The following is a 55,399-nucleotide window of genomic DNA, read 5'->3' as shown; positions in this document are numbered from 1 at the left end:
GTGATGCCGCCCACGCGCGCCACGTCGGCCTGCACGATGGAGCAGGCGCCCTGCTGGATGTATTCCGCAAACTGCGACGGGTGGTACATCGACTCGCCCACCGCGATCGGCACGCTGGTGCTCGCCAGCAGCTGCGCATGTCCGCGCACGTGCTCGGCTGGCATCGGCTCCTCGAACCACGCGAGATCGAGCGGCGCGTACTGGCGCGCGCGGCGAATGGCTTCGGCCACGGTGAAGCTCTGGTTGGCATCGACCATCAGCTCGAAGTCCGCGCCCACGGCTTCGCGCACGGCCGAAAGGCGTGCGATGTCCTGCGCCACATGCGGCTTTCCGACCTTGATCTTCGCGCCGAGAAAGCCGTCGGCCTTCGCAGCCAGCGTCTGCTCGACCAGTTGCGCGGGCTCGATGTGCAGCCAGCCGCCCTCGGTCGTGTAGACCGGCACGCGCGCCTGCGCACCGCCGGCCAGCCGCCACAGCGGCAGGCTCGCCGCGCGTGCGTTGCGGTCCCACAGCGCGGTGTCGATGGCCGCCAGCGCCAGGCTGGTGATGGCGCCCACGGCGGTCGCGTGCGTGTGGAAGAACAGGTCGCGCCAGATGGCTTCGTATTGCTGCGGGTCGCGCCCGATCAGGCGCGGCACCAGGTGGTCGTTCAGCAGCGCCACGATGGACGAGCCGCCCGTGCCGATGGTGTACGTGTAGCCCGTGCCCGCCGAGCCGTCGTCGCAGCGCACGGTGACCATCACGGTCTCCTGCGTCACGAAGGACTGGATGGCGTCGGTGCGCTTGACCTTGGGCGCAATGTCGATCTGCGCGATTTCTACCTGGTCGATCTTCGCCATCGTGCTCAGCCTGCGTTGCGCATCACGTCCGCCGGCAGGTCGGCGCCGTGGAATTTCTTGTAGATGGTGTTGAGCTCGCCGCTCTTGAGCTGTGCCTTCACGAACTCGTCGAGCTTGGCCTTCAGGCGCGGCTCGTTCTTGCGCATGCCGATGGCCAGCATGTTGGTCTTCATCGTGAATTTCGGCTCCATCTGCTTGGCCGGGTTCTTCTCGTTGATGGTCTTCAGCAGCGGCGGGGCGGTCGCGAAGATGTCGGCCTGTCCGCTCACCACGGCAGTGATGGAGGTGGCGTCGTCGTCGAAGCGCACGATCTGCGCGCCGGCCGGAAGGATCTTTGTCACTTCCTGGTCGTTGGTGGTGCCGCGCGTGGCAATCACTTTCTTGCCGGCGAGGTCGGCCGGGCCGGTGATGGTCATGCTCTTGGGCGCGCCCACCACGGCCAGGATGGCGGCGTAGGGCACAGAAAAGTCGACAACCTTCTCGCGCTCCGGCGTGACCGACATGCTGGAGATCACGATGTCGGCCTTGTCAGTCTGCAGGAACGGAATGCGGTTGGCGCCGGTGGTCGGCACGATCTCCAGTTCGAGGCCCAGGCTCTTGGCCAGCAGGCGCGCGGTCTCGACGTCGGAGCCCGTGGCGTTGAGCTTCTCGTCCTTCAGGCCGTAGGGCGGCACTGCGAGGTCGATGGCCACGCGGATCTTCTTGGCGGCGGTGATGGTGTCGAGCTGGTCGGCATGCGCCGATGCGCTCGCGAAGGCCAGCGGCAGTGCCAGCATGAGCGCGGACAGCAGCGCGCCGCGGCGCTTGAGCGAGAGGGAAGAAGTCATCGAAGGTCTCCTGGAGTTGTCTGAAAGAAAAATCAAAGCCCGGTGCCGATGAACTGGCGCAGCTCGGGCGTCTGCGGGTCGCTGAGGATGCCGGCGTCGCCTTCCTCCCACACCAGCCCTTGGTGCATGTAGATGACCTTGTCGGCCACGCCGCGCGCGAATGCCATCTCGTGCGTGACGAGGATCATGGTCATGCCCTCGGCCGCGAGCTTTTCCATCACCTTGAGCACTTCGCCGGTGAGCTGCGGGTCGAGCGCGGAAGTCACTTCGTCGAACAGCATCAGCTGCGGCTTCATCGCGAGCGATCGCGCAATGGCCACGCGCTGCTGCTGGCCGCCCGAGAGCTGCTCGGGGTAGGCGTCGGCCTTTTCGGCCAGGCCCACGCGCTCCAGCACTTCCATGGCGATGGCGCCGGCTTCCGATGCGCTCATCTTCTTCACCGACTGCGGCGCGAGCGTGATGTTCTGCTTCACCGTGAGGTGCGGGAACAGGTTGTAGCTCTGGAACACGATGCCCACGTCCTTGCGCAGGTCGCGCAGGTTCAGCGCAGGGTCGTGCACCGCGTGGCCGCAGCACTGGATGGTGCCGCTGTCGATGGTCTCCAGCCGGTCGATGCAGCGCAGGGCGGTGCTCTTGCCCGAGCCGCTCTGGCCGATGATGGCGACCACCTGCCCGCGCGTCACCGAGAACGACACGCCCTTGAGCACATGCAGCTTGCCGAAGTGCTTGTGGACGTCGTTGAGTTCAACCACGGGCTGCATTGAGCTTCCTTTCAAGGGCGCGACTCCATCGCGACAGCGGATAACAAAGAATGAAATACAGGACCACCGCGCACCCGAAATACAGGAAGGGCTGGAACGTCGAGTTGTTCAGCACCTTGGCGTTGTAGGAAAGCTCGGCATAGCCGACCACCAGCGACGCGATCGACGTGTTCTTGATGATCTGCACCAGGAAGCCCACGGTGGGCGGCGTCGCGATGCGCAGCGCCTGCGGCAGGATCACGCGGCGCATGCGCTCCCAGCGCGTGAGCGCCAGGCACTCGGCCGCTTCCCACTGGCTGCGCGGCACAGACTGGATGCAGCCGCGCCAGATCTCGCCGAGGAAGGCGCTCGCATAGATGGTGATGGCCAGCGCCGCCGCGACGATCGCCGGCACCGAGCCGATGCCTGCGATGTTGGGACCGAAGAAGCACACGCCCATGAGCACCAGCAGCGGCGTGCCCTGGATGACCTGGATGTAGCCCGCCGCGATGCGCCGCACCGCCTTCACGGGCGACACGCGCGCCAGCGCCACCGCCAGCCCGATGAGCCCGCCGCCCACGAACGCAAGCGCCGAGAGCTGCACCGTGCCCCATGCGCCCATCAACAGAAAGCCGAAGTGATCGATTGGCATGAAGGTCATGTCGAAACCTCTTTCGCCCGCCTCACAGCGGCGTGCCCAGCTTGCGCCGGCGCGGGAAGATCAGCATGCCCAGCAGCCAGAAGCCCAGGCGCATGGCGTACGACAGCGCCAGGTACACCACCCACAGCACGATGAAGATCTCGAAATTGCGGAAGGTGTCCGACTGGATGCGGTTGGCCACGCCGAAGAGTTCTTCCGCGCCGATCGACGACATGATGCTGGAGGCCAGCATCAGCAGCACGAACTGGCTGGCGAGCGCCGGGTACACGCGCTCCACCGCGGGCCGCAGGATCACGTGCCAGAACACCTGCAGCTTCGACAGGCCCAGGCACTGCGCCGCCTCGAGCTGGCCCTTGTGGATCGACTCGATGCCCGCGCGGATGATCTCGCAGCTGTAGGCGCCGATGTTCACCACCAGCGCCAGCACCGCGCCCACCATGATCGGCATCGTCACGCCGGCGCTGGAGAGGCCGAAGATGAGGAAGTAGCTCTGAATCAGCAGCGGCGTATTGCGAATGGCCTCCACGTAGCCGCCTGTCAGGCGCTGCAGCCAGCCGTGGCGGCTGTTGCGGCCCAGCGCGCAGACGGTGCCCAGCGCAAAGCCCAGCACCGTCGCGATGAAGGACAGCTGCACGGTGGTCCACGCGCCTTCGAGCAGCAGCGGCCACTGCTCGAGCACGGGCATGAAGTCGAACTGGTAGTTCAATGCGTTGGGCTCCGGAAGTCCAATGGAAGAAAGCGGGGGAGGGCGCCGCTCACGCAGCGCGAGCAATGCTGGCGAGCGGCAGGCACGAAGGGCCGAGCGGTTCGAAGGCCTTGTAGGTCAGGATGAATTCGCGATGTCCCAGCGCTTCGGACTTGGTGGCCGCGCCGTCGGCAACGCTGCGCACCGCGTCGAAGATTTCCTGGCCCACCTCCTGCAGCGTGCCGCGCCCTTCGAGGATGCGGCCGGCATCGACGTCCATGTCTTCGCCGAGCTGGCGGTAGGTGTCGGGGTTGGCGCAGACCTTGATGACGGGTGAGACTGCAGAGCCCACCACCGAGCCGCGGCCCGTGGTGAACAGGATGAGGTGCGCGCCGCAGGCGATCAGCTCGACGATCTCTGCGTTGTCGCTGATGTTCGGAAAGCCGAAGCGCGGCTCGCCGTCGGGCACCACGTCGAGCAGGTAGAGGCCGCCCTGCGGCGGCACGTCGCCCGGCTTCACGATGCCGTTGATGGGCGAGGCGCCGCTTTTCGCATACGCGCCCAGCGATTTCTCCTCGATGGTCGAGAGCCCGCCGTCGGCATTGCCCGGCGCGAAGCTGCCGTGGCCCATGGTGCTGTAGTAGCGCGCGGCCTTGTTCACGCATTCGACGATGGCCTCGCCGAGTTCCGGCGTGGCGGCGCGGCGCTGCATGTGGAACTCGCAGCCGATCAGCTCGCCGGTTTCCTCGAAGATGCAGCGCGCGTCCTGTTCGATCAGCAGGTCGAAGGCGCGGCCCACGGCCGGGTTGGCGGTGATGCCGCTGGTGCCGTCGGAGCCGCCGCAGATGGTGCCGACCACGAGTTCGCTCAGGTCCATGGGCACGCGCTGCTGCTGCGCGAGTTCGGCCAGCGCCCACTGCACCCACTGCGTGCCTTCGCGGATGGTGGTGCGCGTGCCGCCCTTTTGCTGGATGGTGAGCGTGTGCACCGGCCGGCCCGAGGCGGCAACGGCCTCTTCGAGCTTGCGCTTGTTCATGCTCTCGCAGCCCAGCGAGATCAGCAACGCCGCGCCCACGTTGGGGTGCGTGGCAATCGCTTCCATCATGCGTTCGGCGTATTCGTTCGGATAGCAGCCGGGGAAGCCGACGAGGTGCACTTCCGATTCACCGTCCTGCTGGCGGAAGTTGAGCGTGATCTCGCGCGCCACGTGGTGCGCACACTCGACGAGGTAGGCCACGACCACGACGTTGCGAATGCCCTTGCGGCCGTCGGCGCGCGGGAATCCGTTGATCTGGAAATTGGGAGCGTTCATGCGGGGAGGGCGCCTCAGGCGTGGCCGACGAAGGTCTTGCCCTCGTCCAGCGTGTAGGTGGGCGTGTAGTCGCTGTCGAGGTTGTGCGTGTGGATGTGCTCGCCCGCCTCTACAGGCGCGCGCAGGCTGCCGATGACGGCGCCGTACTTCAGCACCTTCTCGCCGGCCGCGATGGCATGGCGCGCGAGCTTGTGGCCCAGGCCGATTTCCTTTGCGAGCGTGACGGCGCCGTCTTCGAACTGCACTGCCGTGCCGGCGGCAAGGCGAGTGCAGGCGATCAGGCAGTTGTCGCCGGGCGAAAGCAGCACCAGCCGGGCGTCGATGGATTGCGGGTTCGGCATCCGGCGCTCAGAACTTGCGGTACTTCAGATAGGCCTCTTGCGGGTCGGTGCCCGCGAGGATGGCTGTGCGCACGAGGTTCTCGCGGCCCATCATGTGTTCGGCCTCGGTGACGATGGCCTCGGCCTGCGCGAGCGGCAGGCAGATCACGCCGTCGGTATCGGCCAGCAACAGGTCGCCGGGGTTCACCGTGACGTCGCCGATGCGCACCGGCACGTCCATTGCGTCGGGCAGCCAGTAGCCGACGATGTCGCGCGGCGTGAAGTAGCGGTGCCATACCTGGAAGCCCTGCTGCAGGATGAATTCGGCGTCGCGCACGCCGCCGTCGGCGATCACGCCCAGCACGCCCTTGCGGCCCAGCGTCTCGGCCGAGAGCTCGCCCATGTGCGACACGGTCGAGTCGTTCGGCTGGATCACGGCGATGTGGCCGGGCTTGGCACGCGAGAGAAAGCCGGTCCACGCCATCAGCGTCTCGTGGGGATCGGCCGTGGGGTCGACGCGGCCGTTCACCGTGAAGGCCGGCCCGCACATCTTCTGGCCGGCGATCAGCGGGCGCAGCGTGGGCGGCAGCGTGAAGTCGCGCAGCCCCGCGGCGCGCATCACGTCGTGGAGGATGCCCGTGTAGCAGGCTTGCAGGCGGGTGAGCAGCGAGGAGGGTGCTTGGGCCATGGATGAATCTCGTTTTCTTATATAAAACTACTTTTCACAAATGAGATTAGCAGTGCGACCTTGAATGGAAGCTGGGGTTTGCGCCAATTCAAGGGTATTCACCAACGACAGAGCGATTGATCTCGGGTTTTTGAGAGGATGAAAGAGCCTGTGGGTCGCGTATATTTGATTTCATCAGTGAAATTTATATTTCACATATGCGTCAACACTCACTCAAAGGGCATCGCCAAATGACTTCTCGCGTTCAGGGAAAGAACATCCTCGTCACCGCCGCCGGCAAGGGCATCGGCCGGGCCAGTGCGCTGGCGCTGGCGCGCGAAGGCGCCGCCGTATGGGCCACCGACGTGGACGAAGCCGCGCTGGCCGAACTCGCAGCGCTGGCCCGTGAAGAAGGCCTGTCGGGCCTGAAGACCGCCACGCTCAACGTGCGCGACAGCGCCGCGCTGCAAGCCTTCGCGCAGACCGCGGGGCGGCTCGACGTGCTCTTCAACTGCGCCGGCTTCGTGCACAGCGGCAACATCCTGGCCTGCGAGGAAGCCGACTGGGACTTCAGCATGGACCTCAATGTGAAGTCGATGTACCGCACCATCCGCACCTTCCTGCCGGCGATGCTGGAGCGTGGCGGTTCGATCATCAACATGGCCTCGGCCGCGTCGAGCGTTAAGGGCGTGCCCAACCGCTTCGTCTATGGCGCCTCGAAGGCCGCGGTCATCGGGCTCACCAAGGCGGTGGCGGCCGACTTCATCCAGCAGGGCGTGCGCTGCAATGCCATCTGCCCAGGCACGGTCGAATCGCCCTCGCTGCGCGATCGCATCGCGGCCCAGGCCGAGCAGGCCGGCTCCGACGAAGCCGCAGTGCGCGCCGCCTTCGTGGCGCGCCAGCCGCTCGGGCGCGTCGGCAAGCCGGAGGAGATTGCCGCGCTGGTGGTGTACCTGGCTTCCGACGAGTCGGCCTTCACCACCGGCGCGATCCATATGATCGACGGTGGATGGTCGAACTGAGCAGGGAACAATGAAGCAAGCACCAGCGCCGGAAGAACTACAGAGTCAGGACGAGGCCGCGCCCGATGGGGAGGGCGCGCTGCGCTATGCCGCGCCAGCGCTCGAGAAGGGGCTGGACATCCTGGAGGCGCTGGCCGACAGCGCCACCGGCTACACGCTGAACGAACTGGCGCAGAAGGTCGGGCGCAAGGTCAGTGAGATCTTCCGCATGGCGGTGACGCTGCAGCGGCGCGGCTATGTGCAGGTCGACGAGAACGACCGCTACACGCTCACGCTGCGCATGTTCGAACTGGCGCACCGCCAGCAGCCGCTCAAGAGCCTGGTGAGCGCGGCGCTGCCGTTGCTGCGCGAGCTGGCCAACCGGGCGCGCCAGTCGTGCCACCTCACCATGTACCAGGGCGGGCGCGTGGTCGTCATCGCGCAGGTCGAGAGCCCCGAGCGCTGGTCGTTCGGGCTCAAGGTGGGGGTGGTGATGGGGCTGACGGACACGTCGTCAGGCCACGTGCTGCTGGCGTTCCGTGACGAGATCGACCGCGCCCGCATGCTGCGCGCCCACATCGGCGTGGAAGGCGAACTCGACATGGACCCGGGCGAGCTCTTCGCCATCCTGCAGGAGGTGCGCGAGCGCGGCTACTCGGCCATGCCGAGCAAGCAGACGCGCGGCATCACCAACATCGCGTTCCCCGTAATGGGGGCGGCCGACCACGTGATCGCGTCGATCAATGTGCCGTACATCGAGCGCATCGACCAGAAGTCGGCGCCGGACGTGGTGCAGGTGCGCGGCATCGTCGGCAACATCTCCGCGCGCCTGTCGGCGCTGATGGGGGCCAGCGGCTACAACGACAACGAGTAGCGCCCGGCCCCGGGTGCTGCCCCTCAGTTTGCTTCGGGCGAGTCGTCGAGCGACGACATCTCGCTCTTGTGCGCGGCGATGTCGCGCACGTTCTTCTGCACGGCCACCGCGCCGAAAAGGCTCAGCAGGAAGGCCATGGCGTAGAAGCCCTTTTCGCTCGCGGCCAGCGTGGCGTTGAAGAGGCCGACGGCGAGCAGCGCCACCGACAGCAGCAGCGAGATCCAGCACAGGCCGTAGTAGATGCCGGTGACGGCGGTGCCTTCGAGGCGGTCGCGCACGGTCTTCTGCAGCGAGACGGCGGCGAACAGGCCGTACATCAGGATGGTGAAGTAGTAGCCCTTCTCGTTGAGCTGCATGGAGGCGTTCCACAGCCCGATCAGGTAGACGATGGCGCCGATGAGCAGCGCGGCCCAGGATGCGGCGACGAATGCCGCGGTCGGTTTCTGGAATTTGACGGCCATGAAGTCCTCCTCGTGTGGTTGGTGCGCGATTATGGTGTGGGGCGCCGATGGCATGATCCGCGGCAGGCCGCCAGATTGCATCGCAAGCAGTCGAGCAGAACGGCCGTCAACTACGGAGGAGTTTTTCCATGTCATCCGACCCCGTCGGCCAGCCGTCTCTCGTTCGCACCGGTGCCAAGGCCGGCTTGTCTTTCGCCGGTTCCGTCATCAAGGGCGGCCTGCTTGGCGTCATCCTTGGCGGCGGCGTTTTCTTCTTCTATCTGAGCCAGTTGCAGGGGCCGGGCAACACGGCTGCGCGTGCCGGTGGAGCCGGCGCCATCGTCGCGCTCATTACCTCGCCGCCGCTGCTGGTGGCGGTTCTGCTGCTGCTGTTCGTGGTCGTCTACGCGATGCTGGGCGTGCAGCAAGGGCGCGCGCGTGCGATGCAGCATCTGGTCGCGGCGCGTGGCGAGGCCGTGTCGCAGAGGCTCGGTGGCGCGATTGCCGGGCGCATCGAAGCGATGCCGCGCGCCCACGGCACTCTGCAGCGCGCGGCCGACTGGCTGTCGGTCGATGCATTGAGCAAGCAACTCGCGCCGGTGCTGGGCGAAGGCAAGGCGGTGCGCTCAGTGGTGGGCTTCGTGCTCAACCGGCTGCCGTTGAGCGAGATGCTGGCCGAATGGCAACGCAGTCGTGCGGAGCATGGCGAGCCGGTGGCAGGCGAGGGCGCGGTGCAAGACCCGGCGCTGCGCGCGCTGCTCACGCGCCGAATCCACGAGACGCTGCAGGACATGGCGACGCCCTCGCGCAAGCCGCTGTACATCGCGCTGGGCGTGCACGCGGCCCTGTTGGGCGTCGGGCTCTGGCTGGTGAACTGACGAAGCTGGCGAGGCGTGGCGCTCAGAGCGCCAGCATCAGCTTCAGGTTCTGCACGGCGGCGCCGCTGGCGCCCTTGCCGAGGTTGTCGAGGCGGGCGATGACCACGGCGTGGCGATGGTCCTCGTTGGGGAACACGCGGATCTCAAGTTCGTTGGTGTCGTTGAGCGCCAGCGCTTCGAGCTTGCCGTCCTCGGTGGGCGGCAGCACCTTCACGAATTTCTCGGGCGTGTTGCTGCGCGCATAGTGCGCGGCCAGCGCATCTTGCAGGTCGCCGGCCTTCGGCTTGCCGGGCAGCAGGTCGAGATGCAGCGGCAACTGCACCAGCATGCCCTGCTTGAAATTGCCCACCGACGGAATGAAGACCGGCCGGCGGGTGAGGCCGGTGTAGGTCATGATTTCGGGGATGTGCTTGTGCTTCAGGCCCAGGGCGTAGATCTCGTACGGCGGCGCTTCGCCTTTTTCGTAGGCCTCGATCATGGTCCGGCCGCCGCCCGAATAGCCGCTCACGGAGGGCAGCGAAACGGGGAAGTCGACCGGCAGGATGCCCGCGTCGACCAGCGGGCGCACCATGGCGATGGCGCCGGTGGCGTAGCAGCCGGGGTTGCCGACGCGCTCGGCCTTGGCCACGGCCTGCCAGTGGCCTTCGGTGAGTTCGGGGAAGCCGAACACCCAGCCGGGGGCGATGCGGTGCGCCGTGGAGGCGTCGATGATCTTGGGCTTCTTGCCGGGCAACTGGTCGATCAGCGCGACCGATTCGCGCGCCGCGTCGTCATGCAGGCACAGCACCACCAGGTCGACGCCCGCCATCAGGTCGCGCTTGGCGTTCACGTCTTTTCGCAGCTCGGGCGCGATGCTCACGAGTTCGATCTGCGGCATCGCCTGGAGCCGTTCGCGAATCTGCAGGCCGGTGGTGCCGGCTTCGCCGTCGATGAAAACCTTGGCCATGATGGAGGGTGCCCCGGGTAACTAGAAGAAAGTACGTATTGCCCGCAACCCCACGTACAGTATTGGTGCGGCGCACCATGATACAGTCCGCGGTTGTTCGCCGCCCCCGGCCGTCAGGCCGCCGTCGCCCGCGAGCAACAGAGCAGAAACACTCTCACCCAGATCTCCCGTTCTCAACCTCCTCCTTCCGAGAGACATCCCTCATGAAGATTCACGAGTACCAAGGCAAGGAAATCCTTGCCAAGTTCGGCGTGCCGGTGCCGCGCGGCATCCCGGCCTATACGGTTCAGGAGGCGGTGGAAGCCGCCCAGAAACTTGGAGGCCCGGTCTGGGTCGTCAAGGCGCAGATTCACGCGGGTGGCCGCGGCAAGGGCGGTGGCGTCAAGGTCGCCAAGTCCATCGAAGATGTCAAGAAGCTCGCCGGCGAAATCCTCGGCATGCAACTCAAGACGCACCAGACCGGCCCCGAAGGCCAGAAGGTCCGCCGCCTCTACATCGAAGACGGCGCCGACATCAACAAGGAATACTACGTTTCGGCCGTGACCGACCGCGCCACCCAGAAGGTGGCCTTCATCGCATCGAGCGAAGGCGGCATGGACATCGAGGAAGTGGCTCACTCCTCGCCCGAGAAGATCATCACGGTGTTCGCAGACCCCGAAAAGGGCCTGACCGACGAACAGGCCAAGCAGATCGCCGACGGCATCGGCATGCCGGCCGACTCGACCGCCCAGACGGTCGACATCCTGAAGAAGCTCTACACCTGCTACATGGAGACGGACGCCTCGCTGGTCGAGATCAACCCGCTCAACCGTGACAGCAAGGGCAACGTCATGGCGCTGGACGCCAAGTTCAACTTCGACAGCAACGCGCTGTTCCGCCACCCCGAAATCGTGGCCCTGCGCGACCTCGACGAAGAAGACGCAGCCGAAGTCGAAGCCTCCAAGTTCGACCTCGCCTACATCTCGCTGGACGGCAACATCGGCTGTCTGGTGAACGGTGCCGGCCTGGCCATGGCCACCATGGACACCATCAAGCTGTTCGGCGGCGAGCCGGCCAACTTCCTGGACGTGGGCGGCGGTGCCACCCCCGAGAAGGTCACCGAAGCCTTCAAGATCATGCTGAAGAACAAGAACGTGGAAGCCATCCTCGTCAACATCTTCGGCGGCATCATGAAGTGCGACACCATCGCCACCGGCGTGATCGCAGCCTGCAAGGCCGTGAACCTGCAAGTGCCGCTGGTCGTTCGCATGAAGGGCACCAACGAAGTCGAAGGCAAGAAGCTGCTGGCCGATTCGGGCCTGCCGATCATCAGCGCCGACACCATGGCGGAAGCGGCCCAGAAGGTCGTGGCAGCAGTCAAGAAGGCCTAAGGAACAAGTCATGTCGATCTACATCAACAAAGACACCAAAGTCATCACGCAGGGCATCACCGGCAAGACCGGCCAGTTCCACACCGAGAAGTGCCAGGAATACGCGAACGGCAAGAACGCCTTCGTGGCGGGCGTGAACCCGAAGAAGGCCGGCGAGTCGATCTTCAACATCCCGATCTTCGGCTCGGTCAAGGAAGCCGCTTCGCAAACCGGCGCCACCGTGTCGGTGATCTACGTGCCGCCGGCAGGCGCCGCGGCCGCCATCTGGGAAGCCGTCGAGGCCGACCTGGACTTGGCGATCTGCATCACCGAAGGCATCCCGGTTCGCGACATGCTCGAAGTGCGCAACAAGATGAAGGCCAAGGAAGCGGCCGGCGGCAAGAAGACCTTGCTGCTGGGCCCGAACTGCCCCGGCCTGATCACGCCCGACGAAATCAAGATCGGCATCATGCCCGGCCACATCCATCGCAAGGGCCGCATCGGCGTGGTCTCGCGCTCGGGCACGCTGACGTATGAAGCCGTGGCTCAACTGACGGAAATCGGCCTGGGCCAATCGTCGGCAGTCGGCATCGGCGGCGACCCGATCAACGGTCTGAAGCACATCGACGTGATGAAGGCATTCAACGACGATCCGGACACCGACGCCGTCATCATGATCGGCGAAATCGGCGGCCCGGACGAGGCCGACGCAGCCCGCTGGTGCAAGGAACACATGAAGAAGCCGGTGGTCGGCTTCATCGCCGGTGTTACCGCTCCTCCCGGCAAGCGCATGGGCCACGCCGGCGCGCTGATCTCGGGCGGCGCCGACACGGCTGATGCCAAGCTCGCCATCATGGAAGAATGCGGCTTCACCGTGACGCGCAATTTCTCGGAACTGGCCAAGCTGCTCAAGGCGCAGCTCTAAAACGGAAAGCGGCAGCAACATGCCGTAGGACCACGCAGAAACAAAGAAGCGCCCGCACTGGATTGCGGGCGCTTTTTTCAATAAAACACAGTGGGATCAGAGACATGGAAATTCTTCAAAGCACAGACTTCTGGTTAGGTCTGCTCAAGATCGTCTGGATCAACATCATCCTGTCGGGAGACAACGCGGTGGTGATTGCCATGGCGGCGCGTTCGTTGCCGCCCGCGCAGCAGAAAAAGGCCGTGCTCTTCGGCTCGGGCGCGGCCGTGGTGCTGCGTATCGTGCTCACGGTGGTGGCGGCCAAGCTGCTCGCGCTGCCTTACCTGCAGATCATCGGCGGCCTGCTGCTGCTGTGGATCGGCCTGCAGCTGCTGAGCGAGGACGATGAGGGCGAGGGCGAATCCAAGGAATACGGCAGCATGATGGCCGCCGTGCGCACCATCCTGCTGGCTGACCTGGTGATGAGCCTGGACAACGTGATTGCCGTCGCGGCCGCCGCGCAAGGCAGCATGGTCCTGCTGGTTCTCGGCTTGGCGATCAGCATTCCCTTGGTGATTTTCGGCAGCACGCTCATGATCAAGCTCATGGAACGTTTCCCGATCATCGTCATGCTGGGCGCCGCGCTGATCGGCTGGGTCGGCGGCGAAACCATCGTGCAAGACACGGTGCTGCGCGACACGCTGGCGGCCAACCCCTGGTTGCACTACGCGGCGGCTGCCGCAGGTGCGTTGCTCGTCGTGGCCGGTGGCCGCTTGCTGCAACGGCGCGCACGCGCCGCTGCGCACTGAGTTTTCGAGAAGTCGGCACTGACAAACCATGGCGAGTGTCGGCGTTTCCCTGTTCTCCACCCGCCCTCCGCTGACCTGGGAATTTGCCGCCCTGACCGACGTCGGGCGGACGCGCGCCCATAACGAAGACGCCGTGCACGTCGATCCGGCGCTCGGGCTGGCGTTGCTGGCCGACGGCATGGGCGGCTACAAGGGCGGCGAGGTTGCGAGCGCCATGGCTGTCTCGCTGATGCACGCCAGCTTCGGTCGGTGGTTCGCCCAGGCAGGGATGCAGGCGCCGACCCGCGTGATCCGGCGGGCGCTGCAGGCGGCCACGGACGAGGCCAACAGCTCGATCCTGCATGCCGGCATGACCAATCACGAACTGCAGGGCATGGGGACGACCCTGGTGCTCGCGGCGTTCCGGCCGCAGCGCGTGCTGGTCGGCCACATCGGCGATTCGCGGTGCTACCGGGTGCGCAACAACAAGCTGGAGCTGCTCACTCGCGATCACTCGCTGCGGCAGCAGCAGCTCGATGCTGGCGCCATTACCGCCGAGGAAGCCCTGAATTCGCCCACCCGCAACCTCGTTACGCGCGCCGTGGGCGTGGAGGCCCAAGTCTTGCTGGAGATGCACGAACACAGCGCAAGACCGGGCGATCTCTATATGCTTTGCTCCGACGGGCTCAGCGAGATGGTTTCGGATGAGCAGCTTTTCACGCTTCTAGGACACGATGTCGGGCTTCAGAAAAAAGCATCACTTTTGGTTTCAATTGCCAATGACAATGGTGGACGGGACAACATCTCGGTTGTCCTTGCCAGCGCGAGCGTTGCAGAAGCGCCTCGCACGGCCAAGTAGCAGGCCCTGGCGGCAATCCGCCAATGTGCTTGCCGTCATTCAAGCTCTGGATTCGGGGAGTCGGCAATGCCGAAGATGATCATTTCGGTCGATGGCGTTGTCATCGGGCAAGTGGCGCTTGCCAAGGAACGCACGACGCTGGGACGCCGTGCCTACAACGACATCGTGATCGACAATCTGGCGGTCAGCGGCGAGCATGCCGTGCTGCACATGAGCGGTGGCGAAGTCGAAATTGAAGATCTCAACAGCACCAACGGCACCTACGTCAATGCGCTCGCCATCCAGAAGCAGGCGCTCAAGGACAACGATGTCATCGAGGTCGGGGGCTGTCGCATCCATTTCCGCGCGCGCAGCAATCTGCCCATTGGGACTGGCTCGGTCCGCTCCCCGTCGGCCGAGTACCCCTCGGGGTCCATGCCTTTGTCGTCGGCGCCTACGGAGTCCGGCGCTTTGGTGGAGCTCGGCATTCCGGTGCTGCGCGTGCTCTCCGGCGCCAACGAAGGGCAGGACGTGGCCCTGCAGAAGGTCGTCACCACCATCGGCAAGCCCGGTGTCGCGGTGGCGGTGGTCACGCGCCGCCGGCAGGGCTACGTGGCCGCGGGCGTCGAGGGCAACGTCACGCTCAACGGCCTGCAGCTCGGCGCCGAGGCGGTTGCGCTGCAGGAGCGCGACGTGCTCGAACTGGGCGGCGCCACGCGCATGCAGTTCGTGCGCATCTGAGCCGCTTTTTCTTTCGGCCCGCCGCGGCAACGCGCGTACGGACGCCGCGCCGTGAGGGAACTGCGGCGGCACTGGCCGCGCATCGCCATCACCCTGCTGCCCGTGTTGCTGGCGCTGGCGCATGCCACCGGCGCCTGGCCGCTGACCGCGCTCGAACGCCTTGACCGGCTGATCTACGACATTCGCCTGCGCGCCACCATGCCGGGTACACCCGACGCGCGGGTCGTGATCATCGACGTCGACGACGCCAGCCTGGCGCGCCAGGGCCAATGGCCTTGGGCACGCGACAAGATCGCCCGCCTCACCACGGAACTGATGACCCGCCAGCAGGCGGCCGTGCTCGGCTTCGACGTCATGTTTCTCGAGCCGGACCGCAGCTCGGGCCTCGACAGGCTGCGGGAGATGGCGAGCGGGCCGCTGGGCAACGTGCCGGGTCTGGCCGCCGAAGTCGAGAGACTTGCGCCCGCCCTCGACAACGACGCCACCTTCGCCACCGCGCTGAGCGGCCGGCGCGTGGCACTGGGCTACTACTTCACGCGGACCGAGGCGCCGAGTGCCAAGGGACAGCTGCCTGCTGCCCCCTTGCTGCCAGACGGGGCCTTCCCCTCGGGCGGGATCTACGCAACGACCTGGAACGGCTTCGGTGCCAGCCTGCCGGCGCTGGCGCAGGCCGCGCCGATGGCGGGTTTCCTGAATACGCTGGTCGGTGCCAACGGCGATGGCGTCATTCGCAGCGTGCCGCTCATCGCCCGCTACGAGGGCGACAAGGCGCAGCCGGGCTACTACGAGTCGCTGGGGCTCGCCGTCTACCGCCTCGCGAACGGATCGCCGCCCGTGCAGCCGGCCTTTGCGCCCGGAGGAGGCGCCACGCCGCAACTCGAATCGCTGAGAGTGGGCCGCCTGCGCATTCCGGTCGACGGCACGGGCAGCATGCAAGTGCCGTTTCGCGGCCCCGGTGGTGCGGACGGTGGATCGTTCCGCTATGTGCCCGCCGCCGACGTGCTCGAAGGCCGGCTCAGGCCGAGCGAGCTGAAAGACAAGATCGTGCTGCTGGGCGCCACGGCCCCAGGGCTGCAGGATCTGCGCGCCACGCCTGTCGAGGCTGCGTTTCCGGGCGTGGAAGTGCATGCCAACGTTGTCTCCGCCCTGCTCGACCACCGCCTGCTCAGCGTGCCCGACTACGCGGTGGGCTATGAAGTGCTGCTGGTCGCGGTGACGGGGCTCGTGCTGGCCTTCGGGCTGTCGTTGCTGTCGGCATCGCGCGCCCTGCTGCTGGCCGCGGGGACGATCGCCGCGCTGATCGGGCTCAACACCTGGCTGTACGTGAGCCACAGCCTCGTGCTGCCCCTGGCGTCGGCGCTGGCGATGACGGCGCTTGCCTTCGTGTTCAACATGAGCTGGGGCTACTTCGTCGAATCGCGCGCGCGGCGCGGCCTGGTGCGGCTCTTCGGTACCTACGTGCCGCCACAGCTCGTCAACGAAATGATGGAGCACCCCGGCCGCTACAGCATGCGCGCCGAGAGCAAGCCCATGACCGTGATGTTCTGCGACATGCGCGACTTCACCCGCCTGTCGGAGCAGATGGCACCGGCCGAACTGCAGGCCTTTCTCAACACCGTCTTCAGCCGGCTCACCAACGTCATCAGCGCGCACCGCGGCACCATCGACAAGTACATGGGCGACTGCGTCATGGCCTTCTGGGGCGCCCCCATCGATACGCCCGACCACGCCACGCTCGCCGTGCGGGCCGCGCTCGATATGGCCGATGCCGTGCACGACATCAACCGCATCCACCGCGCCAGCGGCCGGCCCGAGATCAGCGTGGGCATCGGCATCAACAGCGGCGTGATGAGCGTGGGCGACATGGGCTCCACCGCACGCCGCAGCTATACCGTGGTCGGCGACGCGGTCAATCTCGCATCCCGCCTCGAGGGCCTGAGCGGACACTATGGCGTGGAAGTCGTGGCCAGCGGCGCGACATGCGAACTGGCGCCCGACTACATCTGGCAAGAACTCGATAGCGTTCGCGTCAAGGGAAAGGCACAAGCCGTTGCCGTTTTTACGCCTCTGGCCGCACGCACACCCGAAGCCGCGGCGCAGACCCAGCAACTGCTCGACCGCTGGAGCGAAGTGCTCGCGGCCTATCGTCGGCAGGACTGGGCAATGGGCCGAAACTTGCTGGCCCCCCTGCTCGCCGCAGATGCCAAAAAAGTCCTTTACCAGCTCTACGCCCAGCGTTTAGCCTCGATGGCGTTGCGACCGCAAGACCCTGATTGGGATGGCGCAACCCGGTTCGAAACCAAATGACGACAGACACATACAAGGGGTCTCTCACAATGCAGGTTCGTGTGCTGGGTTGCTCAGGCGCCATCGCCAAAGACTGCCGCACCACCTCGTTCCTGGTCGACACGGACCTGCTCGTCGATGCGGGCACGGGCGTCGGAGACCTCACGCTCGATGAAATGGTCCGCATCGACGATGTCGTGCTCACCCACAGCCACCTCGACCACATCGCCGCGCTCCCCTTGATGCTCGACGCCGTGGGCAGCCGCCGCACCCAGCCGCTGCGCGTGCACGCGCTGAAAGCCACCATCGACGCGCTGCGGGCGCACGTGTTCAACAACGTCATCTGGCCGGATTTCGAGAGCATTCCGAGCATCGAGGCGCCGTTCGTGAGCTTTCACGACATTGCGGTCGGGCAACGGCTGCCGCTGGGCAGCCGCGAGCCCAAGCTGGTCGAGGTGCTGCCTGCGGTTCACACCGTGCCGGCCTGCGGCTTCGCCGTGCGGCGGGCCGAAGGCGGTGCTCACTGGGTGTTCAGCGGGGATACTGAGCGCAACGCGCCCTTTTGGGAGCGGGTGAACGCGATCGATGTGGCGATGCTGGTGATCGAAACGGCCTTCAGCAGCCGCGAGCAGGCGCTGGCTGAGCGTAGCCTGCACCTGTCGCCCGCGGTGCTGGCTGATGAGCTGGCGCATATCGGGCCGGGGAAGCAATACCCGATCTACATCACCCACACCAAGCCCACCGAAACCGACGAAATCATGAGCCAGATCGAGGCGCTGATGGACGAGCAGGTGGCGGGGCTGGCGCAGCGGGATATTCGCTGGCTGAAGGCGGATGGGATCCTGACTTGCTGATGGCGAGTGATGCGTTGGCATGACAAATTTGTCACCAAACGTGGCGTCTTGAAGCAACTTGTGTCACACGACGTAACGACAATGTGATCAAAGTTGACGTGTTCGGTCAGCAGGAGGCTCTGGGGGCGGGTGGCACAGATGCTGCGGAAGGTACCTCGCTCCGGGCAGGTTCCCGGGCGTAACAACCAACCAACCTGGAGTTAGTGAATGAACCGTCGTACTATCGCCCGCCGTGCACAGGCCGGCTTTACCCTTATCGAATTGATGATCGTTGTGGCGATCATTGGTATTTTGGCTGCCATCGCTATTCCGCAGTACCAAACTTACATTGCCAAGTCGCAGGTTGCACGCGTAGTTTCGGAAACCGGCGCGCAAAAAACGGCAGTCGAAGATTGCGTGAACAACGGTCAAGTGACCGCTGGCGGAGCCACCGACACAACTCACTGCGGCGGGACCGCAACCGGCTCCAATCTGCTGACCGCCGCTTCGGGCAACACGGTGAATGGTGGCGCGCCCGCAACCGCCACGCTCGGCGCCCCGGTGCTGAACTTCGTTACCGCTTCCACCCCCACGATCACCTCGACTTTCGGTGGCAGTGCAGCCGCGGCTCTGACGGGCAACACCGTCATTTGGGCCCGTGCGGCTGACGGCAGCTGGGCATGCGCTTCGAACGTTCTGAAGAAGTACGCACCTGTTGCATGCCCCACGACCTCCGCAACGTAATCTTTCAATTCAGAAAAGGGGCCGCCTTCGGGCGGCTTTTTTGATTGTCCATTTGGTGAAATCGCCTTTTTATAAAAGGCGGCGTGGCACGCGGCGTGCTGGTAGACAAACTCCTCGGACTCCATTTTCAACTGGTAGGGAAAAATTAGATCATGACAAATCGATCTGCCATTGAATGCACGCAGCGCGGCTTCACCCTCATTGAATTAATGATTGTCGTGGCGATCATTGGAATTTTGGCCGCTATAGCAATTCCGCAGTACCAGACTTATGTCGTGAAGTCCCAAGTTGCTCGCGTTGTGAGTGAAACAGGTACCCAAAAGACAGCAGTAGAGGACTGCATTAACAGCGGTCAAATTACTGCCGGTCAGGCCAGTGATGCAGCTCACTGCGGTGGTACTGCCACCGGTTCAAATATGTTGACACCAGCCACCGGCAACACTGTGAACGGCGGAGCTCCCGCTCTTGCGACACAGGGCGCCCCAGTTCTTAATTTTGTAACGGCCGGTGGCCCGACGATCGTTTCGACGTTCGGTGGCTCTGCCTCTACTGCCATTGCAACTGCCACGATTACTTGGACTCGTAACGCAGCTGATGGAAGCTGGGCTTGCGTTTCTACTGTTCTTAAGAAATACGCCCCCTCTGCGTGTCCGACCAGTTCGGCGACGTGATTTTTAAGCTGAGATATGAGCCAGCTTGGGGTGGCTTTTTTATGCGCCTTCCAATATCGCTATATTTTAATCGAAGTCAAAATATGACGGTTTTTTGCTGATTGAACTGATGATTGTCGTTTCGATTATTGAGGTGCTCGCTGCAATTGCTGTTTTTTAGTATCAAAATTACGTTTTCAGATCGCAAGTTCAGCATTTTGTAGGAGAGGCGGCTGCAATAAAGTCTGCAGTTGAGATTTGCCTTCCGAGCGGAAAAAATAATTTGGAAAATCCAGGGAAGGCTGGCAATTGCGATCCTCAAGCAATAGGCTCCGATTTACAGGCGACCGGCGGCAACCCCGCTCCCTCTGTTGCCGAGACTTGGTCGACCGTTGGCTCCAGTGTGTTCCACAGGTGTTCTTGTCTACTACCGTCCCGTCGACGATCGTGGCGATATTGGGAAATTTAGCGGAAGCGCCACTGCAAGGCGCAACCGCAGGCGCAATTACGTTAAGGCGAGATTTTGATGGCTCTTGGAGTTGCAAATCAGTGAACATCGATCCTAAATACGTCCACTCTGCTTGCCCTCCTTGATGGAGCGGTGCCCAGCAGCGCCATACTCAATTCGATTATTTAGTGAACGGGCCCATGCCTGAATTGGCGTTCAAGGCGCTCCCTGACTGCTGGGGCTAGGGCAGCGGAACGGTTTGTCAAGAGCTGCTGCCACTCCTCTCGCAACGGTTGCTTGACCTCAGGGGTCACATCCTTGGTTTCGTGAGGATCAGACAGCAAATCGAATGTAAATTGCTTGTTTGCATTGACATCACTCCAATGCTTATAGAGCTTCCCTGGCGTGCGCCCATCGACCAGTCCTATTAGTTGAGCTTGTTGAAAGTAGACGATCCGGGCCTGAGTCGAATTTTGCAGGGGGACGCCGTCCCAAGATCGAGGGGTGGGCATATCAAGAAGCCCCAGCAGCGTGGGTGCGATATCGACTTGTGAGATCACTGGATCAGGTCTTAACCCGTCTGCGTTGGCTGTACCGTACGAGAGAAGTACAAGCGGCACGCGAAGCGATTCCTCCCATACGCTGTGCGTGTGACTGTAAAGGCCCCGCTCGCCGAGCGACTCACCATGATCGCCGGTAATAAGGACAAGGGCATCGCGCAAGTACCCTCGCGCCTCCAGCATCTTGAGGATGTCGCCAATCACACGATCAGCTTGCAGGATGCCTCTGTCGTAGAAGTTCGTGGCGCGCTGTGGCATCTGTGCGTCTCCAGAGCCCCAGCGAACCGCGGTGTAATTTTCGCCAGGCCCGAACTTCGGCGTATCGTCAAAGCGCTTGCCGAGTGCATGTGACGACATTAGATGAAATTGAAACATCGTCGGCTTTCCATCCCAAGGACCGAAGTCTTGGAGGCGATCAGTGACCAATCGATCGTCGTTGAGATAAAACTTTGACTGAGAGGCACCATCAAAATAGCTATCCACCTTGCCGTAGATACCGCTCAAGCCGTCGAAATTGGTGTGGTCGCCGGAAAAAATCAAATGAACTCGATAGCCGTGCTCCTTCAGAACTTCATGAAGCGTGATCGGGTGGGCTGCTTGCCGGTCGACATAGTGCGAACTCGCGAGGGCGCGCAGGCCGCATGAGGATTCATTGCACACGGTGATCGCAGATGTTGCGAGTCGTATGCGCCCAGCTTGATTCAGTGCCTCTAGATTGGGACTCGTTTTTCGAGGGTAGCCAAACAAGGACAAGTGATCCGCACGTAGTGCATCCGAGACGATCACGATGACGTTGCTATGTCGAGCCTTTTCATTTGGGCGATACACCGAGCGCACGGCATCTTCGTCTCGATCAATTTGCGCAGAGTGGAAGACTTCGATCGCGTGACTCTGCATGGTTCGTTGGCCTTGCAAAGGGAACAGGCTCAAGCTCAAAGGCTCTCCGGCCCCTCCCCAGTCGCGATCGGGTAGTGCCATCGCAGAGACTGTGGATATGGCGAGAAGGCCGATTGCCACCACACCAACTACGCCGCGCGAGATGTTTCGATTGAAGGAGGCGACCCAGTCACCTCTTCTTAGAAAAGCGTAGGCGGCGTACCAGGCAAAAGCGAAGAGAGAAATGCAAACTGCAGTTGCAAGTAGCGGGGAATAGCCCAGAGCTCGCAGCAGGTCGGGCGTTTGCAGCGCATAGCTGCTTGCCATATCGAAGGTCGTCACACGCTTCCAGTGCTTCAATCCGACAAACACCAGGCCGTAGAACAAGACCATTGCCAGACCTGTGCTGGCTATGAGCAGCGAAGAAATTGCCGCACGCGCACCTTGTGCGATAGGCAACAAGCTTATGCTGAGCCGGAGTCCGGCCAAAGCGGCAAGTAGGCTTGCGACGACGCAAAGATGAGGACTTATGGATGATTCAGGTGCGCCGAAAATCCAGATGTAGCCGGCAAGAAAAGCACTTGGCAGCAGCGCGAAAACGCAGAACGTAACTCCTAGTCGGCGAAAGACGACTGACCAACTCTGGTGCTGCTTAAGCATTCCTGATGTGAATCAAGCGAGAGAGTGCAAGTAGATTTGTCGGTGTTACGGACAGTACGTTCCAATCATGACTGAGGACATGGCGCTCAAGACTGAACTCGGAGCGAAACCCCAGCCAACTCGAAAGTGGCCGCGCGAGCGATTCCAGAAGCCGCCATGGGGCCTGACCGCTGAAGTGATTGACGATCAGGATGTGCCCATCGGGTCGGCAAACTCGCCGCACCTCTCGTACAAGCTTATCGGGATTCGGCGTTACAGAAAGGACATAGGGAAGGGTCACGCAATCAAACGTGTCGTCAGCGAAGTCCATGGCTTCTGCATCCATCGCGCGCAGATCGATCCGGTCTGCATCATCTGAGCGCACTCTCTGGCGGGCCGTCGCGAGCATCTCCTGAGAAACATCGACGCCAGTAATTCGTGAACTAGCAGGATATTGAGAGAGAGTAAGCCCGGTGCCCACGCCCACTTCCAGGATGTGTTCGGGAGCGAGCGTTTGTACAAGCCGGGTCATCGCGACTCGCCCGGGGCCCAACGACGCACCGAAGAGGAGGTCATACACAGGCGCATAACGCCGGTAACTGCGTTCGACCTGCGCTCGCGACAACGTGCTGGATTCATTCAATTCGGAGGACGACAAACCTTGAGCGATCGTTCTCTTGTCGATTGGCGCGATGTCTTGTCGAGAGTTGAGCATGTGTGCCTTACGTGCAAATATTCTGAATTTTACGAAGGGTCTGCGACTACTTGCGCTGAGGTGCGTGTGAATGAACGGGAGCGGAGAAGCACGCCTCACTCATTGCGGTCTCAATCAATCGTCGGCACTTCCCGCCAATTCAACAACCGCAGCCCCGTCCCCTTGCCGAAGTCAATCGGCGGCTGGTTCACTTCACCCTTCACATTGCCCGCGATGCCCTGCATCCGGCCGTTGTTGTTGATGATTTGAATGTCCGTGATCGCACTGCTGTAGCCGACATACGCGGCCCCTGTGGTCAGCGCGGTCGTGCCGGACCCGTAGTTCACCGCATAGATGCGGCTCTGACCCGAGGGGCTGCAAGCATCGCCGGTGGTCAGCAGGCTGGAAAACACCACGACCCCGTTGAACGACGTCGGCCCCAGCGTCACGCGCCAGGTAATCCCCGAAGTCGCGTCCTTGCCCAGGTCGAGATACCAGCCCAACTGCGTTCCTAGGTTGAACGCGGTGGTACCTGTCAGGTTGGCCTCGGTGAGCGCACCCAGGTTGCTGCGTGTGATCGGGTAGGTGCCTCCGCTGCCGAAACCCGTCGCAGTGCCATCGATGATCGCGTAGAACGACTGACCCGCCGTCGAATTGATGTCCACTGTGTCGAGCAGTTGACCTGTGCCGAACAGCACATAGCGCTTCTTGCTCTTGGGATCGATTTCAATCAGAGGCTGCGTCGTGATCGGTTGGGCCGTACCGCTGGCATCCGCCAGGGTCGCCAGCTTCAATGGTGCAGGGTAGGAACCGCTGCTGCCCTTCGCCGCCGTCACGTCAAAGCGCCAGAGCTGCCCGTTCAGGTCGCCCGCGTAGAGTGCGTCGGCGGTACCGTCCGTGAAGTCGGTGATGTAGGCGGTCAGCTGCGTCAGGCCCGCCGACGCATTGCCCGTTTGCACCTTCTCGAGCAGCGCGCCAGTCTTCGGGTTCACAAAATACACATAGCCGTAGCCATCGGTGTTGTTGTAGCCCGAAGTGAGGACCACGACCCAGCCGTACTTCTTGGTCTTCAGAACCACTGGCGTACCGAAGCTGTAGCCCAAGGTATTGCCGACACCCGTGGTCGCGCTGGAGAACTCCCAGAGCACCTTGCCCTTGATGTTGTCCTCGCTGGTCATGCTTGTGGGGTCGGTGACATCGATGGCATAGAAGCCCTTGCCACCCTTGCCAAGACCGCCGATCAGCACGGTGTGCCAGTCCGAGTTGTTGCCGGTGGTCGTGGTGGTGAAGACGCCGCCCGCGGTATTGAAGTCGATGTCGAAGGTCTTCGGAGACGCGTCAACGTAGTAACGGTGTTCGTAGTCCGGGTTGCCGAGCTGTCCCAAGCCGTTGAGCGCCGGCGTGGCGGGGCTGCTGGGGCCCGAGAACAGCATGCTCGGCACGTACGCGAACAGCTCCTGGCCGGCGGTGGTTCCGGTCAATGCGCCGTTGAATGCGTGCATCATGCCGTCGTTGGCGCCTGCGTAGACGATGGTCGGTCGGGAGGCGTAGTCCGTCTTGAACTTCGCATAGCCGGGGTTGACCGTGTTCGAGAACTGGCCCGAGGGTGGTCCTACGGGTGTGACCTTCGCATTCACGATGTCCCCGAGCAGCAATGCGCGGCGGCGGTAAGGTTTGGTGTCGTCGGTGGTCGTCTTCTCCTTGCTTCGGTCGCCACGCAGATAGTTGAGAAAGTCGCCGCTGTCGTCGCCTGTCACCCACGGCGTATCGAGTGCGGTGGATTGGGCCGAGGTCAGGTTTGCCTTGCGGAAGGGCACGCCAGCAGTACCGTTCCAGGTGAGCACCCGACGTGCGGTATCCCAGCCGGCGCCGGCAAGTTGGTTTTCCAACGTGGTGGAGGTGTTCCACATCTCCGTGAGAGTCGGCACGCCGGCCGGGAAAGTGAGCTGGCTGCCGGAAAGCACGCCGGTCCATCCGTTCGAGTCATATTGCGATGCATAGGACGCCGCACCGGAAGACGACACCTGCGGGCTGGACAGCGAGAACGAAGTGGTAAACGACTTGATGGCGTTGGCAATGCTCGCGAATGCCTTCGTCAGACCATCCACCATCGAGTCGGGTCGGCCCGCGGTGAAGTAGTTGTCGGGCCGCGGCTGCGTGGTGCCGCCGTTTCGGGTATCCGTGAGCATGTCGCCGCTTGTTGCCCACCAGGCTTGCGGAATGGTGTCGTTGAAGGTGTATGGGTTGAAAGTGCTCTGCATGCTCGTGGGTATCTTGAGTCCCCCGAACTTCGCCGCCAGGTAGAACTGGTTGTTCGCCTGGAAAGCCTGCTCGAGCACGTCGACCCAGTAGGTTTGCACTGTCTGCTTGCCGACGGTGTTTGACTTGGTCGCGTCGTCAGGCCGGATGTCCTTGGTGTTCGCGTCGTAGGCAAGCCCGGCCATGCGCGCCGAGTTATTGCTGCAGCAGCCGTTCGAAATATTGGTACGCGTGCCGAGGTCGTCGCCCATGCCTTGCAGCTGGCCGACCTTGTTGGTGGCTACCACCGCATCGACGGTCGTGTCGGCCGTGACCTTTGCAGGCATCGCGGGTTCGTTCGCGTTGTTCGTATTGCCGGGCACGTTCTTGTCGGCGTGGGTGTAGATGTCGCCGATGCCCAGAACGAAGTTGCGCTGGCACGAATACTGGATCGGGTCGTCCCAATTGGTGATGACCGGAAAGCCGTCGAGGCGTTTCGCCGTCGTGTTGGTGTCGGTGGTGTTGAGGTTGCTCCACTCCGGCACGTTGCCCAGGTTGCGGTAGTAGCGCAGCGCCGCGTAGTAGAGCTCGCTGACCGGGTCGTTCGACTTGTAGTTACCGGGAATGATCTGGCCGAACTTGTTGAGGTAGTTGATCACGCCGCTGTCGGCAATGGTCACGCCGTTGGCCGAGGTGGCGGTGGCGTCGGCCGGGTTGGGGTTGCGAACGAACACGCCGGTGTTCTCATCCCATTCCTTCGATGCGTTGCTGGTGTCGGGCAGGCCGGGCACCGGTTGCAGCGGCCCCACGAACTTCTGGCGTGCGCGCATCACGCCGCCGTCACGGCCGTTGCCGTCCTCGTTCAGATAGCCGAAGGCGCTGAAGCGCATGCGGCGCGCGTACTGCTGGATCAGGCCCTCGGGCTTCCAGTTGTTCCCATACTGTTTGCAGTTGCTCTCCACGCCGCCAGGTGCGTTGGGGTTGCATACCCTGTTGCGCATTGTGTAGTCGTTGGTGACCGCGGCACCGATGTCGCTGGTGAAGGTGCTGAAGCCATTGTCCGTGGGCTTCTTCCACAGGAACTGCATCACCGCACCGCCGCCGTTCTCGTAGTACTCGATCTTCACGTCGAAGCTTTGCCCGGCAGTGAGCAGGACTGTGGCGTCATAGCTGGTCGCTCCTTGGTCGATCCACTTGTTGATCAACTGCACGCCGGAAATCCACAGGCGCACGCCGTCGTCCGCCCGCACCCGGAAGGTGTAGGTGCCGGTGGAAGGCGCCACGAAGGTGCCCGTGAAGCGCGCGGCGAAATTGTCCGCGCCAATGCCCGTCACGGGCGCGCCGTTGCCCCAGTCGTGGTCCACGGTGTCCTGATTCACCGTGACAGTGGGGGTGCCTGTAAGAGTCTTGTTGGCGGCGTTGTAGTACTCGCCTTTCAACGACGCACCGGATGCGGTGATGCGCATCGCATACTTGCGGCCATTGACCGAAATGCCGAGGCTGGTGGCGTTGCTGAACGGTGTGGCGCCCGCGATCTCGGTGGTGGGAAGGGTGCGGTCGTCGAACAGGCCTTGCCCCGCGTGATAGCCCTTCTCCAGGATGGTGTCGGTGGCTGTGTCCACCACGCGTCTGCCGCCGGTCATTGCCCAGCGGAACGGGTCGATGGTCGCCGTGGCCGCCCAGTTCAGGAAGTTGCCGCTCCACTTCGTGCCGTCACACTTGCGGTTGGTGCCCACGGCCGTCGGATCGAAGAAGCTCTTGTCGCCGGTGTTGGTTTCGTTGGCGGTGGTGTCTACCACATAGCTGTAGCACTTGGCCGGGTCGAAGTAACCCAGGAATGTGCTGGCGCTGGAGTAGGCGGCGGTGTGCGCGGTGCGGGAGGCCGTCGGCCATTCCACAGACAGCGTCAGCGCCAGGTTGCCGGGCACGTTGGACGTGGCGAAGACCGGCTGGTCCGCCAGACTGGCAGCGCCAGCCAACCCAGGCATGCCGAGGAATGCGCCGGCCAGCGCTGCGGTGCCGGCGAGACGCGCGGCAAGGATGGAAATCTTGTTCATGGTTCTTCCGCGATGCGTTATTCGGGCTTCGTGAAGGAGGACTGCAGGAAGACCTGCGTGTCGCGAGGGCCGTCCACGCGCACGCTCAGTCGGTAGACCAGCGCCTTGGGCGGCGGCGGGCGTCCCGATTCCTGGACGCTGCCGCCGCGCACGTCGGTGGTGGCGGGGGCGTAGACGCAGGTGCTCTTGCTTGCGGCGCCGGAGGTGTTGCACAGGCGGTCGATGAGGTAGCGGATCTTCACGAAATCTGCGGTCCGTTCGATGGTGTCGGATGCCTTGGCGTTGTAGAGATCGTCCTTCAGAAGCGCGAGCGGAATGCCGCGGTCGTTGGAGTCGAGCCTGACCGCGCTGTAGTTCGACGCCTTCGCGTCGTTGTAGTCGGCGCCCACGGCAGACAGGGCGCCAGTGCTGAACAGCGCCAAGGCCTTGACCCCCGCTTGCTCGCCCTGGTTGACGAGGTCGCGCTTGAAGGCAAGGTTGCCGGCACCGGAAAGTGATGTGTTCATCGAGCGCATCACCGCCACGCCGCCCGCGAGCAGGATGACAAGAACGATCAGGCAGATGAGCAGCACAACGCCGCGCTCCCGGCGCTGCCGGTGCAAGGAAGTAATCATGATTTGGGCAGCAACAGGATGTTGCGCAACGGGATGGTGAATTCGACGACGCGATAACGGTAGCGACGGTCGTCGTTCGTGAGAGTGACGGCGTCGCGTTTGAGGCCCGTGTCGCTGAACATTTCCGGAATGGTCTGCGAGACGAGGTCGCGCTCGAGGGTCGCGCTACGCAGGATCAGTCCCACGCGCACGGCGACCACCTGCCTGCTGAGCTTCCCGTCCTTCATCATGGTGCTGATGTCGAAGCCCGTGGCATCAGGTGCCTTCCACGTGTCGATGATGCCGTCCGTATTGGTGTCCAGGCCATAGAGCGCATGCATCTCCATGACGCCGTCGGCCAGGGTCTGTGGGGCGTCGGTGCCGTCGCTGCGCAGCAGGTCGTAGCTGACCAGCGTGTTGTTTGCACCGATGCTGAAGAGCTGAAACTGCACGTTGTTGGCCGCACCGTTGCCCAGCGGCGTGAAGTAAGCGCTGCCGCTGGCCGCCAGCGAGGCCAGCGTCGTGCCGACGCCTGCGGTGTAGTAGGTGCCGTTGAGCGTCGCGAGTTCGTTGTTCGCGCTGTCCACAAAGGAGGAGTCGACCTGCTCGAGCAGACAGTCCGTGGTGCCGACCTGGCTGACCAGCGCGATGTCGTTCTTCTTCAACTGCACTGTGTTGTCCAGTCGAACAATGTTGTCGCTTGCACCTGCCGAGATGATCGGGCGCGGAACATCGCCGGATGCGGCATTTCCACCCATCACCATCAGCACGTCGGACTTGCCGTCCGACGACTGCCCCTTGCCGATCAGCAGCGGTGCGACGCGCAGATCTGCGACACCGGTAGCGTTGCCGAGGAATTTCTCGAACGGCACCGGGAAAACCGTGGTGCGCGGCAGGATCGCTGTGTTGCTGCGCTTGGCCTGCAGCTTGCATCCGAATACGCCCAGGTCCCACGACTGGGTAAAGCCGGAGCCGGCGCTGCGACCTGCGCGGTCCAGCAGGTAGGCGGCGTAGGAGCCCGATTGATTGATGTCGTTGACGGACGTGGTCGTGCGCTTGGTCGACTCGCCGAAGATCACGGCGCTTGTGACTGCCAGCGTCACCACCAATGCGATGACCATGGCAACCAGAAGCTCGATCAAGGTGAGGCCGCGTTCGCGCATCGCGCGCCTGGGTTGCTGAATACTTATCAAGGCAGCTCCACATGTGTCGTGAGTTGGCTGCCCGTGCTGCGCGACGGGGCTTGCCAGGTGATAGTCACGTCGGCCGCCTTGCCTGTGCCGGCGACGTCGACCTTGCCGACGCCATTGGGCAAACCACCGGTCGTCGGCGTGGCGACACGCAGCTTCCAGGCATCCAGCGCCGCGGCCGGCACCGTGGATGATTGGTTGAGCCACATCAGCGCCACCACTTCATTGGCGAGCAGCGCCGCGCGGTTGCGGTCTTCGGCATCCACCGAGAAGCTGACGGCGCGTGCCTGCAGGCCAATCAGGCCCAGCAAGCCCAGGGAAAAGAGCAGTACTGACACCAGAACTTCAAGCAGTGCGATGCCGGCCTGGCTGCGGCGGCGGCGAGTTGTTTCGCGTGGGTGTTTCATCGCTAGGGGCAGCCGTCGGGCTGTGTGGCTGAAAGGGTTCTCGCCGGGTCGCACATGCGGACTTGCCCACCCAGCGAGACGAGGACGCGCAGCGGGCGGTCACCCGTCTTGCTGTCGCTCATCGAGATGTCGTACTGGACGGCTGCGGCTGTGCACTTCGCGCTGGTGGGGCCCGGCGTGTCGTTTGCCACGATGCGGCCGATCGAGCTGAAGCAGATGGAGATGGGGCCGGAAATCGCCACGCTGGAGCCGACATCGCGCAGGATGCCCGCTTCGACAAATGCCGCTGTTGCATCGGAGTCGGTCGGGACCACCGTGCTGATGGCCCAGTTGCTGCCTGAGGCCTTGGCTGTATAGCTGGTGGTTGTTGGCTTGTCGTCCGTGAGCGAGAACACCACTTGCCGGCTGCGGCGGGTGGCCTCTGCCTGAGCCTGCCGCAAGCCGTTCTGCAGCGAATCGCTGACCGTGCGAATCTTGTTGTTGCGTACCCAGCCGAGCATCGACGGCGCAGCGAGCGCCGCGAGCAGCCCCATGATTGCCACCACGACGATCATTTCGACCAGCGTGAACCCCCTGCGATGACGCTGGGAGAAGCTGGTTTTCAGCATGCTTGGCCCTTCTTGACGATCCAGGAAGTAGTGCAGGACGTTGTCCAGCCCGACCACGCGGAGGGCATGCCCGTCGTGGCGCGCACATTGAGTTCGGTGATGGTGTAAATAACGCCGTTGGCCGGTCCACTTCCCGTTGCCGTGAGCGTGAATTGCGTGGGCTTGAGACCGGCCGCTCCGGCGCAACTGACCACGAAGTTGCCGAACTTGCGTTTGCTCTCATCCAAATCGGCATGACAAGGCGGCAGCACCGTGGCGCTCACCTTCTCGTACGTTCGGTTGTCCTGAAAATACCTCTCCATGTCCGCACGCATGGTGGACAACCCATTCGTGCCGTCCACCACGTACCCGCGCCGCACATAGTCCTGATAGCTTGGAATCGCGATCGCTGCGAGCACGCCAATGATCACCACCGTGATCATGATTTCGATCAGGGTGAAGCCACGAGACTGGTCACGGGAGGTGAGCCGGTTTCGAGCAGTTTGTTGTTTCATCAAAGACACCTTTAAGCCCCGCCCGGCAGAGCCGGAAACGGGTGGGAAACAATTACACAGAGTTGTTAAAGGATGTCTCTAGATGTTTGTTTTTGCAAAACCTTCCATCTCCCGGCAATGACCATTCGTCGGCAAGTCGGCCCGGCACAATCGACCGGATGACGTCTTACGCAGCGCACGCCAGCTCCGTTTTGCCCGCCTCCAAGGCCCTTGACGTCACCCGTACGGTTCTCGTCGCACTGCCTTTTCTCTGCCCCCTGGTCGCCGGTCCGTCCGTCAACGTGTGGCAGTTGCTGGTTTCCTGGGTTTGCCTCGCGGCGCTTCTTTTGACGGGCCCCGTCGGCTGGCCTGCTCTCGCAGTCGGAGGATGGCTGGGTCTCGGAGGCTTTCTTGTCGCACTTTCCGGGTGGGGCGCGCTGACTGCATGGGGGCCGGCCTGTCTCGCAATCGCAGGAATCGCGTCGGCGGCGAGCGTCGGCAGCGGACTGGCGCGCGACGGTCAAGCAGCTTCCTCGCTATTGGCCAAGGGCGTGCTTGTCGCCGGTCTTGTCAGCGCGGTCCTTGGTTTGCTGCAGTACTACGGTCTTGCCGAACCGCTCGTGCCGTGGACCACGTCTCCGGCCCTGGGGCAGGCCTACGGCAACCTGCGTCAGCGCAACCAGTTTGCTACGCTGATCAGCCTGGCCTGGTGTGCCGCCCTGTGGCTCTACGCCACCAGCGACGCATCGCGCGCGCGGCGCGGTCTCCTGGCAGCGGGTGGACTATTGCTGATCGCCGCCGCAGCGTCGACTTCGCGCACCGGCCTTCTGCAACTGCTGTCGATCACTGGTATAGCAGCCTTCATCGCAAGGCGAGAGCGGCAAAACGTACCGGTAGGCTCGACGGCCTCGTATTGCCTCCCGGCCCCGAAATGGCTGTTGGCGACGATCCCGTTGTACTTCTTGATCGCCTGGGTGCTTCCTCGACTGGCCGGTGGTGGCGGTGGTGCGGTCGAAAGCATGATCGAGCGCTTGAAGACCGGCGCGCCCGACGATCACAGCCGCCTGCTGCTATGGCGCAACGTGCTGGCGCTGATTGCAGAGCACCCTTGGACTGGCTGGGGCTGGGGTGAACTGGCCTTTGCTCACTACAGCACTTCGTACAGTGGTGGGCGCTTTGTCGAGATCCTCGATAACGCGCATAACCTGCCGCTGCATCTCGCGGTCGAACTCGGTATTCCCGCGGCGGTGCTGATTTGCGGCGGCTTTCTCTGGCTGATTCTTTCCGCTCGGCCATGGCACGAGCGCGACCCGGTTCGGCTCATGGGCTGGGGCATGCTCTGGGCGATCGTCCTGCACAGCCTGCTCGAATATCCACTCTGGTACGGACCGTTCCAACTGATCTTCGGACTTTGCATCGGACTGCTGTGGCCAAGCCGGAGCGCCCGATCCGTGGCAAAGGCGGCCCCGTTCGCCGCTGCGGCCCTGTTGGGTATTGCAGGCTATGCAGGCTGGGACTACGTCCGCATCAGCCAGATCTACCTGCCTCGCGAGGAGCGACTCGCGCAATATGAAGACAACACGTTGGCGAAAATCCGCAGCTCCCGGTTCTTTGCCAACCAAGTGCAATTCGCCGAACTAACGCTGACGACGGTCACGCGAGCTAATGCCGGCGCGGTGCATGAACTGGCGCGGCGCATCATGCATTTCTCGCCGGAGCCACGCGTCATCGTCAAGCTGATCGAAAGCGCTAAATTGCTCGGCCTCGAAGACGAGGCCAGGGCACAGGCGGAGCGCTTCAGGGACGCGTTCCCGTCGGATTTCGCCCGTTGGATGAGAGAGGATGCCAGTGAAGGCACCGCTCCCTAGCAGTGCGATTACGGCGTCACCCAGCTCCCCGACTTCCCCCCATGCTTCTCCAGCACATGCACATCGGTAATCCGCATCCCCCGATCCACCGCCTTGCACATGTCGTAGATCGTCAATAGCGCCACCTGCACCGCCGTCAGCGCTTCCATCTCCACCCCCGTCGGCCCGACGGTCTCGACGGTCGCCGTGCAGACCACCTGCGGCACGTTCCCCGCATCGGCAAGCGCAAAAGCCACCGCCACCCGCGTCAACGCCAGTGGATGACACAGCGGAATCAGATCGCTCGTCTTCTTCGCAGCCTGAATCCCCGCGATCCGTGCGATGCCCAGCACGTCGCCCTTCTTCGCCGTCCCCGACTCGATCAGCGCCAGCGTCGCCGCCTGCATCTCGATGCGGCCCGTGGCAACGGCCACTCGGTGGGTTGCGGGCTTGCCGGCCACGTCGACCATGTGGGCCTGGCCCTGGGCGTCAAAATGGGTGAGAGTGCTCATGGTGAACGTTCGTTTTGAAGATGCATCATACGAGCCCGAGCCACAGACGAGGAATGCCGCGCTTGACTCTCCATCGCCCCACGAAAAGCCTGCCGATGCCTGCCTTGCGGTCGTTGTGCGCTACTTTTTTAATAGCTTCACAGGTGCTGTTGCCGGTGCCCGCGCTGGCGCAGATGCAGCAGATCCTGCCCGGGATGGGCGACGGCGGCGAGATGACCGCCAGCGCGGAGCGCCACCTCGGCGACCAGATCGCCCGTGAGCTGTATCGCGACACGGACTACATCGACGACCCGGTGATCGCTGCCTACGTACAAGACATCTGGCAGCGCCTGCTGACGGCCGCCCGCGCGCGCGGCGAGCTCACGCCCGAACTCGACGAGCGTTTCGCCTGGACCGTTTTGCTGGGCCGCGACCGCAACATCAACGCCTTCGCGCTGCCCGGCGGCTACCTGGGGCTCAACCTCGGCCTGGTGGCTGTGGTGGGCAGCCGCGACGAGTTGGCCACGGTGCTCGGGCACGAGCTCTCGCACGTCACGCAGCGCCACATCTCGCGCATCATGAGCAGGCAGGGCAAGCAGATGCCGTTGATGATCGCGGGCCTGATCCTCGGGATGATCGCGGCCGGCAAGAGCCGCAACGGCGATGCCGGCCAGGCCGTGATCATGGGCAGCCAGGCGCTGTTCATGCAAAACCAGCTGAGCTTCTCGCGCGACATGGAGCGCGAGGCTGACCGCATCGGCTTCGGCGTGATGACGCAGGCGGGCTTCGCGCCGCAGGGTGCGGCCGCGATGTTCGAGAAGCTGCAGTACGCCTCGCGCCTCAACGACAACGGCTCTTACCCCTACCTGCGCAGCCACCCGCTGACCACCGAGCGCATCTCCGATATGCAGGGGCGCTTCCAGTTCCGCATGGACGCGGCGCCGCCGGTTCCGCTGGCGATGGACCACGCGATGATCGCCGCGCGAGCCCGTGTGCTGACGCGTCCGGGCGTCGACGTGCTGCGGCTCTGGATCGAATCGGCCTCCAGCGGCGAGTTCGCGAAAAGCTCGCCGGCACAGCAGGCCGGCACGCTCTACGCGGCGGCGCTGTCAGCCAAGGAAATGCGCGACTACAAGAGCGCGCGCACGCTGGTCGAACGACTGGTCGCACGTACGGCGGAAGACCCGGCCGCAGCGAAGCAGGCGCGTTGGCTCAGCGCGGAGATCGAACTCGCCGCAGGCGCGGCCCCCAAGGCAGCTGCGCTGCTCGACGCCAAGTCGAAGGAGCGGCCCGAGATGATGCTCGCCGCCGAAGCCGCCACGGCGATGCGCCAGCCCGCGCCGATGATTCCCGTGCTGCGCGACTGGGTCGCCGCGAACCCACGCGACGCCACGGCGTGGCGCACACTCGCCAATCTCTACGGCGCCCAGAACGACACGCTGCGCGCGGTGCGAGCCGACGCCGAGGCGAACGTGGCGATCCTCGACTACCCGGCCGCGCGCGACCGCTTCAAGGCTGCACAGGAACTCATCCGTCAGTCCAAGGTTGTCGACCACTACGAGGCGTCGATCATCGACACCCGTGCGCGGACAGTGGAGGCGTTGGTGAAAGAGCAGGCCGCGGAGCCGCCCCTGAAGTGACGCAGCGCGGCAGCCGCTGCAGATTCAGCGCTTGGACAGCAGCCCGCCCAGCGCGGATTCGATCAGCAGCCCCAGCAGCGAATACAGCAGCGAGCCGATCAGCGCGGCCAGGAAGCCGCTGACGTGAAAGCCGCCCAGCAGCCCTGACGCGGCCCAGAACAGCAGCGCGTTGATGATGAACAGGAACAGCCCGAGCGTGACGATGGTGACTGGCAGCGTCAGCACCACCAGCACCGGCCGCACGACCATGTTGAGCAGGCCGATCACCGCGGCTGCGATCAGCGCGGAGCCGAAGCTGTTGACCTGGACACCGCTGTAGAGATAGGCAACCGCCAGCAGCGCCACGGCGCTGAGCAGCCATTTGATGATGATGCGCATAGGGCGCTCAGGATACCCCAGGGCCCACAAAACAACGAGCCCCGGTGCGTTGCCGCACCGGGGCTCGTCAGAGAGACTCGTCCTGCCTTACTCGGCCAGTTCGTTCGCCAGCACCAGCAGCGCGCCCATGCCCATTACTGCGCCGGGAAAGGCCCAGCCCGATTGATGGGCCGGTGTCTGGTCGGGCGTTACCGGCTCCAGGTCGACGCCGATCTTCGGGCGGCGCGCATCGACCACGTGAACGGCCGAATGCTCGCGCTTGAGCTGTGCCGTCAGTTCGGTCAGCGGGCCCTTGGCCAGCACCGGGGTCACCTGGCCGCCATTGCGCTCCAGCAGCGGCAGCATTTGCGCCTGCACCTTGCTGAACCACTTGGCACGCCAGTTCTCGCGCGCGCTGTGGCTTACCCACTTGCTGATGCGATGCGTCATGCGCGGCGCACAGGCCACGAGCACCCAATGGCGCGCCACGACGGTGCTCGCGTCCGGAGCAAGTTCGGCGAACTGCTCGCAGGCGTAGGTGACGTCGTCGACATAAAGAATGATCTTTTCCATGGCGTGCTCCTTCAGGTAGTTAGAGTGACAGAGACTGGTTTGGACAGGAAGTTCGTGGTTGAGCAGTGACCACCGGCTCAGCCGGTCGTCACCGCCTGTTGTTCAGGCTTGTTGCGGGCGTGGCGCGCAGCCACCCACTTGCCGATTGCCAGCACCAGCAGCGCACCGGCGATACCGGCTGCGTACTTGACCACGTCGGTCTGCGGCACCTTCGGCACCCAGGTCCAGGCGGCGGCGTTTGCCAGTGCGGGGTCGGACACGGCCATCGTGCCGGCGATCCAGCCGAGCAGCATGCCGCCCAGCGTGATGATCATCGGGAAGCGGTCCATCAGCTTGATGACCAGCTGGCTGCCCCAGACGATGATCGGGATGCTCACGAGCAGGCCGAAGATCACGAGCGGCATCTGGTGGCCGTCGCCCGCGCCTTGCGCGGCACCGGCAATGGCGATCACGTTGTCGACGCTCATCACGAGGTCGGCCACGATCACGGTCTTGACCGCGCCCCACAGCTTGTCGCTGCCGGTGATGTTGCCGTGTGCGTCGTCGTGTTCAGGGGCCAGCAGCTTGACGCCGATCCACAGCAGCAGGATTGCACCCACCAGCTTCAGGAACGGAATGGCGAGCAGCGTCAGCGCGAAGAAGATCAGGATGACGCGCAGGATGATGGCGCCCGCTGTGCCCCAAAGAATGCCCTTGGTGCGTTGGGCCGGCGGCAGCTTTCGGCAGGCCAGCGCAATCACGACGGCGTTGTCGCCGCCCAGCAGGATGTCGATCATGATGATCTGACCGACCGCGACCCAGAACTCCGGGGTCATGAACATTTCCATAGATTTCCTCTTTGTCTTCGCGCCCCAGCCTCTCCCTTCAGGGGCGACGACGGAAGGCGCATGTCGATGCGTTTCGATTCATCCCGTGCGGGAAGATCGAAAGCGAGGAATGAAGTCCGGGGGTGACACCGGGAGCTTGCGAACGCTTCGACCAAACCTGCACAGGTTCAAATCGAAGGTCTCGCTCGACAGCGCTCGCGCGAGTGCGCGCACGTTGCCCGGCAGGCCGGAAGTGTTTTGCTTCGTATTGACGACCTGACGATTCGCGCTGCCGTGGACAGCGGTCGGGAGCTACTCCCCTTCGTGGGGCGGATTAGAGCATCGAAGCTCGCGGCGGTGCAATCGAAAGTTTCCACGGGTTTAAAGAGAACACCTTTGAATTGCTGATGAACAGGGCGTGTGATGCTCTGTTTTTCATAGCAATCTTGTCCCTTCGGCGTTTCGGGACATTGCCGGACTATGATCGCCGTCCGCTGCTTTTTCACGTTCCATGGCTGCCATACACATCACCGACATCGAGGCCGCCATCAACCACTGGCGCGAGAAGACGCCGTCGCCCGACGGGGTCACGCTGGGCCCCGAATTGCGCGCGCTGGCCGAGGTCTACGCGCTCATGGTTTTCCACCACGAGGACGAGGTCGACGAGGTCGGCTTTCCGCCCAAGGCCTGGGCCGCATGGATGGCCTGGTACGAGAGCACGCCCGACACCCCCTGCATCGCGATCTGCTCCACCAGCCAGGGCGACGACGAATGCAAGGGCTGCGGCCGCACCTTCGACGAGGTGCAGTTCTGGCCCGGCATGACACCCGTCGAGAAGCGCGCCACGTGGCGCCGCATCACGATGGAAGACTCGGCCTGGCGCTTCAACCGCTATGCAGAACGGGCGCGCGAGGCGGAACCGCCGCCGTCCGCGGCCGAGCCCGAGCTCGATCCCGACGACGAGAAAAACTGGGCCCCCTGACAATGCGCCGCCTCGCGCAAGCTCCCAATCTCGCGATCGCGACCGTGTGGGTGCACGCGCTGCGCGAAGAGGGCGTGGCCGCCACCGTGCAGCGCGAATTCCTCGGCGCGGTAATGGGCCAGTTGCCACCCGACCAGTGCCTGCCCGAGATCTGGATCGACGACGAGACCCAGTTCGACCTGGCCAGGAGGCTGCTGCACGAGCTGCAGCACCGTCCGCAGCGCAGTTGGCTGTGCGTATGCGGCGAGCAGGTCGAAGGCGGCTTCGAGCAGTGCTGGCAGTGCGGCGAGATGATGCCGGCGGTCTAGCCGCGCGGCATTACTTCCAGCGCAGCAGTTCGACGTCGATGCTGTTCGTGCCGTCGCCCAGCGTCAGCGTGTTTTCCTGAATGGTCGCTTGCAGCTGCATGCTGCGCTGCGCCAGCGCAGCCAGCGCTTGCGAAGCATTCGTCGGCACGCGATAGACCTTCAGGTTCTGCGGTCGCGTGAGCTTGTTCTCGATGCCGCGCCACCAGATTTCGGCGGCGTGGTTGAAGCAGTAGACGATCACCTCATCCGCCTTGCCGCAGGCCTTGATGATGGGCTTGTCTTCCGGCTGGCCGACCTCGATCCAGATCTTGACCTCGCCCGTGAAGTCGCGCAGCCACACGTCGGGCTCGTCGACGTTCGACAAACCGGCGCCAAAGGCCAGCGTGCCGTCGCCCTGGCAGATGTCCTGCAGCTGGTGCGCATTGAGCGCGAGCGCGACGAGCCGGATCATCATCCGCTCGTCGGTTTCGCTCGGGTGGCGCGCCAGGGTCAGCGCATGGTCGGCGTAGTAGCCGTGGTCGATGTCGGCCACCGCGAGGGTGGCCTTGAAGATGGTGGACTTGAGGGCCATCAGATGCGCTTGGCCAGCTCGGCAGCCTTGCCGACGTAGCTGGCCGGCGTCATCGCCAGCAGACGGGCCTTTTCCTCTTCCGGAATCTCCAGCGAGCGGATCAGTCCGTGCAGCGCCTCGGCCGTCACGGTCTTGCCGCGCGTCACTTCCTTCAGTTGCTCGTAGGCGCCCTGCACGCCGAAGCGGCGCATCACGGTCTGGATCGGCTCGGCCAGCACTTCCCACGAGGCGTCGAGGTCTTCGGCCAGCGCTTCCTCGTTGAGTTCGAGTTTGCCCAGGCCGGTGGCCAGGCTGGCGTAGGCCAGCGTGGCATAGCCGAAGGCCACGCCGATGTTGCGCAGCACCGTGCTGTCGGTCAGGTCGCGCTGCCAGCGGCTGATGGGCAGCTTCTCGCTCAGGTGGCGCAGCACCGCGTTGGCCAGGCCCAGGTTGCCTTCGGCGTTCTCGAAGTCGATCGGGTTGACCTTGTGCGGCATCGTCGAGGAGCCGATCTCGCCCTTCTTCAGCCGCTGCTTGAAGTAGCCCAGGCTCACGTAGCCCCAGATGTCGCGCGAGAAGTCGATCAGGATCGTGTTGGCGCGGGCCACCGCGTCGAACAGCTCGGCCATGTAGTCGTGCGGCTCGATCTGGATGCTGTACGGCTGGAAGCTCAGACCCAGACCCAGCGGCGCGGGCGTCTCGATGACCTTGCGGCTGAAGGCCTCCCAGTCGAAATCGGGCCAGGCGGCCAGATGGGCGTTGTAGTTGCCGACCGCGCCGTTCATCTTGCCCAGCAGCTGCACCGAGGCAATCTGCGCGCGGGCCTTCGACAGGCGCACCGTCACGTTGGCGATTTCCTTGCCGACCGTGGTCGGGCTGGCGGTCTGGCCGTGCGTGCGCGACAGCATCGACACGTTGGCGAACTGGTGCGCCATTTCGCGCAGCTTGGTGATCAGGCCGTCGATGGCCGGCAGCACCACCTTGTCGCGCGCGGCCTGGATCTGCAGGGCGTGGCTGGTGTTGTTGATGTCCTCGCTGGTGCAGGCGAAGTGCACGAACTCGGCGGCTGCGAGCAGCTCGGGCCGGGCTTCGAACTTGGACTTGATCCAGTATTCGACCGCCTTCACGTCGTGGTTGGTGGTTTTCTCGATTTCCTTGATGGCCAGCGCGTCGGCCTCGGAAAAGTGCGACACCAGGCCCAGCAGGTACTTGCGGGCGCCGCCCGTCAGGGGCTTGAATTCGGCGAAGCCGCAGTCGGACAGCGCAATGAACCACGCCACCTCGACTTGCACGCGCCGGTGCATATAGCCCTGTTCGCTCATCAGCGGACGCAACGCCGCGAGTTTGGCCGCGTAACGGCCATCAAGGGGGGAAAGGGCGGAAACGGTGGAAAAGCTCATGCCCGAATTTTAGGCGGCCGGCGGTCCGTGGGGCGGTACCGACACATTGGGGTCGATTTGGGGCTCTGGTTTTCCCGTTCACCTAAAATGACTATTAACAAACGTCTTCAAAGTTAGGGAGAGAGCCTTCATGAAACTGATCGGATCCGCCGCCAGCCCTTATGTGCGCAAGGTGCGCGTGGTGCTGGCCGAAAAGCGGCTCGATTACCAGTTCGTGATCGAAGACGTCTGGGCTGCCGACACCACGATCTCCAACTCCAACCCGCTCGGCAAGGTTCCCTGCCTGATCATGGAAGGCGGCGAGGCGATGTTCGACTCCCGTGTGATCGTCGAATACCTGGATACCCTGTCGCCGGTCGGCAAGCTGATTCCGCAGCAGGGCCGCGAGCGCGCCGAGGTCAAGACCTGGGAGGCGCTGGCCGATGGCGTCATGGACGCTGGCGTGCTCTGGCGCCTGGAAGCCACCTGGGCCGGCCGCAACGACGGCGAGCGCAGCGCAGCCTGGATCGAGCGCCAGCGCACCAAGGTCGAGGACGGCGTCGCCGCCATGTCCAAGGGCCTGGGCGACAAGCCCTTCTGCAGCGGCATCCACCTGAGCCTGTCGGACATCGCGGTGGGCTGCACGCTGGGCTGGCTGGACCTGCGCTTCCCCGAAATCGACTGGCGCGGCGACCACGGCAACCTCGCGAAGCTGTTCGACAAGCTGATGCTGCGGCCCAGCTTCATCGACACCAAGCCCTGAGAAACGAGCCCTGAAGAAAGGCGCCGCACGGCGCCTTTTTCTTTTCGGCTTCTTCAGCGCTTGCGCAGCGTGTACTGCACCACGTCGATGTTCGCCTGCGAGAACGCGGCCTCGCAGTAGGCCAGGTAGAACTCCCAGATGCGCATGAAGCGCTCGTCGAAACCCAGCTGCAGGATGCGGCCGCGCTGCCCGAGGAAGCTCTCGCGCCAGCGGCGCAGCGTCTCGGCGTAGTCGGCACCGAAGGCGAATTCGTCCACCACCTCCAGCCCCGCGGCCTCGGCCCCGCGGCGGAACTCGCGCGGGCAGGGCAGGCAGCCGCCCGGGAAGATGTACTGCTGGATGAAGTCGGTCGAGTCGATGTAGCGGTCGAACAGCAAATCGTCGATCACGATGCTCTGCACGCAGGCGCGGCCGCCCGGCTTGAGCAGCCGGCTCACGCTCTGGAAGTAGGTCGGCCAGTACGCGCGGCCCACGGCTTCCACCATTTCGATGGAGCACACCGCGTCAAAGGGCGCGTCAGCGATGTCGCGGTAGTCCTGCAGGCGCAGGTCGGTGGCCAGCCCGGCGGTGCGCTCGCGGGCGTAGGCGAGCTGCTCGGTCGATAGCGTCACGCCTGTCACCGAGGCGCCGAAGTCCGTCGCCGCCATCTCGGCCAGCGCGCCCCAGCCGCAGCCGATTTCGAGCACGCGGTCGCCGGGTTGCACGGCCGCCAGCTCGAGCGCGCGGCGCACCTTGGCACGCTGCGCCTCGAGCATCGGCTTCGAGAGGTCGTCCTCGAACCAGGCCGACGAGTAGTTCATCGTCTCGTCGAGCCAGAGTTTGTAGAACGCGTTGCCCAGGTCGTAGTGCGCGTGGATGTTGCGCGAGCTGCCCGCCTTGCTGTTGCGGTTCATGAGGTGCCGCACGCGATACAGCAGGCGGCCGGGCCAGCTGCCGTACACCACGTCTTCGATGGCGCGGCGATTGGCGATGAACACTTTGATCAGCTCGGTCAGGTTGGGCGTGGTCCAGTCGCCGGCGATGTAGCTCTCGGCAAAGCCGATGTCGCCCGACTTGAGCGCGGCCTTGCAGGCATTCCAGTTGCGCAGCGTGAGTGAGGCCGTGGGGCCGCTGCCCGGCGTGGCACCGAAGTGCCGCACCGAGTCGTCGGGCAGGCGCACGGTCAGCGAACCATGGGCCAGCCGCTGCAGCAGGCCGAGCACGGTGCGCGCGGCGGCGGGCGCGCCCTGGGGCAGCGAGAAGCGGGACGCGGTTGTTGTGGACGTCATGGATTCACCTGCTGCTGCTGGTTGTCGCGTGAAACGAAGTGCGTGGGCGGCGCCGGCTTGGCGACCAGAGGAACACGCTTGACCCACAGCTTCACGGCCTGCCAGTGGATGCGCGCGATCAGCCCGAAGGTCATGGCCGGATAGCGCCACAGCGCGCGCCGCACGCTGGCCGCGGTCATGGGACCGAGTTCGCCGCTCACGCTGGTCTGCAGCAGCGGGCCGTCGGTGTCATCGTGGTCGATGCGCACTACCGTATGTGCGCGGTCGGCATCGACGAAGAAGCGAAAGCGGTAGCTGCCGTCGACGCGGCAGAAAGGCGAGACGTGGAAGGCCTTGGTCGCCTGGAGCTCCGCACCGTACACCGGGCGGTCCAGCAGGTAGCAATGGCGCTCGCCGAAGGTGTTGTTGACCTCGACCACGATGGCCCGCAGCACGCCTTCGGGCGTGTGGCAGTACCAGAAGCTCACCGGCTTGAAGGTGTAGCCGAACACGCGCGGGTAGCAGTGCAGCCAGGCTTCGCCGCCGGCGTCGTGGATCTGGTGGGCGGCCAGCAGATCGTCGAGCCAAGCCAGCGCGCCGCCTTGTTCTGGCGGGCGGCCGTCGCCGTGGTCGATGTCGTGGAAGGAGATGGCGGCCGCGCGGTTGAGCGCAACGGCCTTGCTGCCACCCGCGCGCAGGGTGCGCATCGGCAGCATCAGGAAGTAGGTCGGATAGACGAAGGCATTGCGCGCCGGGCGCAGGCGTGTGTGGCGGACCTCGCCGAAGCCCATCAGCGGCACGGCCTGTGTCGGTGTCATGCCGCAAGCCTCGTCGTCGCGTTTTCGCCTGCGGACAGCCGCGCGCGCAGGCCCTCGGCCACGGCCAGGCCGGCTTTCAGGCCGTCTTCGTGGAAGCCGTAGCCCATCCACGCGCCGGCGAACCAGGTGTTGCGCTGGCCTTGCAGGGCGGGAACCTCGGCCTGCGCTCGGATCGCGGCAAGGTCGAGCACCGGGTGGTCGTAGTCGTATTCGGCCATGACCTGACTACGCTGGATTTCGCGCACCGGATTCAACGAAACGACGACCGGTTGTTCCCAAGGCAGCGGCTGCAGCTTGTTCAGCAGGTAGTGCAGGCAGACGCGGCCCGATTCGCGCTCGCCGGCTCGTTCGTAGTCGGCGCGCTCGTAGTTCCAGGCGGCCCAGGCCGCGCGGCACTGCGGCAGCACCGAGGCGTCGGTGTGCAGCACGGCATGGTTCGACTGGTAGCGGATCGCGTCCAGCACCGAAGCCTCGGCGGGGCTCGCGTCGCGCAGCATGGCGAGCGACTGGTCGGAGTGCGTGGCCAGCACGACGTGGTCGAAGCGCTCGACGCCTGCGTCGGTGGTCACCAGCACCCCGGCATCAGTGCGGGCGATGCCGCGCACGGACGTGTTCAGGCGCTTGTCGGCCAAGCCCGCGGCGATCTTCTCGACGTAGTGCCGCGAGCCGCCGCGCACGGTGCGCCACTGCGGCCGGTTGGCGATCTGGATCAGGCCGTGGTTGTGGCAGAAGCGGATCATGGTTGCGACCGGGAACCTCAGCATCCGCGTGGTCGAGCAGCTCCAGATGCAGCCCATCATCGGCAGGAAATACCACTCGCGAAACGCCGTGCCGAAGCAGTGGGCGTCGAGGAATTCGCCCAGCGGCTGGGCCATTTCGCCCTCGGTGCCGGCCTCGGCGATACGCGTCGTCAGGCGGTTGAAGCGCAGCAGATCGCCGAGCATTCCCAGGAAGCGGCGGTTGAAGAGGTTGCGCCGCTGGGCGAACACGGTGCCGAGGCTGTTGCCGCTCCACTCCAGCCGGCCGCCACCGTTGTCGCGCGCGGCCTGGACCGAGAACGACATGTCGGACGCGGCCGTCTCGACGCCGAGTTCGGCAAAAAGACGGATCAGGTTCGGGTAGGTGCGGTCGTTGTAGACCAGGAAGCCGGTGTCGACGCCATGGGCGACGCGGGTGGTGTCGGTGGAGGAGCGTGGAAGCTCGATCGTTGCCGTATGGGCGTGACCACCGAAGTAGTCACTGGCTTCGAAGAGGGTGACGGCGGCCGCGTCGCGCAGTGAATGCGCTGCGGCCAATCCTGAGATGCCGGCGCCGATGACGGCGATGCGAGGGGGCCGCGTCATCGCGAAACCCCAACCCGGCTGGAAGACAAAAATGCTGCGAGGCGCCCCGACGCGAAGGAGGGAGGGAGGGAGGAGGAGAAGAATCGCCTCGGGATTTCGACCAGACGGCAGGCGCCCGGAAGACCTCGCAACATGAAAACTGCTGGGCAATCACTGCCCACGCAAGTTAGGAGCGCGACATCCGCGGCACGGTTCCCGCGCGTTTGGTAAACGTTTGTGACGCCGAGTTCACGATGATTTAGACGCATCGGTAAATAATATTACCGATTCGTTTTCTTGTGAACTGCTCAGTCTCAATTTGGCCCGAGCTGCTTCTCGATGACGTTCACGAAGCCGTTTTCATCGGGCGCCGTCATGCTCGACCACGCCTGCACGACCTTGCCGTCGCGCCCGATCAGGTACTTGTAGAAGTTCCACTTCGGCGTGGTGCCGGAGGCCTGTGCGAGCTGCTTGAACAGCGGGTTCGCCTCGGTGCCGCGCACAGAAGACTTGGCGAACATCGGGAATTTCACGCCGAAGGTGCTTTCGCAGAAGTCGGCAATTTCCTTGTTGGAGCCCGATTCCTGGGAGAAATCGTTGGACGGGAAGCCCAGCACCACGAGCCCGCGCGAGCGGTATTTCATGTCCAGCGACTCCAGCCCCTTGTATTGCGGAGTGAATCCGCAGAAGCTGGCCGTATTGACCACCAAAACCACCTTGCCGGAGTACTGGCACAAAGATTGGGGTTTTTCATCCTGCAGCCGCGGGAAGGTGTGTTGCAGGATCGCCGGGCATCCTGCGGCCTCTGTCGGAGCGGGCGCGGCGGACGCCGTCTGGGCGTGGGCGGGAAGGGTCGAAAAGAGGCTCGCCACGAGGGAAATCGCGGGGGCGCAGCGCCAGAGCGTCGACAATCGGAAGAGGGTTCGCATGGCGGGCTCCTGGGTCAAAAAGGGGGGTGTGCATCCGTGCCGCAACGGCGCACGTATTCGCATCATCGCGCGTCTGTCATGGTCGCGCCAAACTGGCCGACTAAAATCGGCGGCCATAGAAAGACATTGATGCTCTATCCGGAACTCTTCAGACAACTCGAATCCGTCCGCTGGGACATGGACAAGGACATTCCCTGGCAGTCGTTCGACGCTTCCTTGCTGTCGGAAGAGCAGGCGCAAACCATCAAGATGAATGCCATCACCGAGTGGGCGGCGCTGCCGGCCACCGAGATGTTCCTGCGCGACAACCGCCACGATAGCGATTTTTCCGCTTTCATGTCGATCTGGTTCTTCGAGGAGCAGAAGCACTCGCTGGTGCTCATGGAGTACCTGAAGCGCTTCAGCCCCAAGCACGCCCCCACCGAAGAAGAGCTGCACGAAGTGCGCTTCGACTTCGACCCGGCCCCGCCGCTCGAAACCCTCATGCTGCATTTCTGCGGCGAAATCCGCCTCAACCACTGGTACCGCCGTGCCGCCCAGTGGCACACCGAGCCGGTCATCAAGCACATCTACACCACGCTGAGCCAGGACGAAGCCCGCCACGGTGGCGCCTACCTGCGATACATGAAGCGCGCGATGGAAAAGTTCGGCGACGAGGCCCGTGCCGCGTTCACCAAGGTCGGCGTCCTGATGGCCAGCGCGCGGCGTACGGCGCAGGCCCTGCACCCGACCAACCTGCATGTCAGCAAGGCGCACTTCCCGCGCGACACCATCCAGAGCCGCATGCCCGATCCGGACTGGCTCGAGCACTGGCTCGACAAGCAGATCAAGTTCGATGCCGTCTGGGAAACCAAGGTTGGCGAACGCATCCTGCACAACCTGAGCCTGCTGATGAACCGCAGCTTCAAGACGGTCCAGGAACTGAACCGCTACCGTAAAGAGTTGGCGGCCACCCTGGGGCCCAAGCCCGAATACCAGGGCGCATAAAGAAAAACGCCCCGCACGCCGGGGCGTTCTTTTTTGGAGGACCCGTGTCACAAACCGGGGACGCCAACCGTCTAGCTCCCATGGACGACGCCACCCTCACCTTCGACCGCCACCGCCCTCGCCTGCAGGGCATCGCCTACCGGATGCTCGGCTCCATGGCCGAGGCCGAAGAGGTCGTGCAAGACGCCTGGCTGCGCTGGCATGAAGCCGCCAAAGACACCTTCGACAGCGCCGAAGCCTGGCTCGTGACCGTGGTCACGCGCCTGTCGATCGACCGGCTGCGCGCCGCCAAGGTCCAGCGCGAGCACTACATCGGCGCCTGGATGCCCGAGCCCATGCTGACCGAGGCTCCCGACACGCCCGAGCAACTGCTGGAGCGCGCCGACAACATCTCCGTCGCCTTCCTCGCCGTGCTGGAGCGCCTTGCGCCCGAGGCTCGCGCCGCTTTCCTGTTGCGCGAAGTGTTCGATGCCGACTACGACGAAGTCGCCCGCACCCTCGGCAAGACCGAGGCCGCCTGCCGCCAGCTCGTGCATCGCGCCAAGGTCCAGGTGCAGGAAGGGCGTCCGCGTTTCACCGTGCCGCGCGAAACCCACGAGCGCCTGCTGCGCGCCTTTGCCGACGCCGCCGCGCGCGGCAGCCTGCAAGACCTGAAGGCGCTGATGGCCGAGGACGTCGAACTCATCGGCGACGGCGGCGGCAAGGTGCAGACCTTCAGCAAGATCCTGCGCGGCAGCCAGCGCCTGGCACAGCTGTACTACTCGCTGTGGCGCCGCATGGGGCCAGCGGTGCGCATGGAAATGGTCGACATCAACGGCGAGCCGGGCATGCTGCGTTTTCTCGACGGCGAACTCGAATCGGCCCAGACCTTCGAGATCGAGAACGACCGCATCGTGCGCATCCGCGCGCAACGCAACCCCGACAAGCTGGCGCGCATCGCGCAGCTTTTTTCTTCGAAATAGTTCGCGCGGCGTGTCACAGGGCGCGTGGTTCGCCCGTCTTCAGTGGGTAGCAAGCAGATTTCATCGCAACCCACCTGGAGAAACCCATGAACACCACCGCACGCCTGAACTGGTTCAAGCTCGCCCCGAAGTCCTTCGAGGCCATCCTCGCCGTCAACACCACCATCGAGTCGAGCACGCTCGGCAAGGTGCTGGTCGACTTCGTCTTTGCCCGCGTCTCGCAGATCAACGGCTGCGCCTACTGCCTCGACATGCACGTGCGCGACCTGCGCAAGCAGGGCGAGGAGTGGCAGCGCATCAACAGCCTGCCCACCTGGCGCGAGGTGAGCTTTTTCAACGAGCGCGAACGCGCGGCGCTGGCCTGGGCCGAGTCGCTCACGCGCCTGGCCGACGACCATGACGAACGCGAAACCGAATTTGCCGCGCTGAAGGCCAATTTCAGCGACGTGGAAATTGCAGAACTCACCGTGGCGATCGCGCAGATCAACACCTGGAACCGCCTCAACGTCGGCATGCGCGTGCCGGTCGCGGTCAAGCCACTGGCCTGAACGGGCTTACCTGCGCTCCACCACCATCGGCGAGATGCGCAGGCTCTCGCGCAATTGAGCGACCGCCTCGCCGGCCGCATTGCGCGAGGCGAAAGGCCCGGCCTGCAATCTGTGCGTGCCGGCTTCGCTGAACACATGCAGCTGCGGCGCCAGCGAAGGCAGCCCGCGCGCGGCCTGGTTCAGCAGGCTCTGTGCACCGTCGCGTTCGCGAAAGGCACCGAGCTGCACCCAGAAGCCCGGCAACGCCAGGGGCTGCGCCGCGCCGACAGGCGGCGGTGACGCGGGCATTGCTTGCAGTGGGGCCAAGTCGCTCACCACGATGGCCTGCCGGGTCGGCGGAATGGAAGGCGGCGACTGTGCCGATTCCGGCTCGGCCCCTGGCGGCAGCGCCGCAGCCATCGGTGTCTGCGGCGCGACGGGCATCGTCGATGCCGGTGGCGGCATGTCGTCATTCACTGTCGCGACCGGCGCCGCGCGCACAGGAGCAGGTGCTTCAGCCGCTGCATACGCCGTCCCGGAATCCCGCCGCCATGCGCCCGTGCGGATGTCCTCGTTCGTGATCCGCTCGATCTCTACCGGCGCCACGCCGCGCAGCAGGTCGAGCTTGAGCGCGGCCGTGTAGCTCAGGTCGATGACGCGGCCGTCCACGAACGGACCGCGGTCGTTCACGCGCACGATCACCTCGCGCCCGTTGGCCGGGTTGCGCACGCGCACATAGCTCGGCAGCGGCAGCGTCTTGTGCGCGGCCGTCATGGCGTACATGTCGTAGGGCTCGCCACTCGAGGTCGACGCCGCGTGGAACTTGCGGCCATACCACGAGGCCAGTCCCGACTCGCGGAACGGCCGATCGTCGGTGAGCGGTGCATAGCCGCGACCCAGCACCGTGTAAGGTTTGCTGGTGCCGCCGCTGGTGCGGATGGGCTCGATGCGGGGCTCGGCATCGGGCACGCTGGCGAGGTCCGGCGGAATGTTGGTGCCGGGCCCGTCACGGCCGCTGGCCACACCGCCCCCGCTGCGCGGACCGCTTGCACAGCCGGCCAGAAGGACGGCGACAGCCACCGCACACGCAGCCAGCGCGGTGGTGGCGGGGGAGCGGGCGCCGTCAGCCAAATACCGCCTTCCACAGCGCCAGCATGGCCTCGCGCTCAGGGGCCAGTGCGGGCGGGGTGACCTGCGTCGGTTCTTCGTTCAGGCGTGCGCGATGCTGCACGCGGCGCAACTCGCGATAGGCCCGCGCCGCGCTGCGGCCCACGCCTTCGGGCAGCAGCCCTGCCAGTTCGGCGCGCAGCAGCAGCGCGATGTTGCCCACGTTCGGAATCAGCTCGGGATGCTCGCCCGACGACGACAGCACCAGAAACTGCACCGCGAACTCGGCATCGACCATGCCGCCGGGGCTGTGCTTCACGTCGAAGCGGTCGGCTTTCACCGGCCGCGCGCCGCGCAGCTTCTCGCGCATCGCGATGATCTCGGCCTTCAGCGCCTCGCGGTCGCGCGGCGACACCAGCACGGCCTCGCGCACCTGGTCGAAGCGCGCGCCCAGTTCGGCGCCGTGGTCTTCGCTGCCCAGCACGAAGCGCGCACGCGTCATGGCCTGGTGTTCCCAGGTCCATGCGGTATTGCTGCCGCGCCCGAGCTGGTATTTTTCGTAGGCCTCGAAGCTGGTGGTGAGCAGGCCCGAGTTGCCGTTGGGCCGCAGGGCAGTGTCGATCTCGAACAGGTCGCCCTCGCGTGTCTTCACCGTGAGCCAGTTGATGAGCTTGCGCACGTAGGCCGCATAGACCTCGCCGGCGCGTTCGTCGTCATCGTCGTAGACGAACACGATGTCGAGGTCGCTGCCGTAGCCCAACTCTTTTCCTCCCAATTTGCCGTAGCCGATGATCGCGAACTGAGGCACTTCGCGGTGCCGGTTGCGCACATGCGGCCAGCACCAGTGGGCGGTCACGCGCAGCGTGGTGTCGGCCAGCGCGCTCAGGTCGTCGGCCACCTGCTCGACGGTGATGCGGCCGTCCACGTCGCGCGCCAACGTGCGGAACACCTCGGCGTGGTGCGCGTGGCGCAGCAGGTTCAGCAGGCGCTCTTCGTCGGCCTCGCCGGTGCGGGTGAGCGATGCATGGCGCGCTTCGAGCTCGCGCTCGAACTCCGCGGCGACGAAGCGGCCCGACAGCATCTCGTCGCTCGCCAGCTCGTCGATCACGCCCGGGTGCTGCATCAGGTAGCGCGCCGGCCACTTGGCCGCGCCCAGCAGGCGCAGCAAGCGCTCCTGCACGGCCGGCCGTTCGACCAGCAGCGCGAGATAGCTTTCGCGGCGCATCAGCGGCTCGATCCAGTCGGCCCAGCGCATTGCGGCATCGACGTGGCGCGGCGTCTGCCCGGCGCCATCGCCGTCGGGCTCCTTGAGCCATTGGCCGGTGCGCTGCACCAGCTGGCGCAGCCGCCCGCGTGTTTCTTCGCGCAGGGCCAGCACGCGGGGCTGTTCGCACCAGTCGCGGATGCGCTCGGCGAACACCGGGGGCAGGTCGTCGAGCAGGTCGGCCAAATCGGCGGGCGCGGCGGTCTTCTTGCCGCTGCACTTGCCGTTGCAGGGCTTCTCGCCGCCGAGCAGCTTGTCGAACTCCTGCGCGACGAACTCGCGATGCGTGTCGAGCTGCGCGAGGAAGGGGCAGCAGTTGGCATAGCCCATGGTCTGGGCAATCCAGCGCAGGTCGTCGTCGGACACCGGCAGCACATGGGTCTGCTGGTCGTCGAGGTATTGAATGCGGTGCTCGACGCGGCGCAGGAACTTATAGGCCGCGGCCAGCGCATCGGCCGTTTCCTGCGGCATGAGGTTGGCGCGCGCCAGGCGTTGCAGCGCATCGAGCGTGGGCCGCGTGCGCAGTTCAGGGAACTGGCCGCCGCGCACCACCTGCAGCAGCTGCACGGTGAACTCGATCTCGCGGATGCCGCCGCGCGACAGCTTCACGTCGTTCGCGCGCTCGGGCCGCCCGGCGCTGCGGCGCGCCGACTGCTCGCGGATCTGCCGGTGCAGCACGCGCAGCGAATCGAACACGCTGTAGTCGAGATAGCGACGGAACACAAAAGGGAGCACCGCGCCGCGCAGCCCCTGGGCCTGACCCGCGAGCACGATGTCTCGCGGTGCCACCACCCGGCTCTTCATCCAGGCGAAGCGCTCCCATTCGCGGCCCTGCACCTGGAAATACTCTTCGAGCGCATCGAGCGAGACCACGCTCGGGCCCGAGTTGCCGTTGGGCCGCAGAGCCAGGTCGACGCGGAACACGAAGCCGTGCTCGGTGGTATCACCCACCAGCGCATAGATGCGCTTCACGGCGCGCGAGAAGTACTCCTGGTTGGCCAGCCGGCCGCGCCCGTCGGCGTCGCCCTTGGTCTCGCCGTCCACGTCGTAGAGGTAGATCAGGTCGATGTCGCTCGACACGTTGAGCTCGCGCGCACCCAGCTTGCCCATGCCCACGATCCACAGCTGCGCGCGCTGGCCCTCGGGCCCGAGCGGGGCGCCGTGCACTGCGTCGAGTTCGTGGCATGCGTCCTGGCACGCAATATCGAGTGCCAATTCGGCCAGCTCGGTGACGGCGGTGGTCACCACGGCCAGCGGCGCCTGCTCGTCGCAATCAAGCGTTACAAGCCGCTCCATCACGAGCTGCCGCACAATTCGCAGTGCATCGCCAACGCTGTCCCCACGCTGGCGCAATGCCTCGTAAGCCACCGTCATCGACTCGCGCCGCGGCGCACCAAGGGGAAGCAATGAAAGCTCGGCCGCATACCTGCGACGCAGGCGCTGCACGAAGCGTGAGTAAGAAGAGAGCGCGCTGCGCGTTGAAGTGGCTGGCAACTGGTTCACACTGATGCTGGTTTCCGTGGAACCCCTCTGAATGCTGGCGGTCATAATTCCCGACACAGCGCGATCCTCAATGAACGACACGGCGTCTACCCCTTCACGTCTGCTCAAAATCACCGCTGTGACGGCGCGCTGGCTGCTGGGTCTGTTGATCGCTGCATGGCTTCTGCTGGCGCTGTCAGTCGTTGTCCTACACGCGTGGATTGTGCCGCGAATCGGCGATTTTCGCGGCGCACTGGAGGCACAGGCTAGCAAGGCCATCGGCGTGCCGGTACGCATCGGATCGATCACCGCCCGCTCCGAAGGGCTTTTCCCGGCCTTCGAATTGCGCGACGTGGTGCTCCAGGATGCAGACAAGCGAGAGGCGCTGCGCCTCGTGCGCGTGGTGGCCAGCGTGTCGCCGCGCTCGCTTTGGCGGCTCAACTTCGAGCAGCTCTACGTGGAGGGCCCGGAGCTCGACGTGCGCCGCGACACTCAGGGAAAACTCCATGTGGCTGGATTGCACATGGCGACCGATACGACCGGAGAGACCCGCGGTGCCGACTGGTTTTTCGCCCAGCGCGAGCTGGTCATCGAAGGCGGCACCGTGCGCTGGACCGACGAGCAGCGCCAGGCCGAACCCCTGCTGCTGACCGACGTGCGCTTCGTCGCGCGCAACAGCGCCCGGCGCCATAGCCTGCGGCTCGACGCCACGCCGCCGGCCGGCTGGGGCCAGCGCTTCACCCTGCGCGGCCAGTTCCGCCAGCCGCTGCTGTCCATGCGCAGCGGCCACTGGCAGACCTGGGACGGCCAGCTCTATGCCGACTTGCCCTACATCGACGTCACCCGGCTCGGCCAGTACGTCTCGCTCGACGCCCGCATCCGCCAGGGCAACGGCGCGCTGCGCTTGTGGGCCGACGTCGACGACGGCCAGGTCGTTGGCGGCGCGATCGACCTGGGGCTCGACAAGGTCGACGTCTCGCTCGACAAGGGCCTGCCGCCGCTGGTGCTGAACGCCGTCACCGGTCGTCTCGCGGGGCGGCTCTCCGAGGAAACGCTCGAGTTCTCGACCACCGCGCTGCAGTTCGACACCAGCGACGGCCTGCGCTGGCCCGGCGGCAACCTGTGGCTGCAGCACACGCCGAACAGGGGCCGCACGCCCGAGCACGGCGCGCTGCGCGCCGACCGCCTCGACCTGGCCGCGCTCGCCCTCATCGCAGACCGGCTGCCGCTGGGCGACGCTACGCACCGCGTGCTCGACGCCTATGCGCCGCGCGGCCTCGTCGAGCACGTCGACCTGAACTGGCAGGGCTCGCTGGGTGCGCCCAGCCGCTACCAGGCAAAGGGCCGCGTCAGCGGCCTGCGCATTGCCTCGCAGCCCGGCGCGGCGGATGAGGCGGCGGGCCCGCCCGCGGCGGCGGCTTCGGCACCATCGGCGACCACTGCTGCTGCGGCCACCCCGCCCAGGGTCCACGCCGGCACCCCCGGCCTGAGCGGCGCCACGATCGACTTCGACGCCACCCACACCGGCGGCACCGCCACGCTCGCCATTGCAAAGGGCACGCTCGAATTCCCGGGCGTGTTCGAGGAGCCGGTCATTCCCATCGACCGGCTCTCGACGCAGCTGCAATGGAAGCTCGACAACGGCAACGCGCAGCTGCAGATGTCCAAGCTGAGCTTCGCCAACGCCGACGCCGAGGGCGACGCCCAGGCCAGCTGGCGCACCAGCGACCCGGCCACATCGAGCAGCAAGGCCCGCTTTCCCGGCGTGCTCGACCTGCAGGGCAAGCTGACCCGCGCCGACGGCACGCGCGTGTTCCGCTACCTGCCGCTCGACATCCCCCAGCACACGCGCGACTACGTGCGCGAAGCCGTCACCAAGGGCGTTGCCAGCAGCGTCGACTTCCGCGTGCGCGGCGACCTGCACGACATGCCGTTCAAGGACCCGAAGCAGGGCGATTTCCGCATCGTTGCCAAGGTGGCGGACGTCAACTACGCCTACGCGCCGCCGTCCATCGCAGCGCCGCCGCGCAACGGCGTGCCCGCCCCGGTGTGGCCGCCGCTCACCGGCCTTTCGGGTGAACTGGTGTTCGAGCGCGACAGCATGCTGGTGCGCAACGCGCGCGGTCGCCTGGTCGGCGCCACCGGCGTCGAGGTGACCAAGGGCGAAGCGCAGATCCCCGAGCTGTCGCACCACGCGCAAGTGCTGCGCGTCGACGTGCAGGCCAAGGGCCCGCTCGGCGAGGTGCTGCGCGCGGGTGCACCGCTGGCAGGCGAAACCGGCGAGATCATGCGCACCGCGCGCGCCACCGGCTCGGCCGACTACAAGCTGCACCTCGAACTGCCCCTTGCGGCCATGGAGAACGCCAAGGTGCAGGCCACGGTCGTGCTGGCCGACAACGAGCTGCAGGTCGTGCCCGAGGCGCCTTCGTTCACGCAGGCCAAGGGCACGGTCAGCTTCACCGAAACCGGCTTCTCGCTGGCCGGCGTGCAGGCCAGGCTGCTGGGCGGCGACATCCGCGTCGAAGGCCGGGGCCGCTTCAGCGGTCCCAACCGAGAAGTCGCCCTGAAGGCGCAGGGCACGGCCACCGCCGAGGGCCTGCGCGGCGCGCGCGAGATCGACTGGCTCGCCCGCCTCGCGAAGAACTCGACCGGCAGCACGCCCTACGCGGCCACCTTCTCGGTGCGCGACGGCACACCCGAGTTCTCGCTCACCAGCAGCCTGCAGGGCCTGGCGCTGCAACTGCCGCCGCCGCTCGTGAAGACGGCCGAAGAGCAGATGCCGCTGCGCATCGAGAAGAAGGTGCTCGCGCGCGAAACCCGCCAGGGCACGAGCGTTGCCACGCAGGACCAGCTCTCGCTCGACCTCGGCCGCGTCGGCGCCGTCCAGTACGTGCGCGATCTCGTCGGCAACGAGGCGCGCGTGCAGCGCGGCAGCATCGGCGTTGGCCTTGCGCAGGGCGAGACGGCCAGCCTGCCCGACAAGGGCGTGTTCGCGAATATCAACGTCGCCAAGCTCGACATGGCCGCATGGCAGGCGCTGATCGGCGACGCCGCCAGCACCGGCACCGAGGCCGCGGAGCGGGCCGACGATCCGTCGCAGGCCTACCTGCCCACGCGCATCGCGGTGCGCGCGCAGCAGCTCGGCATTGCAGGCCGCACGCTGCACAACGTGGTGCTCGGCGGCACGCGCGAAGGCGCCGTCTGGCGAGCCAACATCGACGCCACCGAACTCAGCGGCTATGCCGAATACCGCCACACGCAGGCCGGGCGGCTCTATGCGCGGCTCGCGCGGCTGAAGATCGCGCCGGCCGAGGCCACGCAGGTCGAGGCCCTGCTCGACGAGCAGCCCGGCACCCTGCCGGCCCTGGACATCGTGATCGACGACTTCGAGCTGCTCGGCAAGCGCCTCGGCCGCGCCGAGATCGACGCCGTCAACCGTGGCGGTGCGGGCCGCGAATGGGCGCTCAACAAGCTGGTCTTCACCATGCCCGAGGCCAGCTTCGCGGCCAAGGGCAGCTGGGCCGCGGTGCCCGGCGCCGCGGCCGGCCAGCGCCGCACCGCCATGACCTTCAAGCTCGAGATCGCCGACGCCGGCGAACTGCTCACGCGCTTCGGCATGCCGGGCGTGCTGGCGCGCGGCCGCGGGCGGCTCGAAGGCGACGTCAACTGGCGCGGCTCGCCGTTCTCGCTCGACTACCCAAGCCTGGGCGGGCAACTGCAGGTCGACGTGGAACAAGGCCAGTTCCTCAAGGCCGACCCGGGCCTGGCCAAGCTGCTCGGCGTGCTGAGCCTGCAGGCGCTGCCGAGGCGGCTCACGCTCGACTTTCGCGATGTCTTCAGCCAGGGCTTCGCCTTCGACTTCATCCGCGGCGACGCGAAGATCAACAAGGGCATCGCCAGCACCAACAACCTACAGATGAAGGGCGTCAACGCCGCCGCGCTGATGGACGGCTCGGCCGATATCGTGCGCGAGACGCAGAACCTGCGCGTGGTGGTGGTGCCCGAGATCAATGCTGGCACGGCCGCGCTCGTGGCCACCGCCATCAACCCCGCCATCGGCCTGGGCACATTCCTGGCCCAATGGGTGCTGAGCAAGCCGCTCGCGGCGGCGGCCACGCAGGAGTTCCACGTCGAGGGCACGTGGGCCGACCCCAAAATAGCGAAGGTGCCGCGTACTCTGCAGCTGTTGCCCCAGAGCATTCCAACCATCCCTGGCCTGCCGAGCTCCTCGGCCGCAGACGAAGGCAAGAAAACGGAGACCAAGCAATGAAAGTCGCAGCCATCCAGATGGTGTCGGCCATCGCCCGTGAAGCCAATCTGGCGCGCGCCCATGACCTGCTCGCGCAGGCGGCCGCGGCCGGCGCCGAACTTGCCGTGCTGCCCGAGTACTTCTGCATGATGGGCGCGCGAGACACTGACAAGCTCGGCCTTCGCGAGACCGCCGGCGCGGGCGCGGTGCAGGGCTTCCTGGCCGACGCGGCGCGCGAGTTCGGCCTGTGGATCGTCGGCGGCACGCTGCCCATCGAGAGCACCGATGCCGAGCACGTGTTCAACAGCTCGTTGGCCTTCTCGCCCGAAGGTCGGTGCGTGGCGCGCTACGACAAGATCCATCTCTTCTTCTTCGACAACGGCACCGAGCGCTACGACGAGCGCCGCGTCATCGCGCCGGGCAAGGAGCCCGTGGTGTTCGACCTGCCCTCGCGCGACGGCCATAGCTGGCGCGTGGGCATGAGCGTGTGCTACGACCTGCGCTTTCCCGAGCTGTACCGCGCGCTCGCCAAGCAGGGCGCCGACCTGCTGCTGGTGCCCAGCGCCTTCACGCGCACTACCGGCGCGGCGCACTGGGAGGTGCTGCTGCGCGCCCGCGCCATCGAGAACCTGGCCTGGGTGGTCGCGCCCGCGCAGGGTGGCACGCATGAGAACGGCCGCCACACCTGGGGCCAGTCGCTGGT

At 65.0% G+C, this 55,399-nt stretch carries 53 protein-coding genes (2 of these 53 only partly in view); 23 read left to right on the top strand and 30 right to left on the bottom strand.

The genetic code is table 11. From position 1 onward, the window contains the following. The 8 genes in view from ACSFCA_RS18040 to ACSFCA_RS18005 are tightly spaced (at most 49 nt apart) and all read right to left on the bottom strand, a layout consistent with a single transcriptional unit that may run on beyond the window. Positions 1-839 carry the 5' portion of a mandelate racemase/muconate lactonizing enzyme family protein gene (locus tag ACSFCA_RS18040; RefSeq protein WP_435460320.1) on the bottom strand. Its footprint begins 271 nt before the window's first position, so only the first 839 of its 1,110 coding nucleotides appear in the window; its start codon is at positions 837-839; its stop codon lies off the left edge, out of view. Positions 840-844: 5 nt separating this feature from the next. Further along, the gene (locus tag ACSFCA_RS18035) at positions 845-1,666 is read right to left on the bottom strand and encodes a transporter substrate-binding domain-containing protein (protein WP_435460321.1); all 822 of its coding nucleotides are present in this window, start codon (positions 1,664-1,666) and stop codon (positions 845-847) included. 32 nt (positions 1,667-1,698) lie between these two features. Then, positions 1,699-2,427, bottom strand: a complete 729-nt coding sequence (locus tag ACSFCA_RS18030; RefSeq protein ID WP_093076300.1) for an amino acid ABC transporter ATP-binding protein — start codon at positions 2,425-2,427, stop codon at positions 1,699-1,701. Further along, positions 2,411-3,067: an amino acid ABC transporter permease gene (locus ACSFCA_RS18025; protein ID WP_371127368.1), complete on the bottom strand. Its 657-nt coding sequence runs from the start codon at positions 3,065-3,067 to the stop codon at positions 2,411-2,413. Before ACSFCA_RS18025 ends, ACSFCA_RS18030 begins: the two co-directional genes overlap by 17 nt. Positions 3,068-3,089: 22 nt before the next feature. Further along, on the bottom strand, positions 3,090-3,773 hold the full coding sequence (locus tag ACSFCA_RS18020; protein ID WP_435460322.1) for an amino acid ABC transporter permease: 684 nt from the start codon (positions 3,771-3,773) through the stop codon (positions 3,090-3,092). A gap of 49 nt (positions 3,774-3,822) precedes the next feature. Beyond that, positions 3,823-5,064 (bottom strand): UxaA family hydrolase, encoded by a 1,242-nt coding sequence (locus ACSFCA_RS18015; protein WP_435460323.1) that lies wholly within the window; start codon positions 5,062-5,064, stop codon positions 3,823-3,825. A gap of 14 nt (positions 5,065-5,078) precedes the next feature. Next, on the bottom strand, positions 5,079-5,405 hold the full coding sequence (locus ACSFCA_RS18010; protein ID WP_435460324.1) for a UxaA family hydrolase: 327 nt from the start codon (positions 5,403-5,405) through the stop codon (positions 5,079-5,081). Between the two features lie 7 nt (positions 5,406-5,412). Then, positions 5,413-6,072 (bottom strand): RraA family protein, encoded by a 660-nt coding sequence (locus tag ACSFCA_RS18005; RefSeq protein ID WP_093055222.1) that lies wholly within the window; start codon positions 6,070-6,072, stop codon positions 5,413-5,415. Between the two features lie 230 nt (positions 6,073-6,302). On the opposite strand from ACSFCA_RS18005, the gene ACSFCA_RS18000 reads away from it, so the two are divergent. Together ACSFCA_RS18000 and ACSFCA_RS17995 are read left to right on the top strand one after the other, a co-directional pair. Next, positions 6,303-7,073 carry an SDR family oxidoreductase gene (locus tag ACSFCA_RS18000; RefSeq protein WP_435460325.1) on the top strand — a complete coding sequence of 257 codons (771 nt, stop codon included), beginning with the start codon at positions 6,303-6,305 and terminating at the stop codon, positions 7,071-7,073. A gap of 10 nt (positions 7,074-7,083) precedes the next feature. Next, positions 7,084-7,926: an IclR family transcriptional regulator gene (locus ACSFCA_RS17995; RefSeq protein WP_435460326.1), complete on the top strand. Its 843-nt coding sequence runs from the start codon at positions 7,084-7,086 to the stop codon at positions 7,924-7,926. Positions 7,927-7,949: 23 nt separating this feature from the next. On the opposite strand, the gene yiaA is transcribed toward ACSFCA_RS17995, so the two are convergent. Then, on the bottom strand, positions 7,950-8,387 hold the full coding sequence (yiaA, locus tag ACSFCA_RS17990; protein ID WP_435460327.1) for an inner membrane protein YiaA: 438 nt from the start codon (positions 8,385-8,387) through the stop codon (positions 7,950-7,952). Between the two features lie 128 nt (positions 8,388-8,515). Here yiaA and ACSFCA_RS17985 point away from each other — a divergent pair, with 128 nt between their 5' ends. Further along, positions 8,516-9,244, top strand: coding sequence for a hypothetical protein (locus ACSFCA_RS17985; protein WP_435460328.1), 729 nt, complete (start codon positions 8,516-8,518; stop codon positions 9,242-9,244). A 22-nt stretch (positions 9,245-9,266) separates the two neighbouring features. Here the strand turns inward: ACSFCA_RS17985 and argC are convergent, their stop codons facing one another. Beyond that, complete coding sequence (argC, locus tag ACSFCA_RS17980) at positions 9,267-10,190, bottom strand: N-acetyl-gamma-glutamyl-phosphate reductase (RefSeq protein WP_435460329.1); 924 nt, start codon at positions 10,188-10,190, stop codon at positions 9,267-9,269. A gap of 203 nt (positions 10,191-10,393) precedes the next feature. Between argC and sucC the strand changes: the two genes are divergently transcribed. From sucC to ACSFCA_RS17930, 10 genes are all read left to right on the top strand, one after another. Further along, positions 10,394-11,560 (top strand): ADP-forming succinate--CoA ligase subunit beta, encoded by a 1,167-nt coding sequence (sucC, locus tag ACSFCA_RS17975; protein WP_042577345.1) that lies wholly within the window; start codon positions 10,394-10,396, stop codon positions 11,558-11,560. 10 nt (positions 11,561-11,570) lie between these two features. Further along, complete coding sequence (gene sucD / locus ACSFCA_RS17970) at positions 11,571-12,464, top strand: succinate--CoA ligase subunit alpha (protein WP_007828710.1); 894 nt, start codon at positions 11,571-11,573, stop codon at positions 12,462-12,464. 104 nt (positions 12,465-12,568) lie between these two features. After that, positions 12,569-13,252, top strand: a complete 684-nt coding sequence (locus ACSFCA_RS17965) for a TerC family protein (protein WP_258352202.1) — start codon at positions 12,569-12,571, stop codon at positions 13,250-13,252. A 28-nt stretch (positions 13,253-13,280) separates the two neighbouring features. Continuing rightward, positions 13,281-14,090, top strand: coding sequence for a Stp1/IreP family PP2C-type Ser/Thr phosphatase (locus ACSFCA_RS17960; RefSeq protein ID WP_258352203.1), 810 nt, complete (start codon positions 13,281-13,283; stop codon positions 14,088-14,090). A 66-nt stretch (positions 14,091-14,156) separates the two neighbouring features. Further along, entirely contained in the window at positions 14,157-14,810 is a 654-nt protein-coding gene (locus tag ACSFCA_RS17955) for an FHA domain-containing protein (RefSeq protein WP_093174460.1), read from the top strand. Between the two features lie 51 nt (positions 14,811-14,861). After that, positions 14,862-17,117 (top strand): CHASE2 domain-containing protein, encoded by a 2,256-nt coding sequence (locus ACSFCA_RS17950; protein ID WP_435460330.1) that lies wholly within the window; start codon positions 14,862-14,864, stop codon positions 17,115-17,117. Positions 17,118-17,146: 29 nt separating this feature from the next. Further along, positions 17,147-17,950 carry a 3',5'-cyclic-nucleotide phosphodiesterase gene (locus ACSFCA_RS17945; protein WP_435460534.1) on the top strand — a complete coding sequence of 268 codons (804 nt, stop codon included), beginning with the start codon at positions 17,147-17,149 and terminating at the stop codon, positions 17,948-17,950. Positions 17,951-18,157: 207 nt separating this feature from the next. Then, complete coding sequence (locus ACSFCA_RS17940; protein WP_435460331.1) at positions 18,158-18,673, top strand: pilin; 516 nt, start codon at positions 18,158-18,160, stop codon at positions 18,671-18,673. A gap of 152 nt (positions 18,674-18,825) precedes the next feature. After that, positions 18,826-19,344 (top strand): pilin, encoded by a 519-nt coding sequence (locus tag ACSFCA_RS17935; protein WP_435460332.1) that lies wholly within the window; start codon positions 18,826-18,828, stop codon positions 19,342-19,344. 393 nt (positions 19,345-19,737) lie between these two features. After that, the gene (locus tag ACSFCA_RS17930) at positions 19,738-19,917 is read left to right on the top strand and encodes a pilin (protein ID WP_435460333.1); all 180 of its coding nucleotides are present in this window, start codon (positions 19,738-19,740) and stop codon (positions 19,915-19,917) included. Between the two features lie 39 nt (positions 19,918-19,956). Here ACSFCA_RS17930 and ACSFCA_RS17925 read toward each other — a convergent pair whose 3' ends face one another. The 8 genes from ACSFCA_RS17925 to ACSFCA_RS17890 form a co-directional block, all read right to left on the bottom strand. Next, positions 19,957-21,867: a sulfatase-like hydrolase/transferase gene (locus ACSFCA_RS17925; RefSeq protein WP_435460334.1), complete on the bottom strand. Its 1,911-nt coding sequence runs from the start codon at positions 21,865-21,867 to the stop codon at positions 19,957-19,959. Further along, the gene (locus tag ACSFCA_RS17920) at positions 21,860-22,561 is read right to left on the bottom strand and encodes a class I SAM-dependent methyltransferase (protein ID WP_435460335.1); all 702 of its coding nucleotides are present in this window, start codon (positions 22,559-22,561) and stop codon (positions 21,860-21,862) included. The genes ACSFCA_RS17925 and ACSFCA_RS17920 overlap by 8 nt, the downstream gene beginning before the upstream one ends. A gap of 110 nt (positions 22,562-22,671) precedes the next feature. Then, entirely contained in the window at positions 22,672-26,835 is a 4,164-nt protein-coding gene (locus tag ACSFCA_RS17915; RefSeq protein WP_258352205.1) for a PilC/PilY family type IV pilus protein, read from the bottom strand. 17 nt (positions 26,836-26,852) lie between these two features. Further along, positions 26,853-27,449, bottom strand: a complete 597-nt coding sequence (locus ACSFCA_RS17910) for a pilus assembly PilX family protein (RefSeq protein ID WP_258352206.1) — start codon at positions 27,447-27,449, stop codon at positions 26,853-26,855. Next, entirely contained in the window at positions 27,446-28,591 is a 1,146-nt protein-coding gene (locus ACSFCA_RS17905; RefSeq protein WP_435460336.1) for a PilW family protein, read from the bottom strand. Before ACSFCA_RS17905 ends, ACSFCA_RS17910 begins: the two co-directional genes overlap by 4 nt. 26 nt (positions 28,592-28,617) lie before the next feature. After that, complete coding sequence (locus tag ACSFCA_RS17900; protein WP_258352208.1) at positions 28,618-29,025, bottom strand: prepilin-type N-terminal cleavage/methylation domain-containing protein; 408 nt, start codon at positions 29,023-29,025, stop codon at positions 28,618-28,620. Between the two features lie 2 nt (positions 29,026-29,027). Continuing rightward, on the bottom strand, positions 29,028-29,633 hold the full coding sequence (locus ACSFCA_RS17895; protein ID WP_258352209.1) for a prepilin-type N-terminal cleavage/methylation domain-containing protein: 606 nt from the start codon (positions 29,631-29,633) through the stop codon (positions 29,028-29,030). Then, positions 29,627-30,127: a type IV pilin protein gene (locus ACSFCA_RS17890; protein WP_435460337.1), complete on the bottom strand. Its 501-nt coding sequence runs from the start codon at positions 30,125-30,127 to the stop codon at positions 29,627-29,629. Before ACSFCA_RS17890 ends, ACSFCA_RS17895 begins: the two co-directional genes overlap by 7 nt. A 158-nt stretch (positions 30,128-30,285) precedes the next feature. On the opposite strand from ACSFCA_RS17890, the gene ACSFCA_RS17885 reads away from it, so the two are divergent. Continuing rightward, a complete protein-coding gene (locus ACSFCA_RS17885) occupies positions 30,286-31,974 on the top strand; it encodes a PglL family O-oligosaccharyltransferase (protein WP_435460338.1) in 1,689 nt (562 codons plus the stop codon). An 8-nt stretch (positions 31,975-31,982) separates the two neighbouring features. On the opposite strand, the gene moaC is transcribed toward ACSFCA_RS17885, so the two are convergent. Next, positions 31,983-32,465, bottom strand: a complete 483-nt coding sequence (moaC, locus tag ACSFCA_RS17880) for a cyclic pyranopterin monophosphate synthase MoaC (protein WP_435460339.1) — start codon at positions 32,463-32,465, stop codon at positions 31,983-31,985. A 53-nt stretch (positions 32,466-32,518) separates the two neighbouring features. On the opposite strand from moaC, the gene ACSFCA_RS17875 reads away from it, so the two are divergent. Beyond that, entirely contained in the window at positions 32,519-34,084 is a 1,566-nt protein-coding gene (locus ACSFCA_RS17875) for a M48 family metalloprotease (RefSeq protein WP_435460340.1), read from the top strand. 24 nt (positions 34,085-34,108) lie between these two features. Here ACSFCA_RS17875 and ACSFCA_RS17870 read toward each other — a convergent pair whose 3' ends face one another. The 3 genes from ACSFCA_RS17870 to ACSFCA_RS17860 form a co-directional block, all read right to left on the bottom strand. Next, positions 34,109-34,462 (bottom strand): phage holin family protein, encoded by a 354-nt coding sequence (locus ACSFCA_RS17870; RefSeq protein WP_093076271.1) that lies wholly within the window; start codon positions 34,460-34,462, stop codon positions 34,109-34,111. Positions 34,463-34,549: 87 nt separating this feature from the next. Further along, positions 34,550-35,014, bottom strand: coding sequence for a hypothetical protein (locus ACSFCA_RS17865; RefSeq protein ID WP_093055263.1), 465 nt, complete (start codon positions 35,012-35,014; stop codon positions 34,550-34,552). 77 nt (positions 35,015-35,091) lie between these two features. Then, entirely contained in the window at positions 35,092-35,841 is a 750-nt protein-coding gene (locus tag ACSFCA_RS17860) for a TerC family protein (RefSeq protein ID WP_093076270.1), read from the bottom strand. A gap of 490 nt (positions 35,842-36,331) precedes the next feature. On the opposite strand from ACSFCA_RS17860, the gene ACSFCA_RS17855 reads away from it, so the two are divergent. Beyond that, entirely contained in the window at positions 36,332-36,802 is a 471-nt protein-coding gene (locus ACSFCA_RS17855) for a DUF3717 domain-containing protein (protein ID WP_093055267.1), read from the top strand. Positions 36,803-36,804: 2 nt separating this feature from the next. Further along, entirely contained in the window at positions 36,805-37,110 is a 306-nt protein-coding gene (locus ACSFCA_RS17850; RefSeq protein WP_258352215.1) for a putative signal transducing protein, read from the top strand. Positions 37,111-37,120: 10 nt separating this feature from the next. Here the strand turns inward: ACSFCA_RS17850 and ACSFCA_RS17845 are convergent, their stop codons facing one another. Next, on the bottom strand, positions 37,121-37,681 hold the full coding sequence (locus ACSFCA_RS17845; RefSeq protein ID WP_258352216.1) for a YaeQ family protein: 561 nt from the start codon (positions 37,679-37,681) through the stop codon (positions 37,121-37,123). Then, positions 37,681-39,060 (bottom strand): adenylosuccinate lyase, encoded by a 1,380-nt coding sequence (gene purB, locus ACSFCA_RS17840; RefSeq protein ID WP_093174419.1) that lies wholly within the window; start codon positions 39,058-39,060, stop codon positions 37,681-37,683. The genes ACSFCA_RS17845 and purB overlap by 1 nt, the downstream gene beginning before the upstream one ends. A gap of 130 nt (positions 39,061-39,190) precedes the next feature. Between purB and ACSFCA_RS17835 the strand changes: the two genes are divergently transcribed. Beyond that, a complete protein-coding gene (locus ACSFCA_RS17835) occupies positions 39,191-39,802 on the top strand; it encodes a glutathione S-transferase N-terminal domain-containing protein (RefSeq protein ID WP_093174417.1) in 612 nt (203 codons plus the stop codon). A gap of 53 nt (positions 39,803-39,855) precedes the next feature. Here the strand turns inward: ACSFCA_RS17835 and ACSFCA_RS17830 are convergent, their stop codons facing one another. The 4 genes from ACSFCA_RS17830 to ACSFCA_RS17815 all read right to left on the bottom strand — a co-directional run bounded on the left by ACSFCA_RS17830 (position 39,856) and on the right by ACSFCA_RS17815 (position 44,118). Then, the gene (locus ACSFCA_RS17830; RefSeq protein ID WP_435460341.1) at positions 39,856-41,070 is read right to left on the bottom strand and encodes a class I SAM-dependent methyltransferase; all 1,215 of its coding nucleotides are present in this window, start codon (positions 41,068-41,070) and stop codon (positions 39,856-39,858) included. Continuing rightward, positions 41,067-41,867: a DUF1365 domain-containing protein gene (locus ACSFCA_RS17825; protein ID WP_435460342.1), complete on the bottom strand. Its 801-nt coding sequence runs from the start codon at positions 41,865-41,867 to the stop codon at positions 41,067-41,069. Before ACSFCA_RS17825 ends, ACSFCA_RS17830 begins: the two co-directional genes overlap by 4 nt. After that, positions 41,864-43,210: an NAD(P)/FAD-dependent oxidoreductase gene (locus tag ACSFCA_RS17820; RefSeq protein WP_435460343.1), complete on the bottom strand. Its 1,347-nt coding sequence runs from the start codon at positions 43,208-43,210 to the stop codon at positions 41,864-41,866. The genes ACSFCA_RS17825 and ACSFCA_RS17820 overlap by 4 nt, the downstream gene beginning before the upstream one ends. Positions 43,211-43,503: 293 nt before the next feature. After that, positions 43,504-44,118, bottom strand: coding sequence for a glutathione peroxidase (locus tag ACSFCA_RS17815; RefSeq protein ID WP_435460535.1), 615 nt, complete (start codon positions 44,116-44,118; stop codon positions 43,504-43,506). A 129-nt stretch (positions 44,119-44,247) separates the two neighbouring features. Between ACSFCA_RS17815 and ACSFCA_RS17810 the strand changes: the two genes are divergently transcribed. From ACSFCA_RS17810 to ACSFCA_RS17800, 3 genes are all read left to right on the top strand, one after another. Further along, complete coding sequence (locus ACSFCA_RS17810; RefSeq protein ID WP_093055286.1) at positions 44,248-45,105, top strand: ferritin family protein; 858 nt, start codon at positions 44,248-44,250, stop codon at positions 45,103-45,105. 80 nt (positions 45,106-45,185) lie between these two features. After that, positions 45,186-46,067 carry an RNA polymerase sigma-70 factor gene (locus ACSFCA_RS17805; RefSeq protein WP_435460344.1) on the top strand — a complete coding sequence of 294 codons (882 nt, stop codon included), beginning with the start codon at positions 45,186-45,188 and terminating at the stop codon, positions 46,065-46,067. An 86-nt stretch (positions 46,068-46,153) separates the two neighbouring features. Beyond that, positions 46,154-46,615 (top strand): carboxymuconolactone decarboxylase family protein, encoded by a 462-nt coding sequence (locus ACSFCA_RS17800; protein WP_435460345.1) that lies wholly within the window; start codon positions 46,154-46,156, stop codon positions 46,613-46,615. A 6-nt stretch (positions 46,616-46,621) separates the two neighbouring features. On the opposite strand, the gene ACSFCA_RS17795 is transcribed toward ACSFCA_RS17800, so the two are convergent. Further along, complete coding sequence (locus ACSFCA_RS17795) at positions 46,622-47,725, bottom strand: septal ring lytic transglycosylase RlpA family protein (RefSeq protein WP_435460346.1); 1,104 nt, start codon at positions 47,723-47,725, stop codon at positions 46,622-46,624. Further along, entirely contained in the window at positions 47,718-50,513 is a 2,796-nt protein-coding gene (gene glnE / locus ACSFCA_RS17790; RefSeq protein ID WP_435460347.1) for a bifunctional [glutamate--ammonia ligase]-adenylyl-L-tyrosine phosphorylase/[glutamate--ammonia-ligase] adenylyltransferase, read from the bottom strand. Before glnE ends, ACSFCA_RS17795 begins: the two co-directional genes overlap by 8 nt. Positions 50,514-50,538: 25 nt before the next feature. On the opposite strand from glnE, the gene ACSFCA_RS17785 reads away from it, so the two are divergent. Next, entirely contained in the window at positions 50,539-54,717 is a 4,179-nt protein-coding gene (locus ACSFCA_RS17785; protein ID WP_435460348.1) for a YhdP family protein, read from the top strand. Beyond that, positions 54,714-55,399: the 5' portion of a carbon-nitrogen hydrolase family protein gene (locus ACSFCA_RS17780; RefSeq protein WP_435460349.1), read on the top strand. The gene runs 130 nt beyond the window's last position; only the first 686 of its 816 coding nucleotides appear in the window; it begins with the start codon at positions 54,714-54,716; its stop codon lies off the right edge, out of view. The genes ACSFCA_RS17785 and ACSFCA_RS17780 overlap by 4 nt, the downstream gene beginning before the upstream one ends.

Origin of the sequence: Variovorax multivorans (assembly GCF_051216835.1) — a bacterium.
In the GTDB taxonomy this organism is placed as follows: domain Bacteria; phylum Pseudomonadota; class Gammaproteobacteria; order Burkholderiales; family Burkholderiaceae_C; genus Variovorax.
This window is presented reverse-complemented; position numbering and strand designations above follow the sequence as displayed.

Excerpts from the sequence above, each read along its gene's own strand:
- ACSFCA_RS17860 (WP_093076270.1), bottom strand. The coding sequence starts at position 35,841 with ATGGAAATGTTCATGACCCCGGAGTTCTGGGTCGCGGTCGGTCAGATC.
- ACSFCA_RS17815 (WP_435460535.1), bottom strand. The coding sequence starts at position 44,118 with ATGCGAACCCTCTTCCGATTGTCGACGCTCTGGCGCTGCGCCCCCGCG.
- ACSFCA_RS17825 (WP_435460342.1), bottom strand. The coding sequence starts at position 41,867 with ATGACACCGACACAGGCCGTGCCGCTGATGGGCTTCGGCGAGGTCCGC.
- ACSFCA_RS17960 (WP_258352203.1), top strand. The coding sequence starts at position 13,281 with ATGGCGAGTGTCGGCGTTTCCCTGTTCTCCACCCGCCCTCCGCTGACC.
- ACSFCA_RS17905 (WP_435460336.1), bottom strand. The coding sequence starts at position 28,591 with ATGCGCGAACGCGGCCTCACCTTGATCGAGCTTCTGGTTGCCATGGTC.
- ACSFCA_RS17865 (WP_093055263.1), bottom strand. The coding sequence starts at position 35,014 with ATGGAAAAGATCATTCTTTATGTCGACGACGTCACCTACGCCTGCGAG.
- ACSFCA_RS17820 (WP_435460343.1), bottom strand. The coding sequence starts at position 43,210 with ATGACGCGGCCCCCTCGCATCGCCGTCATCGGCGCCGGCATCTCAGGA.
- ACSFCA_RS18025 (WP_371127368.1), bottom strand. The coding sequence starts at position 3,067 with ATGACCTTCATGCCAATCGATCACTTCGGCTTTCTGTTGATGGGCGCA.
- ACSFCA_RS17805 (WP_435460344.1), top strand. The coding sequence starts at position 45,186 with ATGGACGACGCCACCCTCACCTTCGACCGCCACCGCCCTCGCCTGCAG.
- ACSFCA_RS17800 (WP_435460345.1), top strand. The coding sequence starts at position 46,154 with ATGAACACCACCGCACGCCTGAACTGGTTCAAGCTCGCCCCGAAGTCC.
- ACSFCA_RS17885 (WP_435460338.1), top strand. The coding sequence starts at position 30,286 with ATGACGTCTTACGCAGCGCACGCCAGCTCCGTTTTGCCCGCCTCCAAG.
- ACSFCA_RS17985 (WP_435460328.1), top strand. The coding sequence starts at position 8,516 with ATGTCATCCGACCCCGTCGGCCAGCCGTCTCTCGTTCGCACCGGTGCC.
- ACSFCA_RS17785 (WP_435460348.1), top strand. The coding sequence starts at position 50,539 with ATGAACGACACGGCGTCTACCCCTTCACGTCTGCTCAAAATCACCGCT.
- ACSFCA_RS18035 (WP_435460321.1), bottom strand. The coding sequence starts at position 1,666 with ATGACTTCTTCCCTCTCGCTCAAGCGCCGCGGCGCGCTGCTGTCCGCG.
- ACSFCA_RS17810 (WP_093055286.1), top strand. The coding sequence starts at position 44,248 with ATGCTCTATCCGGAACTCTTCAGACAACTCGAATCCGTCCGCTGGGAC.
- ACSFCA_RS18010 (WP_435460324.1), bottom strand. The coding sequence starts at position 5,405 with ATGCCGAACCCGCAATCCATCGACGCCCGGCTGGTGCTGCTTTCGCCC.
- ACSFCA_RS17945 (WP_435460534.1), top strand. The coding sequence starts at position 17,147 with ATGCAGGTTCGTGTGCTGGGTTGCTCAGGCGCCATCGCCAAAGACTGC.
- ACSFCA_RS17955 (WP_093174460.1), top strand. The coding sequence starts at position 14,157 with ATGCCGAAGATGATCATTTCGGTCGATGGCGTTGTCATCGGGCAAGTG.
- ACSFCA_RS17830 (WP_435460341.1), bottom strand. The coding sequence starts at position 41,070 with ATGACGTCCACAACAACCGCGTCCCGCTTCTCGCTGCCCCAGGGCGCG.
- purB (WP_093174419.1), bottom strand. The coding sequence starts at position 39,060 with ATGAGCTTTTCCACCGTTTCCGCCCTTTCCCCCCTTGATGGCCGTTAC.
- ACSFCA_RS17920 (WP_435460335.1), bottom strand. The coding sequence starts at position 22,561 with ATGCTCAACTCTCGACAAGACATCGCGCCAATCGACAAGAGAACGATC.
- moaC (WP_435460339.1), bottom strand. The coding sequence starts at position 32,465 with ATGAGCACTCTCACCCATTTTGACGCCCAGGGCCAGGCCCACATGGTC.
- ACSFCA_RS17870 (WP_093076271.1), bottom strand. The coding sequence starts at position 34,462 with ATGCGCATCATCATCAAATGGCTGCTCAGCGCCGTGGCGCTGCTGGCG.
- ACSFCA_RS17845 (WP_258352216.1), bottom strand. The coding sequence starts at position 37,681 with ATGGCCCTCAAGTCCACCATCTTCAAGGCCACCCTCGCGGTGGCCGAC.
- ACSFCA_RS17965 (WP_258352202.1), top strand. The coding sequence starts at position 12,569 with ATGGAAATTCTTCAAAGCACAGACTTCTGGTTAGGTCTGCTCAAGATC.
- ACSFCA_RS17995 (WP_435460326.1), top strand. The coding sequence starts at position 7,084 with ATGAAGCAAGCACCAGCGCCGGAAGAACTACAGAGTCAGGACGAGGCC.
- ACSFCA_RS17900 (WP_258352208.1), bottom strand. The coding sequence starts at position 29,025 with ATGAAACACCCACGCGAAACAACTCGCCGCCGCCGCAGCCAGGCCGGC.
- ACSFCA_RS17940 (WP_435460331.1), top strand. The coding sequence starts at position 18,158 with ATGAACCGTCGTACTATCGCCCGCCGTGCACAGGCCGGCTTTACCCTT.
- ACSFCA_RS17875 (WP_435460340.1), top strand. The coding sequence starts at position 32,519 with ATGCCGCGCTTGACTCTCCATCGCCCCACGAAAAGCCTGCCGATGCCT.
- ACSFCA_RS17855 (WP_093055267.1), top strand. The coding sequence starts at position 36,332 with ATGGCTGCCATACACATCACCGACATCGAGGCCGCCATCAACCACTGG.
- ACSFCA_RS17890 (WP_435460337.1), bottom strand. The coding sequence starts at position 30,127 with ATGAAACAACAAACTGCTCGAAACCGGCTCACCTCCCGTGACCAGTCT.
- ACSFCA_RS17910 (WP_258352206.1), bottom strand. The coding sequence starts at position 27,449 with ATGATTACTTCCTTGCACCGGCAGCGCCGGGAGCGCGGCGTTGTGCTG.
- ACSFCA_RS18000 (WP_435460325.1), top strand. The coding sequence starts at position 6,303 with ATGACTTCTCGCGTTCAGGGAAAGAACATCCTCGTCACCGCCGCCGGC.
- ACSFCA_RS17835 (WP_093174417.1), top strand. The coding sequence starts at position 39,191 with ATGAAACTGATCGGATCCGCCGCCAGCCCTTATGTGCGCAAGGTGCGC.
- ACSFCA_RS18015 (WP_435460323.1), bottom strand. The coding sequence starts at position 5,064 with ATGAACGCTCCCAATTTCCAGATCAACGGATTCCCGCGCGCCGACGGC.
- glnE (WP_435460347.1), bottom strand. The coding sequence starts at position 50,513 with ATGACCGCCAGCATTCAGAGGGGTTCCACGGAAACCAGCATCAGTGTG.
- ACSFCA_RS17925 (WP_435460334.1), bottom strand. The coding sequence starts at position 21,867 with ATGCTTAAGCAGCACCAGAGTTGGTCAGTCGTCTTTCGCCGACTAGGA.
- ACSFCA_RS17915 (WP_258352205.1), bottom strand. The coding sequence starts at position 26,835 with ATGAACAAGATTTCCATCCTTGCCGCGCGTCTCGCCGGCACCGCAGCG.
- ACSFCA_RS17850 (WP_258352215.1), top strand. The coding sequence starts at position 36,805 with ATGCGCCGCCTCGCGCAAGCTCCCAATCTCGCGATCGCGACCGTGTGG.
- ACSFCA_RS18030 (WP_093076300.1), bottom strand. The coding sequence starts at position 2,427 with ATGCAGCCCGTGGTTGAACTCAACGACGTCCACAAGCACTTCGGCAAG.
- ACSFCA_RS17935 (WP_435460332.1), top strand. The coding sequence starts at position 18,826 with ATGACAAATCGATCTGCCATTGAATGCACGCAGCGCGGCTTCACCCTC.
- sucC (WP_042577345.1), top strand. The coding sequence starts at position 10,394 with ATGAAGATTCACGAGTACCAAGGCAAGGAAATCCTTGCCAAGTTCGGC.
- sucD (WP_007828710.1), top strand. The coding sequence starts at position 11,571 with ATGTCGATCTACATCAACAAAGACACCAAAGTCATCACGCAGGGCATC.
- argC (WP_435460329.1), bottom strand. The coding sequence starts at position 10,190 with ATGGCCAAGGTTTTCATCGACGGCGAAGCCGGCACCACCGGCCTGCAG.
- ACSFCA_RS17895 (WP_258352209.1), bottom strand. The coding sequence starts at position 29,633 with ATGCTGAAAACCAGCTTCTCCCAGCGTCATCGCAGGGGGTTCACGCTG.
- yiaA (WP_435460327.1), bottom strand. The coding sequence starts at position 8,387 with ATGGCCGTCAAATTCCAGAAACCGACCGCGGCATTCGTCGCCGCATCC.
- ACSFCA_RS18005 (WP_093055222.1), bottom strand. The coding sequence starts at position 6,072 with ATGGCCCAAGCACCCTCCTCGCTGCTCACCCGCCTGCAAGCCTGCTAC.